A 57,671-nucleotide genomic window follows, 5' to 3' on the forward strand; every position below is an offset into this window, starting at 1 on the left:
TTTGGCCCTGCGTATAAGGGGATACCTCTTGCAGTTACAACTTCAGTTGCACTATGTTCACATTTTTCACACAATGTATCTTTTTGTTTTAACCGAAAAGAGGCAAAAGATCACGGTGAGGGCGGAACTATAGTTGGTTGTAAACTTAAAGAAAACCTTAAGGTGGTAATTATTGAAGATGTTACCACTGCAGGCACATCAGTAAGGGAATCTATTCCGCTGCTTCAGGCTACAGCTACAGTTAGAGTAAAAGGATTAGTGGTATCCGTTGATAGGATGGAAAAGGGCACCGGAGAGAAAAGCGCGTTATGTGAACTGAAGGATGAGTTTGGTATAGATGCTTTTTCGATTGTAACTCTTGATGAAATCGTTAGTTATCTCTATAAAAGAGAAATAGATGGCATGATTGTGCTGGATGAATCTGTGTATGCTCGAATTGAGGAGTATAGGGCCAAATATGGTGCAAAATGCTAAATAAAATACAGCTTTGGAGTTACTAACTACCCCCTTTTTCTAATTATTATGAAAAATTAGAAAAGGTATGTACTATTTCTTATGTGAGAAGCGTAATGGTTCTTCTGTGAATTCAGGTAAACAGGAATACGATAATGATTATTGCTACTCCAAAGCTTCTCAAGTCTTCTCTGGTTGTTGTTTTTACAACTTTAGTTGCGCTACTGTTTCTTGCCCGCGCAGGAGTATGGCTCCTTGTGTCTGACCAGGTGCCTGCAAGACTGGATACAGTGTTTACTTTTGCCGGAGAAGCGGCGCGGGTGAGATATTCAAGAGAACTTGTAGAGAAAAACGTGAGGGCACATTGGCTTCTTAGCGATTATGAAGATGGGTATGCAAGGTTATTAAAACTGGATGGGTTTACTATGGACAGAGTTACTGCTGTTGATACCTGCACCAACACCTACTCGGAAGTCAGAGCTCTTCAGAGTTTCCTCAATACCAGCACCTGGCTTGGTATACGACAACCTCCAAACCCATTGAAGGTGGGGTTGGTATCCAGTCCTTATCATATGCGCCGAATAAAAATAATGATTGAACGAACCATAAATGACGATTCCATAGAGTTTTATTATCTTCCTGTACCACTTGAGAGGTATAGCCTTGATGCTGAGATGTACAGGGAATGGTGGAGGTATGAGAATGTCGGCTCTACGGTGATACTTGAGCTTATGAAAATATTTTACTTTTGGTTAATATCATAGAACCGAAATTGTTCATAATGCGTTACTTCTTAATAGCTGAGAGGCAATCGGCAAGAAGTGTATCAATATCTACTGAAGCTGTGCCAAGCTCTGCTACTGTTAAACCGGCAGCGTGATTTGCCAAAAGCGCTGCTTCAAGCGGTGTCGCTCCGGATACATATGCTGCACTAAACACACTTATTACCGTATCTCCGGCTCCGGTTACATCAAACACGTTTCTGGCAACAGTTGGAAGATGTGTAAAGGAGCGGCTTTGAGCTTCAAACAATGCCATCCCCCTTTCACTCATTGTTACTAAAAGGTGCTCAAGGGAGAGCTGGTCTAAAATTTTCCACCCAAGCTCTCTGATCTCTTCATCGCTACAGGTCGTCTTCATTGCAATCCCAAGCATCGCATGAGCTTCCTTTAGATTTGGGGTAATGAGCGAGGCGCCGTTGTAGAGATTGAAATGGCGCTCCTTGGGATCAACTGCCAGAAACTTATTGTTTTTTCTACACTGTAAAATAATCTCTTTGATCAGAGCTGGAGAGGTGACCCCTTTACCATAGTCTGAAATGATCACCCCTTTTACGGTATCAATTTTTTTATTGAAACAACTGCTTAAATCCGAGTACTCTTCATCATTGAGATCAGTTGTAATCTCCTGGTCAGCGCGGACTATTTGCTGATGTTTTGCCATAATTCTGGTTTTGGTTGTGGTGGGTCTGAACTTAGAGCATATCAATGAATCAGAACAACATCCCGATTCGCTGATCATCTGCTTTATTTCACTACCTGCTTCATCATCTCCAAGCAAAGAAATAAGCACTGGGTTTATGCCAAGGCTGTTTAGATTCTGTACTACATTTGCAGCACCTCCAAGGCGTGTGGAAGTTGATTCGATTTCAACCACCGGCACGGGTGCTTCAGGAGAGATCCGTCGTACTTCACCCCACATGTATTTATCAAGCATTATGTCGCCAATCACTGCTATTGAGTTATTTTTAAACTCATTAAGGATGTTCTCTAACCGTCTTGTGGAAACAGAGATATCTTTCACGTAGTGAACCTTTCAGAAAATTAGGGATGTCCAGAAAGTGTAAAAGGGTAGAAAGAGCGGGTTTAAAATACTTGAGAGTAGGTTAGATTCCGGTATCAGCCATTCGCCTACCAAAAGTACCATAAAGATCATCGGAAAGTACTTAGAAATAGTGATGTACTGTGGTACGTAGCGCTCTGGCATTAAACCCAGTAAAATTTTTGATCCATCCAGTGGCGGTATAGGTAAAAGATTGAAAAATGCGATGCCTATATTGATCAAAACGCCCAAATTTAGAATGTCGAACACTGCTTGAGCAGAGGATATATTTGGAACAAATGTGTACAATACCCGAATTACGTATCCAATTATCAGAGCCAGTATGATATTTGAGATCGGCCCTGCAGCACTAATCAGAGCAAGATCACACTTTGGATTGCTTAGATTGTGTCCATTAACAGGAACCGGTTTTGCCCACCCGAACGGGCCGAAAAGGAGCATCACGGTTCCAAGCAAATCCAGATGGCTTAGTGGGTTGAGTGTGAGCCTGCCTGCATTTTTAGCAGTGGAGTCACCACATTTGAGTGCAACCCATCCGTGGGCTAATTCATGTATAGTTAGAGCTACTAATATGGCAGGAACTCTATACAGTGTTATATCCATTTCTGACACTATGCCCGATCCTTTTGTGTTTAAGACGAATAGTTTTACGTTCCGGAATAGGAAAAAGTCAGTGGCATTAAAAAATAATGCATTGTGGGGTTAGTATCATACAATCAGATGATGTTTTTTTTACTAATCCCGGAGTACGTTGGTTATAAAGCCGCTTTAAAAAGAAAAAGGTTATCTGTTTTGGTGCCCATTATAGATAATTCCCCCCATTTCTCTATAGTGTTGTAGAACTGCTTTGGCTTCCTCTCTTAACACATCAGCTTTTACCTCTATTCCACGCAGATTGAGTTCATCGATCCACCTAACAGGTTTTGCACCTTCATCAAAGCCCACGCTTCGTGCATCTTCATCCCTGGCACCACACACCAGGCTTTTTATACCAGACCAGGGAATTGCACCAAGGCACATCGCACATGGTGCGGTACTTGAAACAAGCTGACAAGGTGGTAACCCCTTGGCTCCAAGATCAAATGTGCCCATTTTTTTCTGAGCAAGCATCAAAGCTACCATTTCAGCGTGAGTTATCGATAAACCACTGGTGGTAACCAGATTCACTCCAACAGAAATGATCTCATCAGTATCTAAATTAAAAACAGCGGCCGCAAATGGCCCACCACTTTTTGCTTCGATATTTCTGTTTGCAATTTTTAAAACCAGCGCCATTTTCTGCTCAACTGTATTCAATACTTTGCAATCATGGTTTAAAAATGGCTCGATCCACTCGGGGATAGTAATCGTGACCGTAGTGCTTAGCTGGGTATTCATACGTTCTCTCTTTAGGGTTTAAGTGTCCAAAGGTGGTTTGCTGCGTAGCCTTTTTTTCTCCTTTTGTGCACGTTTCTCTTCTCGTCTCTTTTTCTTTGCAGAAAAAGGGGTTTTGGTAGGAATACGTTTTTTTTTCTTTTGTTTAAGGCGGTTTAGTTTTGTCCTTAACCTTTTGATGCAGATACTTTTATTTAAGTGCTGGCTTCGTTCTGCTGTGCAGCGTACGACAATTCCGCTGGGGCGATGAACCAACCGTACCCCGGATTCTGTTTTATTTACGTGCTGTCCGCCTTTTCCGCCGGAGCGAAAGGTAAAAACATCACACTGCTCGAGCAATTTTTCATCACTTGTTGGTATAGTACTATTTTCCATACATTCACTACTATGGCATGAACAGTGCCAAAAAAGAGGTGGTTCACCAGGTTTCAGAGTGGATTTTTTTCACCTGAAGTTCCCGTTTTTGTGTTGTATCTACCTGCTCACCGGGATAACCGATACTTATAATAGAATCTACTCTAATGTTATCTGCAATACTAAGGACCTCTTTTACATAGTATTCTGAAGAGAGTGCAGCGTTATGTTTGCGGTTCCGTATTTGAATCCAGCAGCTTCCAAGTCCTCTGTTTTGTGCCTCCATTTGCAGTAAAATGGCACAAATTGAGCAATCTTCAACCCAAACATCACTTTTGGTTTCATCAGCGCATATCACTACTCCCAAAGCGGCGTCTTTTAAAAATGCTGAACCGTGTTCTTTGCTGTAAGAGAGCTTAAGCAGCTTGGAGCGATCTTCAACAAAGACAAACTCCCAGGGATTTATGTTTCTTGAAGATGGGCAGAGCAGTAAAACTTCTTTTAGGGCTTCTTTTGTTTGCGGCTCTATGGGTTTATCTTGGTAACAGCGGATACTTTTTCTTTTTCGTAACATTTCAAGCATAAGATCTCCTTTTTGCACAGAAGGGGATATGGTGTTTTGAGTAAAATAAATGAAGTTTTAAGGCCAAAAAAATCAATTTGAGAAAAAAAGCGAAAAAGGTATAAAGTTTTTTTTTCAAAGAGTCGATATGTTTAATGTAAGTCAAACGAAGGTTTGCTTTTAAGTGAAGCGAAAATTGAAAGAGAATACGGCAAGGACGCCGGGATAATAACAAATAATAATGTCGAAAAACGCAGCGGCATTATTTAAACAAGGAGGTTCCATATGCGTATCAACAATAACATTCCTTCAATGGTAACTCAGGGTGCGATGTACAGAGTAAATCGTGACATGTCTAAATCCCTTGAGAGATTGTCAACCGGTTTGAGGATTAACCGTGCAAGCGATGATGCCGCTGGACTTGGTGTTTCTGAAAACCTCCGTACACAGGTCAGAGGCACAGCACAGGCCAGACGTAATGCAATGGATGGTATAGCCGCGATTACTGTGGCCGAAGGTGCAGCAAATGAAATCTCTGATATACTTCAGAGAATGCGTGAGTTGGCTGTACAATCATCTAATGATACACTTACCGATACTGAACGTGGTTACACAGACGCAGAGTTTCAAAGCCTTATGAGCGAGATTGATCGTATTGGCGGTGTGACTAATTATAATGGAATGAAATTAATTAGCGATGACACAGGTGCTAATCGGTTTGGTGAAGTGGGAGCTGGAAGCAAACTGTGGATAGATGCAAACGATGATGAAACGGTAGATAGCATCGATATAGAGATTGCCGATCTGACCACCGCTGGGTTGGCGCTTACCGGAGTGGATTTAGGTACACAGGCTGATTCTGTTGCAGCCATAACAGCTTTGGATAGCGCTATAAATGATGTTAATGAGATGCGTTCAAATATGGGAGCCTATATCAATCGTTTGGAGCACGCCATAAACAATCTCACCATTTCAAATACCAACCAACAATCAGCGGAATCTTTGATCAGGGATGTGGATTTTGCCAGCGAAAGCTCACAGTTCACACGCAACCAGATACTCACCCAATCAGGAACATCAATGCTTGCACAGGCAAACATGACTCCTCAAAGCGTCCTTTCTCTTCTGGGCTAAGTATTTTGGGGCAGAAACTTTCTGCCCCTATCTCCTCTTTTGAGCTTATACAATGGTTTTTTGGACAGATTTTATAAGTTTGTTTTGTTTTGTGAAAATCTTATATATATTTAATTTCACATACAACTGTTTTTGTTTCTGGTGCATTTTATACCTTAAACGCATAAAATGCAGGTAGGGCGGTGAACAGGCATATTAAAAACAGTCTTGAGAGATTGAGAGCTTTGATATTATAGTTATTCTGTAGCCAAGAAGAGAGAGACTGTACGTTATAGGTCTAAAGAAGGTAAAATCAAAAGCTTGGCATGGCTCTAAGAGGTAGTGTTTTTATTCTATGCTCCGGTTGTGATAGAGAAAAAAGCTTATCGAAACAAAATAAACGACCGACAAATTCAGGAGAGGGTCAAAAGAATGCTGAAAGGAAGCATAAATCGGATAAAGAATCTCTTGGTGGTGGTATTGGTTCTCGGGGGGGGGACAACGGTCCTGAGTGCAGGATTACCAGGAGAGTATCTGCTTACTTACAGGTGGCGTGATCTAAATAGTCCTCATTCTCCGTTATTTAACCCAGCCATTATATCCGAAGCCAATTATAACTCCCTTCGAGCCGCTATGGCACCAGTGCTTGGTGGTGAATTTATGCTTTGGGAGTTTGGGCTTAATGTTCCGTTGGGTCTTTATCATACCGCTGGTATTACTACCTTGATTGAGGGCAGCGGGTATGCCTACGAAGCTATAACCGATGGTCAGGGAAGGCTTGTGCCAACTGACAATCGGAGCCAAAATACAAACTTTTTCCTGGGCTTAAGCTATGCCTGGCATGTCTGGAACAGGCTCAGTGTGGGTACCAACTTTAATTTTGCTTATCAGTCAAACTTTTCATATGATGCTTTGAGAGGGTTTGGATTAGATCTTGGAGTTACCTACCGGGTTTTAAGACATCCATTCTTCGGGGACCACGTTTTTGGGCTTTCTGCTCAAAACCTTATTGCTCCATCAATGGGACGCTCCTATGTCCCGGATTTCGGTAATACCAGTGAGTATTCAAGAAATCTACGTATCTCTTTATTATCAAACTTTTGGGAAAGCAGGATTGAGCATTCCATGGAATTCAACCTGAAAGATTTTTTTGCTAACACTGAGGTATTCCTGGATGATGTTAAAGAGCTCGACTGGGATCTGAACTGGAGAATGGGATTTTGGGCTTTGAGAATGGCCAAAGCTTACGTCATGTTCGGGTTCGGTGATGATGCTTTAGATTATTGGGGCTTTGCTGTTGGGGCCAATGTTCCAAGTTTTAACTTTGGTCGTGATCTTTCCTTTTTCTACCAGTATAACATTATGACCGAAGATCAAAGCGATGCAACTTCCCACACTATATATGCGAAACTGGATTTTGGGCTGCACCGGGAAGAGCGGTATGCCAGAAGAATGGCACGGCTTGTAAGTATGTCACCCAATGAGCTGTATAACCAGGCTCGTACGCTCTATAATGAGGGTAACTACTGGGATGCTTTTTTCATCTTTAGCCGCATCGAGGTCGAACATCCCGACTTCTTTCGCGATGATTACGTAAAGCTCTACCGATCAAGCTGCCAGGAAAAGATGGACATGAGGAGTAATGCGCTGAAGAATTATGAGAGAGTGAAGAGTGAATACTCTATGAGCTCTATTGTGCCTCCTGCAGATCTTGGGATTATGAGGATTCATTATCGTAATAATAATTTAACAGCAGCAACAAACAGCTTTGTGGAACTGAACAAGCCGGGAGTACCCGATTCAATACGGCATCATGGTAACTACCTGATGGCTCAGATATTTCTGCAACAGGGCGAAATTAATAAAGCTATTCAGTCTTTTTCTATAATCCCGGAAGGACATCCTGATTATCTGTTTGCCCAACATGCTGTTGCGGTTGCGCATGCTCAGGCTGGTAGTGATATGGGACACATTATTGCAGCACTGGAAAACTGTATCAGTATTCCTCCACAGACACCTGAACAGCAGGAAATCGTTAACCGCTCCTATGTTTTTCTGGGATATATTTTCTATGAGGATGATGCACTTGCCAGAGCGGTTGTAGCACTGAGGCAGGTTCCTGAAAACAGTATTTATATAGAAGATGCACTTTTGGGTAAGGCATGGACTGCTCTTAAAGCAGGGCAGGCAGAGGACTGTATCTCCGCTGGTCGGAGACTGGTTCGTCAAACCGATAAACCTGTTCTTGTCTGTGAGGGTAAGCTGGTTCAGGCTTATGGACATCTGCTCAGAGAAAATCACGAAGCCGCATTTGAGCTTCTCAGTGATGCACACGATCTGATTGTGCAAACTGAATTTCCTGACATTAATAAACTAAATGCACGTCAGGATAAATATTATGATGAAAGAGACGAATTCGATGAACTCGCTCAGCGGGTAGAGGACATATCAAACCGGGGGCATACGGCTCTTATGGTGAGTCAGCTTGATAGCATTCATAACAGGTATGATGTGTACCGGGAAGATTTTAGAGATTTTTACCGCTATGAGTCTGAGTTTGGCAGAACTTCATTTTTCTCCAGAAACATATTTTTCGTGAAGGAAGATATAGAATACGCACTTGCAACAGTGCAGAATATCCTGGGCCGTAGTGTGATAGACCGTGAAGAGAGAAGGCAGCAAAGAGAGATCGAAGAAGAGCTAGAGAGGCTCAGACGGGAGCTTCAGGAGGCCGAATAGTGAGCGACTTTTATGAACTTATTAAAAAACGGTACTCTGTAAGAGGGTACCTGAATAAGCAAGTAGAAGAAGAAAAACTAGTAAAAGTTCTGGATGCGGGGCGTAATGCTCCATCTGCCTGTAATATTCAACCATGGTCTTTTATTGTTATCCGTGATGAGCAAGTCAGAAATCAGCTTGGAAAAGTATATAGCAAAGAATGGATTTTAAGTGCACCGCTTGTCATTGCGGTGTGCTGTGACCGAAATAAATCCTGGAAAAGAAGCGACGGCAAAGACTATGGGGATGTGGATGCGGCAATTGCTATGGATCATATTACTCTTGCTGCTGCTGAACTTGGGCTTGGGACCTGTTGGGTCGGTGCGTTCGATCCCGGGGAGGCTTCTAAACTGTTCCAACTTCCTGACCATATAGAACCCGTGCTTCTTACCCCGCTTGGGTATCCTGCTGTACCGTCTTCGCAAAAGAGCAGAAAGGCTCTTGAGGAAGTTGTTCACTGGGATTACTACGGAGGTCAGAAGTAACCTTCTGGCTCTTTTCTAAAAAAAAACGCATTTTTGCCCTCAATATGCTCACTTTTTCAGCAATGTAGTGACAACCCCCCTTCATTTTCGTATTTTCTTCTTCTACTACAAGAAATTAATTACTTAAACTTAAATCTCACAGGTGTGTAATGTATGAGTACTAAAAGTTTACCTTTCAATAAGGAAAAAATCGAAGAAATAGTAAAAGAGTATCCCACACCATTTCACATTTATGATGAAAAAGGGATAAGAGAAAATGCCCGAAAACTACTTAAAACGTTCTCATGGGCACCGGGTTTTACCGAATATTTTGCCGTAAAGGCAAATCCTAACCCCTATATACTTAAACTGTTTGCGCAGGAAGGGGTTGGAGGAGATTGCAGTTCTTATCCTGAGCTTGAGCTCTCAAGACGCGCTGGTATCACAGGTGAAAAGATTATGTTCACATCAAACGATACTCCTTATCAGGAATACCAGGCTGCACGTGAGCTAGACGCCATTATCAATTTGGATGATATTACTCATATCTCCTATCTTGAGCACCATGCTGGTTTGCCTGAAATTGTTTGTTTTCGCTATAACCCCGGCCCTCTTCGTCAGGGTAATGAAATCATTGGTAATCCCCGGGAAGCTAAATATGGATTTACCAGAGATCAGCTTTTTGAGGGGTATAAAATCCTCAGAGATAAAGGTGTAAAGCGTTTTGGCCTTCACGCTATGGTTGCTTCTAATGAGCTTAACGGCAAATACTTTGTTGAAACAGCAGAAATGCTTTATGAGCTGGTCGTGGAGATATCTCAGCAACTCGGTATCAGGTTTGAGTTTGTGAACATTGGCGGGGGAGTTGGTATCCCGTATCGTCCCGAGCAAAAACCGGTTGATTTGGAAGCGGTATCAAAAGGGATTAAAGAGGCTTATGAGCGGATAATCGTTGCAGCAGATCTTGCTCCGCTAAAGCTTTATATGGAGTGTGGACGTATGATGACCGGGCCATATGGTTTTCTTGTTTCAAGGGTACTTCATGAAAAGAAAATCTATAAAGACTATGTGGGCCTTGATGCAACCATGGCTAACCTGATGCGTCCGGGATTGTATGGTGCGTATCATCATATCACTGTACTTGGTAAAGAAAACGCTCCTGCCGAACATCTCTACGATGTAACCGGGTCTCTTTGTGAGAACAATGATAAGTTTGCAATCGATAGAAAACTTCCGGAAACAAAACCCGGTGATTTGGTTGTTATCCATGACACAGGAGCTCATGGGCACGCAATGGGTTTTAATTACAATGGTAAACTACGCTCCGCTGAGCTTCTCTTAAGAGAAGACGGCAGCGTTAAGCAGATCAGACGTGCTGAGACATTGGATGATTATTTTGCCACTCTCGATTTTGAGGGTTTGTCTTCTTTTTAAATAAACGGAGAATTCGGGATGAACGAACTTATTTTAAGGTATGGCTGTAATCCTCATCAGGCCCCGGCCAGGATTTTTTCACCGGATGGAGAACTTCCATTAACGGTGCTCAATGGAACGCCCGGGTATATCAATCTTCTTGATGCACTGAACTCATGGCAGCTTGTAAAGGAACTTCAGGAACAGCTGGGCATGGTCGCAGCTACCTCTTTTAAGCATGTCAGCCCAGCAGGCGCTGCTGTTGCTGTTCCATTAACTAAAGAGCTCAAAAAAGCCTACTTTGTTGATGATATGGAGCTTTCGGACGCGGCTACCGCCTATGCACGGGCCAGAGGGGCTGACAGAGTTTCTTCCTTTGGTGACTGGGCTGCTTTTAGCTCTACTGTAGATAAAAGCGCAGCAATGCTGCTTAAACGTGAAGTAAGTGATGGGGTTATTGCGCCCGACTACGATCCGGAAGCCCTGGAGATTTTAAAAACTAAAAAGGGTGGTAAATTTGCTATACTGCAGATCGATAAAAATTACTCTCCCTCAGGGGCTGAGGTGAGAGATGTCTATGGTATCTGCTTTGAACAAAAAAGAAATGATATTACCTTAGACCGCTCTACACTAGAGAATGTGGTTTCGGAAAATAAGGATTTTCCTGAATCTGCTGTAAGAGACCTTATTCTTGCTCAGGTAACACTTAAATATACCCAGTCAAATTCGGTTTGTTTTGCCTCCGGAGGGCAGGTTATAGGAGTAGGAGCAGGGCAACAGTCCCGGATTCACTGCACCCGTCTGGCTGCTTCCAAGGCAGACAGGTGGTTTTTACGACAGCACAATAAAGTCTTGAATCTGCAGTTTAATGAAAAAATAACCCGTCCGGTACGTGACAATGCAATCGATCAGTACTTTGAAGAAAACCTTACACCTGCAGAGATGTATGTGTTTCAGAGTAATTTTAAATCTGACCCTGAATGGTTTTCTAAGGATGAGAGACGTGAGTGGTTAAATCTAATGGATGGAGTATCGCTTGCTTCAGATGCATTTTTCCCTTTTAGAGACAATATCGATCGTGCACAACAAAGTGGGGTAAAATACATTGCCCAACCCGGTGGATCTGTAAGGGATGATGCTGTAATTGAAGCCTGTAATGAGTATGGGATGTCTATGGCTTTCTCATCTGTAAGATTATTTCATCACTGAAATAAGTAAAAGGTTGTTTTTGTTACATATTCAAGAGCTTTTTGAATCTAACCAAAAGGTAACATTGGCAGAGGTATAAATGTCTAAAAAGAGAACAGCAATTACTCCGACTAGGCAGGAAGATTATCCTGAATGGTATCAGCAGGTTGTTAAGGCATCTGATCTGGCTGAAAATTCACCGGTCCGGGGATGTATGGTAATAAAGCCCTGGGGGTATGCTCTGTGGGAAAATATTCAGCGTGTATTAGATGGTATGTTTAAGGCTACCGGTCATAAGAATGCCTATTTCCCTCTGTTTATTCCCAAAAGTTTTCTCGAAAAAGAGGCACAGCATGTTGAAGGGTTTGCAAAGGAGTGTGCTGTTGTTACTCATCACAGGCTCGAGGCCGGCGCTGAAGGTAAACTTGTTCCCGCCGGCGAGCTGGAAGAACCCCTCATTGTACGACCTACTTCAGAGACCATTATAGGTGCTATGTTTTCAAAGTGGGTGCAGTCTTACCGCGATCTGCCACTGCTTATTAATCAGTGGGCAAATGTGGTGCGGTGGGAGATGAGGACTCGAATGTTTCTGCGTACCGCCGAATTTCTATGGCAGGAGGGGCATACCGTTCATGCCACAGCACAAGAGGCGCAGCAGGAAACCATGAAAATGCTACGGGTCTATGCCGATTTCGCGGAAAACTACATGGCCATGCCGGTCATTCAGGGTGAAAAAACCGAAAGTGAGCGCTTCCCTGGCGCCGATACTACCTATTGTATCGAAGCAATGATGCAGGACCGTAAAGCGCTTCAGGCCGGTACATCGCACTTTCTTGGCCAGAACTTTTCTAAGGCTTCAGAGATTAAATTCCAGAATGATGCGGGGGTTGAGGAGTTTGCATGGACTACATCATGGGGAGTATCAACACGACTGGTGGGCGGACTCATTATGACCCACGGTGATGATGATGGCTTAATGATACCTCCTAAACTTGCTCCTTCACACATTGTAATAATACCCGTTATACATGGTGATGACACTGCTTCTGAGGTGATGGAGTACTGTCAAAGTTTGGCTTCCCAACTCAGGGACAAGCAGTACGATAAACGGGCGGTTGAAGTGGAAGTAGACACCCGGGATATGCGGGGGGGAGATAAGGTTTGGTCATGGATAAAAAAAGGCGCGCCCGTTTATCTTGAAATCGGTCCCCGGGATATCGCATCTGATTCGGTTTTTGTGGGAAGAAGGGATAAGAGCCGTAAAGAGCGCTATAGTCAGCCACGGGCAGAGTTTGTGGCTAAGGTCGCAGAACTGCTTGATGACATTCAAAACTCTATGTTTGAGAAGGCCAAAAAATTCCGTGACAGCAATATTGTAACTATCGATACCAAAGATGACTTTTATAACTTCTTCACTCCAAAGAACAAAAACAAGCCCGAAATTCACGGTGGGTTTGCAATGGCACACTGGAATGGCTCTAAAGAGGTGGAGGAGAAGATTAAAAATGATCTCAATGTAACAATACGCTGTATACCGCTTGATGCAAATGAAGAACAAGGTAAGTGTATTATCACGGGTGAGCTTTCCAAAAGAAGAGTGGTATTTGGAAAATCCTATTAAAAGTGTTTGCTTTTCAGCACCGGGGAATGCTGCTGTGTGCAGTCATAACCGGTGCACCTCTTTTTTTTCATACCCACTTCATCTAATACGTATCAAACATAACCATATGAAAACAGCCACGGTTTGGGTCGGTGATATCTTTTGATTGCTGAGCTTAATGATTAGTGTGCCGGGACTGAAAAAAGCAAAAAAAAGGGAATGACAATGAAATACTGCTGGACAACTGTTTATGTGAGAGACCTTGACCAGTCAATTAAGTTTTATAAGGAGATTATCGGACTAAAACTTAACAGGCGGGCCAATGTAACGGATACAAGAGAGCTGGCGTTTCTTGGTGAAGGTGAGACACAGATTGAGCTGATATGTGATAAGAGTGTCGGGGAGCCCCAGATCGGCTCAGGGATTTCGCTTGGTTTTGTTACCGAATCGTTGGAAGAGATGATTACGTTTCTGGGTGAAAAGGGTATAGATGTCCACTCGGGGCCTAAACAGCCTAACCCCACCATTCGCTTTTTTTATGTGCTGGATCCAAACGGGGTAAAAATACAGTTTGTGGAGTTTGTTAAGGCTAAATAGCTTGCCTTGAAACCATTCGCTCTTTGGGGTTTACATAAATAATTCAAAGCAACAGTACTTAACTTTGATTATAATAAGAGGTAAAAGTGAAGTCGCTGGCAACCGGTATTGCAGTAAATGTATGGGGATGGGGCGGGACTCTCTGCTAATCAGTTTCAGGGAACTGTAAATAGTTGAAACTGCGAAAGAACTTCGGGTTTTCGCAGTTTCTCTCAGGGCTGTAATGTTTTTATACTTTCCATAGTACTCCAAAGGTAAGAGCTCCTCTGTATCTGCCCAGATAGGCATTTTCCACATACACTGCAAAGTTGTCTCTGATAAAGTAGTTTGTTCCCTGAATCGATGCTATACGGAATCTACTGAGGTTGTACCATCCGGGCTGTATAATATCAAAGCCCAGACCGATACCAAGATAGACATCAAAGTTTTCGAGCCACTCAAATGGTTCACTTACATTTTTGAAGCCCAGATGTGTAGTACCAAGGGCTGCCACCGAAACACCTAAGCTGTTTGCACCGTAATCGAGATAGGTGGTAACATTACCCCTTCCTGCTACACCAAAGGACAGTGGCACGCTTTCTCCTATTCGGATTTCATTAAAGATAAATTCCATCCCGGGATTAAGCGTAAGACCTACCGTTCCCCACCAGGGGCTTATACCGATTGCAGCATTATAGGTGCGGTCTCCTGTTTCAAGGTGTGGATCCCAGTCTTCAAAGGCATTGTCCTGTGATAGTGCGATTCCAAAAAGGAGGAAAAGTAGTGAGATCACCCTGATCGTTGTTTGCTTTTGTGATTTCATAACTAAAACTCCGGTTTTAAGTATCTAATTCTTACAAACATAGTGAACTTCAAAAACCGTACCTGTTTAGATGTCCACGGCTTACCTGTCTACCTCTTTTTGAAGATGAATCTTACCTTCACAACCCACTTTTGTATTGCCCCATTCCATAAACTATCTTTAAAAGAGCTTATCAACTGCTCCAGTGCAGAAGCGTAATTAATCAGTGGATCAGAACATCCTCGAGGGATGATTCGGGCCTTCACGGCAGCGGTAGCGACCGCGGGACCACGCTTTCATTAATCATGATCGCCGGCTCCTTACAGCCCGATTCAACAGAAAGAGCAGGATCAGTATGAACCCTGAACAACGCGCATTACAAGCCCGACGAATTACCCTCCTTGGTTCTCTTTTTAATCTTTTTCTTGCAGCTCTGAAATTTTTTGCCGGTGTTTTGGGACAGAGTCAGGCGATGATCGCCGATGCGCTTCATTCCCTTTCAGATCTAATTACCGATATAGTTGTTTTGATTGGGATCAGGCTGGCCAAAAAGCCAACCGATAAGTGTCATCACTGGGGACACGGGAAATTTGAGACATTAAGCACCGTTATTATCGGAATTGCTTTAGGCTATGCTGCTATAAGCATTGGTATTTCCGGTACGGGACAGCTTGTTACTGTTATAAGAGAGGGGCAGTTACCTGTTCGGCCCGGCAGAATAGCATTTTTGATAGCAGTAGTGTCCATTGCAGCTAAAGAAGCACTGTATCACAGTACAGTTGCGGTTGGTAAAAGGATCGGTAGCAGTTCGGTTGTGGCCAACGCGGTGCATCACCGCTCGGATGCCTTTTCCTCCATCGGTACCGCTCTTGGGGTTGGGGCTGCGTCCTTTTTTGGTAGCTGGTGGACTGTTCTGGATCCTGCAGCAGCAGTTCTGGTAAGTGCCTTTATTTTAAAAACTGCATTGGGGATTTTAAAAAACAGTATCAGCGAACTGCTTGAAAAATCACTTCCCGAAAGTAATATTCGTGAAATAGAATCTATTGCGTGCAGTGTTGAAGGTGTAAGTAATCCGCACAATATCCGGGCACGTATGGTAGGCCCTTCACCGGTGATAGAACTTCACATCCGGGTCGCCTCTGATATGGATGTGTATCATGCCCATGAGATTTCAAGCGCGCTTGAAGCGCGTTTGCGTGAACGGTTCGGTGAATATACGTTTATAACGGTACACATTGAACCGGATTAGTTGATAGTCCCGCATCTTTTTGCTTAAGGAATGATTTTTATGAGGCTAAAGGCGATGGATTGGGTCACCCCCCCCCCTGGCCTCCGTAGCAGTAGCTACTGCGGAGGGGAGCCGGGCGTCAATGATGAAAGCGTGTAAAGATCCGTTTGGGGGGACCCTTGGGCTATAATCGCGGGAAGAAAGGGAAACTTGAATTTGGCCTAAATCTCTTTCATAGACTCTGAAAGTGCGTTTCCCTTTTCTTTCCCTGTCTCGCTGTAATCACAAGTAAGTAAAAGTATTAATAGCTGTACACACCCCGGTTTAAACCGTCTCTGATAGCCGATATGATTTTTGAGCTCCTGATAGTGGCTGAGGTATACCCCTGCACTTCTGTGGTAACGATATTTTCCGGTTGATAGAGATCACTGAGGTGTTCATCAAGCGGCTTGCCAACAAGGTAGTCAAGGGATTCAAGATACATTGAAACTACTGATCTGTACGGTTCCTGATCTGTTTCGATATGGTAGTCATCGTCCCGTCTGAGATGCCTGAATTCGGCAGCTGTTACAATCCCATCATTGAGGGTAAACTCTACATTCACCTGAATTACATCCCGGTCGATAAAAACACCACGGTATATTCCATCCTCGTAATTTGTATCGGTAGTCTCATTTTCACTGCGTGTTTCACATGAGGATAAAACCAAAAGTACACAGCCTAAGAGAGTTAAAGAACTAAAGTGACGTATCATTTTTTTCCCCTCTGTTTTTAATGTTTGGTTATAAATTATTGGGAACTGATATAAATATATAATTTTAAACGAAAGAATCAATCTGTTTAAAGGCAACAACGCTGATAAGTCCCGCACATAGCATATTCGTTGATGCTATCGAGATTTGTGGGAAAAAGGATTTTTATGGGGCTAAAGGCGATAGACTGGGTCACCCCCGGGCGTCAATGATGAAAGCGTGTAAAGATCCGTTTGGGGGGACCCTTGGGCTATAATCGCGGGAATGGGAAATGGAATAATATTCCTGCTATATATTTATATCTTTTAGGATCTTCCATAGTATTAACGTACACGAGAAAAAAACGATCGTTTGGTCTTGATCGCCCCTCTTAAGCGCTGAAAGCGCGCAATTTAATAGCCCGGGGTAAGCCAGTCTTCCGGCGCAGCCCGCCTCCTACGCTTTTAGCTACGGAGGCCAGGCGACAACATAATAACTAATGACCAAGTACTAATTACAGATTAGGAAACAACAATTTTTCCTTTTTCCTGATCAACGCTCAAAGATCCCTTAGAAATGAAAATCAGAACCCTTTTTTTCGTTCCTTAGTCACTTAGAAATGAAAATTACAACTCTTTTTTTGATTTTTACTTCACAATGTTAAGTAAATTGGACTCTGTTTTTGATTGCTAAGTCACTTAGAAGTCAAAATTAGAACCCTTTTTTTCATTACTAAGTCGCTTAGGAGCCTCATTAGAACCCTTTTTTTCATTGCTAAGTCGCTTAGGAGCCTCATTAGAACCCTTTTTTTCATTTCTAAGTCACTTAGGAGCCTCATTAGAACCCTTTTTTTCATTTCTAAGTCACTTAGGAGCCTCATTAGAACCCTTTTTTTCATTTCTAAGTCACTTAGGAGCCTCATTAGAACCCTTTTTTTCATTCCTAAGTCACTTAGGAGCCAAAAACAGAACCCTTTTTATGAGTACTTATTCGCTTTTAAGGCCAACTGAACAGTCTTTTGACCAAAAACGCCACAAATTCGGGTAGTTTATAGTTACCGGGGATAGACTTGGAAAAAAGAGGAGAGCATGATTAGTAGTTACTAATTACCAATGACCAATTACTAATCAAAGGAAATAGGAAACAATCATCTTTCCCATTTCCTTTTCCTGCTCAACGCTCAAAGATCTCCCCAGGTAGAAAAACCATGGGGCTAAAATAGAAAACCCCTTTGGGGTAGTATATCGACGTTTCCCGGCATTGGTACAGGCAGGTATCCAAGAGTATAAAACCAGCTTTTTTAACGCACTTAGACCTAAAATCGAATCATCTTTCTGGTCTTAACGTAGCCATCAGTTACGAACCTGTATAGATATTGTCCGGGAGCAACGGGTCTGCCCCTGTTATCTCTTCCGTTCCATTGAACTCTGTGCACACCAGGTTTGTACACTTTTTGTGCATTGAGAATTGATGCTACCCTGCGGCCCCGCAGATCAAATATATCCAGTGTAACCCTCGATTCTACCGGAAGCGCAAATACAATATTGGTTATGTGTCTAAATGGATTGGGAAAATTATTTCCAAGGTGAAAGTTTACAGGAATTACTGCTCTCGGCATCGCTTGTGCATACCCTACGGTGTCCCTAATACTTCTGAAATCAACTGCAACCAGCTTATACTCATAAAGCACATTATTAACTAATCCTGTATCAATATAGCTATACTCCCGTGTTCCATGAGATACCCCCGATTCGGCACCCGGAATGAGTGAATCGTTTATCTGCAGCCATAATGAATCAGTATAAGTAATTTGGTTCTTTTTGGATAGAATTTTGACGCTGTCAGCCTCGTTTTGAGCTTCAGTTGTCAGGCTATCAATAAATTCCGGGCATATTCTTCTGTATATATGAAATCCCAGGTTTTCAAACTCACTTTCTGTTTTCCACAGCAGAGTATCACTTGCATCTCCCGGAACAGCGGTAAATTCTGATAGCGTGACTGCAAGTGTTATATCAGAGGATAGGTAAATACCTACTGTATCACAAAAAACCGTGTCAATCTGTATTACCAGCTCATTTTCCTGTTTGTTGTGGAACAAATTATAATGATAACCTTCAATCAGAGTCAGGGTGTCTCCGGGATTTGCTCCCTGGTAAATCATAAGGTACTGAGGTTTATGAGATGCATAATACTCTGTTATTCTAAATGCAGGGTAAAAACGACAGGTATCCCCCCTTGCGGGAAGATAGAAATGTACAGTGTTGTTTGAGGCTTTCAAAATGTAGGCGCCTTCCCGCTCATTGAAACCGTTTTGGTTAAGATCTCCTGAAGAAGCGGTGACAAGTGAACCGTCGTACATCAAAAGGGGGGCGCCACCTGTTCCTATATGTTGCACAGCGTTTGAAACGGAATCGATGTAAGCCTGATCCATTCCCTTTTTGCTGAAATCAACATAAAAGGACAGTTGCAGCGGAGCATTATCCAATGCGAACGCACTATTGCTGGTTTCCCACTCAACGTATTCTATAATGGTGCCGTCATCAGTATTTATCTTGGGACAGGTTGTTTGCAGCCATGGATTTTCATCATACCCATGACTATTCGAAAAGCCAAGAAAGGCCAGAGCCTGATCATGTATGGAGCTTCCTCCAAACCACCCACCGCGCATTTTATCCGGATCTGCAAAAAGCGTTACCACCGAATCGGACTTTGTTCCAAACTGGTGCAGCATAGAGAGCGGATCGTTTGACATCATCGATATACTGTCAGTTCTGAAAACCTGGCCTTTGGGATACACGGTAAAGTAGGTGGTCAGGTCAAGGAATGCAGAGTACTGGAGGCGTCGTGGACCTACTTTCAAAATGACCCGTACAGCGCTGCTTTCTACCACTGCAAAGGCCGGTTCCTCCTGGACTGCTACCATGCTGTTAAGCCACTGTCTGCGAATATAGTATTGAATATTTCCCAATGGTGTGTAAACGTCAGTAAGATTATTAGTGCCGGAGGTATCCGGTGAACTCCCTGTAACATTTGATGACTTGAAACGCCAGAGCTCTCCGTTATGATCATAAGGAGCATTCTGATAGTCCATTTTCCAATTTAAATAGAATTGATTGGGCTCGGTATCAGAAAAGATGGCGGATTCAGAATTTCTCATCCACACATGATATATGCCTTCGGCTGAATATACACCCCAATTCATCTTTCTGGTTTCTTTTACTGCTACGGAACCTGAACCATCAGTGCTGTGAATGAACAATCTATTTTTATCACGTGACAGTATTCTGTTTAGTCCTACAAAGAGTGTATTATTGTTCAGGTAAGCATAATAGTCATCTCCCTCCACAAGTGCTTCACCATCAAGCACCACTGCTCCTGGCAGTGGAAGATCTTCTGCCCAGTAGTTACCAATCTTTAAAACAGGAAATCTTCTACTAAGCGTACTACCATCAAACACTACATGAACAGTATTATTGTCGTCAGCTCTGAGCTGATAAACCCCTTCTGCTGATCTGTATCCCCGCTGATAGATGGCTTTAACCGAACTTCCTGATACTCCCTCGTTATAAAAACGGACATCATCTATATCACCCGAAAAGCCATCACCAATAAGCACGTTGGATGAGTTGACACTTACTGTATAGTTTTCTCCTGAGAAGATTCGGTCTTTTCTGCCATCCACAAACATTGTTACCGTTTCTCTTCCACGATCAACAGCGATTGCAACATGATGCCATTTCCCGGTACCAAGATCGCGTGTGCCCGTAAGAAATGTAGAATTTAGTTTTATTGCAAGCCGTCCATTGTCACCAGAGACTCGGTAACCGGTATCTTCAGTGTATTTACTGAAAATGGCAGTAGTGGGGGAGAGCTGCGCCGATGGTCTGATCCAGGCCATCACGGTAAAACTTCCTGTGCCACTCATTTTTGAAATGTTACCCGTGTTCACATTATCTGATAAGGAAAAATTCAATCCTCCATCCCATTTTCCATCAACCCAAGTGGCTCCGGATATAGTACCTGTGCGATTATTACCAGAGTAATCATAAGTCTGATTCCCACTACCCTCATCAAATGTCCAGTGCCCCTCGATATGATTCTCCCACGCCTTTTCCATAGCACGGTTGCCTGCAAGAAAACTTAAAGTATCATGATTTCTATAATCAGATACATAGGGAGTAACATCATCTCCACTGGTCCAATCCTTTTTGGAAAAAAAGATCATTTTTTCCCAAACTTGTTTCTGCCCTGCTTCCAATACCGGATTGGCTAATTCATATCCTGCGCTCACATTTCCCGATGAAAAGTGAGAAGTGGCGCTGTTTGCCGCACCGGAATCAGCATTCCACAAATCCTTAGTACTCATCAGGAGATTAAATTGATTCTCTTCGGTAGTAGTTATCAAAACAAAAGGGGAAAGGGATGGGTCAGGGTTACCGAAGTGTATCGTATTTCCCGAAGCTTTTCGTGCGATACCATGCCTGTACACAGAAGAGCTTACAGGTGAACTGGTGTTATTGTGCAATGTTGTTTTGATGTAAATGGTTCCGGAACCATAGACTGTATAATCGATTGTGTAGTTAAGGTCATTTATTGTACCATATTGGCGCACACGTGCAAAAAACGGTGTTGTTTGAAGCAGCTCCCATTCTCCTGAAGATCCCGACTCCGTTCCGTTGATATCTACAAAGTATAAGGGCGAACCATTAAGAGTTTGGTTTTCGGTAGTTCCACTGTATTGTGCCTGGGAGCTGTCTGTAAGTAGAGATATACCACCGCCCAGAGTATTATCAAATATAAGTGTCCAGTTGTCGGTGTATACAGTACATTGCTGGGTATTTGTATTAACGGTTATCGGAAGTAGCCATTCATCACTTTGAACCGTGATTGTAACTGTACCGCCTGAAGCATTGATTGAGTAACGGTAACCAGATGGTGCATCTCCAATGTTTATCTCATGATCAGTGAGAGAACCGCTATAAGTTAATATCGTATACACTCCTGCTCTGAAACCGGATGATTCTGAGATATGTAACACCCCATTCAATGTAAGATCCCCGGAAACAGCAACGGTGTCTGAATTGGTTCCAAGTTTTATATCGAGAATAGAATTTTGAGAAAGGGATAAGTTACCGGTTGAAAGTTTACCTGCTCCTCCATACCCCGGCTTGATGCTACCCCCATCATCAACTGTTACACTTCCTCCCAGGGTACCATTACCCGAGAGCTGTGCCCCGGATTCAACGGTCAGGTTTGAAGAGGAGAGCGAACCATTGACACTGAGTGTACCTGAGGAAACTGTGGTTAAGCCGGTATGAGTATTATTATCGGTTAAAAACAACGTTCCGTTTCCGGTTTTAAGTATCGAGCCAGTACCAGAGACAACGCTGTTGTAAATAAGATCGCTATCTTTTTGAATTATCAGGATACCGGAGTTGAGAATGTCTCCGTATACAGCTCCACCACTTCCGTGATCTCCAATGCGCAAAGTGCTCTCATTAGCAATGCGGGTACCTCCATTGTGAGTGAGCTCTCCGCTAACAACTACGTCAGCTCCTCCCTGAACAGAAACCATTCCGCTTCCGGACACATGGCCGTTAAATGTAAATGAATCCGAACGGTTGAAAATAAGTACCGAATTATTCACAACATTTCCAGGCAGGGTACCCGAAGTTGAGCCGTTTCCGATTTGAAGAAACCCCTGAGATATAGTGGTCCCTCCGCTCCATGTGTTGGTTCCGCTTAAAATCAATGTATCGAGACCAAGCTTATTTAGCCCATTTGATCCCCTGATTTGCGAGGTGATGTGTGCCTTTGCAGATGTATAGATAGAGGGTTTCATACCGGTCATATTTATAGTCCCGCCATCAAGAGTGTAACCCTGGGCAGAAAAAATGATTGTGCTTACACTCTGCTCATCGCTTACACTTACTGTATAAGGTCCCGGGGCACTACCGGAAGAAGCGTCAACCCAGGAAGAGGAATCCCAGGTACAGTATATATTGTACTGACCACTGTAGAAATACCCCACGTTACCAGACAGGTGAGGGGTGTCGGTATCTGTGTACACTCCGACACTGTCGCCATTAAAGTAAAAGGTGAATGTGTTACCATTTAGCTTCACCTTTACCGGATAAGTGCTGTTCAAGCCTGTAAAGTCAAGCCCGTCGGCGATGGTAATAAACTCACTGGTCATAGTGGTAGAGTTCTTCTTAAACCGTATCGCGTTATTTGCATGATACCCATCCTGAGTTTGGATAAAGAGGTTAAAAGCGTAATAGCTGGTTGCGGTTTCATTGCTGCGAAAAATCGCGCCACCATGATGAGAATTGGTGCTGGTAGAAGGGGGATATTTAAACACTACGGTGAATTCTCCATCATCGGCGCAGGGGTAATCATTTAATAGAAATCCTGACGCACTCTGATTTCCGGGAGACATAACCCCGCCATTTTCGTTCCAGGTAGTACGTGATCCAACCATTGTCCAGCCATCCAGCGATCCACTACTATGCCCATCTGAATACCCACCACCTTCTTCGCCGGCAGAGAATAGTGCGGTGTTTCCTGCCCCGGGCCATGGACCGAGATTAGTACCATCGCCATCCTCTCTGGCCCAAAACTCATCGATACCCCAGGTTCCATTTCCACTCTGAAAACCTGGATCTGAGCTTACATCCCACACCATATTTCCATACTCTGAAGTGAATTTCCAGTTGGCTGATGAACTCATGCCTTCAAAATATTCCGATGATAGTGTTTTAAATGCGGTGGAATCTATCTCCACATAATACTCGCCCCCTGGTTCAAATGGCTGAGAAGGTAAAATGGTGACTGTTTGGGATGCATTTCGCTTTAATGAAATCCGGTCAATATAAAAAATACCTTCGGCCGTAGTCATATTCTTAAACCCGTATTCTTTAACATCGCTTTTATCGATATCGGTGTCATTGAGATTTAAAGCAATTCTGGTCCATGTATTTTGAGGCAAGCTGATTACCTCAGTTTCAACCCAGATATAGTCACCGGTCATTACGTATAGTACGCCACTCATTTCGGGAGTAGAGGTGTAAACCCAACCTGTGATTGAATCGTAAGGAGTCCAGGTTACACTTCCTGGTCTTCGCCCTGACCACTCTTCTTGCGGCAGAGTGACTCGTATAGATCCATCATTCTGAAAAGATCGATCAGTATTCCAGACCGAAACAACATTCTCTGTAAACCCTTCATTATCTGTTTCAAAATCATGGATAACACTGTCCGCTGCGACACGGGAATCCATAACATCAAATTGTTCAAAAATTGAGTTGTCTTCAAAGCGACGCACTGTTACTGTTCCAAAGTCGGTTGTTACTTCCTGGTCGAAGGTAATAGCGAGTGGTGTATTCAACTCAACATCTTCTGATTGATGCGGTGGTGATAAATCGATAACCTGTGGACCGGAGGATGCACTCACAGTCAGTATCACACTGCTGCCTTCATGACTGACACTTCCACTGTAACCTGCAGGCATGGTTCCAACTGTTACTCCGGAACCGGAATAATTTCCGGTGTGCGTTAACAGTGTATAGGTACCAACTCCAAATCCTTCAACTGCGCTTACGTGAAGCGTTCCGTTTAGAACAAGGTTTCCGTCTACCTTTATGCTGTCGCTGTTTGTTCCCAGCTCAAAGTGCAACTCAGAATAGCTGTTTAAGGTGAGTGCGCCGGTACTGAGAGTTCCTGGGCCCAGATTGCCTGGTGTAACACGTCCTCCATCCTGAACCGAAACATCTCCCTGAACCGTTCCGCTTCCCCCCAACGCAGCACCGCTCTCTACTGTTACATTACTTTCGCTGGCTGTTGACCCGTTGACAAGAAGTGTTCCTCCGGAGATCGTAGTAGGACCGGTATAGGTGTTTGCTTCATCAAGAGACATGATCCCACTGCCGGTTTTTATGAGACCGCTTGTGACTGTTTTAAATGGATTTGAGGTTTCGCGGTTATCGCTTAGCGGTGTTGTCACTGTCAGATCAATTGTGGTGGTGTTGTTTTCAACATCAAAGGTAGTAGCGCCACCATTACTGTTGGTACCTATGAAAATGTAGTTGTAATTTCCAATTCCGGTAGAAATGGAAGATGTACTGTTCCCACTTACCGTTACAGTACCTTTGAGAGAAAATGCTCCCCATGTATTGTCTAAACCGCCTTTGGAAAGAAGAGTACCACCATTGAGGGAGAGGTTGTTTAATGTAGTATAGTTTTGGTTGCTGGCAAGCACTCCACCATCATTTACAACCGCTTTGGTTGCAGGAAATGAACTGTGCGCTCCCAGTACATGGTTTTCATCCAGTCTTACCGTCCCACCGTCGTTTATTATAAGTTCTGCTGCAATGGTACCGTTGTTATAAAGACTTCCTGAAAGCGCGATTACCCCGCCATTTACAGTAGTATTTCCGGTAAAAGAATTTGCACCACCTATCGCCTGAATCCCTCCACCCTCTTTTACAAGAGATATGTTTCCGGTAATAGTACCAGGGTAGTCAAAACTGTTTGTATCAGCTACATTGAGGGTTAATATGGATTGTTCAGAGCTGCTGTTGGTTAAAGTGGTGGTACTTGATTTATACCGAAACAATCCTGCAAGAGTCTGGTTGTACCCTTTCATGTCAAAATCCAGAACACCGGGGTCATCTAAATAACCCATATGTATTACAGCCGTAGGTGAGATACCATCATCTGCACCCAGCTCTATAATATGTTCACCCAGATGTAACTGAAAATAGGAGCCCCCGCCAGCAAAAATGAGATTGCCACTTCTTTGAGTTATTTCAACTTCGGGTTCTGCCACAATCGGCCCTGAGAACAGAAGTGCACCCGTTGTGTTTCCACCATGAATATGTCCTCCATTCAAGGTGGTAGACTCTATTGTAACAGTTCCGCTTATTTCTGCTGGTTCCCCTTCACCTGAAGGACCATGCAAAGTTCCCATGCCAATGCCGGGTTCAGAGTGCTTTAGCCTGATATCATTTGCTATAGTAACATTGTCATTGATTAACAGGCGCGCCCCTGTACCGTCTAAGATGGCCTCGGCACTTCCTAAACTCATGTTGTCTGCTATTGCTACATTACCTTCATAAACCCTCAGCCCACCGGTAAATGTGTTTGGTGCGCTTAAAACAAGTGTTCCTTCTCCATACTTTAGCAATTTACCATTTCCACCAATATTTCCGGAAATTGTGATGGAATCATCCGACCTTACTACATTTAAAGTGGCGCTATCATTAAGTGTAAAAGCACCGGTGTACAAAGATGGATGCGATTCCCATAATGGGGATGCTATTATGCCGCCATTAATAGTAATATCATTTAAAACAGTTCGGTTTCCGAAGGTAGAGATCATTCCTGAACTGTTCACCGTAACAGGGGCACTACCTGCAGCATTATCCGCTTCAAAAATAATTTCACCACCATTTACTTCTAATCCGGCAAGATCAGTGGCTTCGGACAGTAATGCAATGAGTGAAGAACCTATTTTTGTTAAAACATGATTATTACCGATTATGCCTAAACCTGGAACATCACGTCCAATATCAAATCTTCCCTCATTACTACCTACTGATGCGTTGCTGCCAAGTTCTATTTGACCCAATGCCCATTTCTGCTCTCCACCACTGTTGTAAATAGCACCGATACTGTCATTAACCTGACCATTTATTACGATAGGATTTGAGTATCCCTGAAGGCTGGTAGCGTTAATATCAATAGCCCCACCACTTAAAACGGTGATTACATTTTCACTGCTTCCAAACGCACTTTCAGTTGAAGCTCTTACCGATACTGTTGGCCCAATGCTTACAGGACCGGTAAAACTGTTCTCTTCATTGAGTGATAAACTACTGTGCGCTCCCGCTGAAGTGATCTTTAAGCCATCAGTGCCGGTGATTGCAGTTGCTATGGCGGCACTGTTACCATCGTTTACAAATATTCCACCTTCACCCAGATTTAAAGCGATGCCACCGGAGATGGTGTACTCACTGTTTAAAAAAGCAACACTATCTGCACCCTGCGTGCCATCTATTGTCACGGTATAGGTACCGTTATCACCCGAAAAGACTGCATTGTACCCATCTCCTGGCCAGGCAACGCGGCTCTCTCCGCCATCCCTGGTCCAAAAGTCATCTGTTCCCCAGGTGCCACTACCAGCCTGAATTCCCTCCTGTGCATCTGCATCCCACCAATAAGTATTTGAAGGACTTTCCCACGCTCCGGCATCAGGACCGTTAAGCCGTAAAAAGCCACCTATATCCGTTAATGGAGCAGTGCTGCTTGTGCCTATGTTTACTGCCGGGGAGCTTCGGGTAATTTGCCAATGGCCTGGAAGAGTACGGACGCTCTCTTTGTAATCGGGATCTCCCTGGATTGAGCCTGTTCCATACTCCGCGACCGACTCATCAGAGAGAGAGTAGCTAGCTTTGGCTCTGTAATTGTTATTGGGGAAAATAGAACCGTTATTGGAATAGATATTATTGATGAAGGAAAAGTTGTCGATAAGTTCTGTATTGCTGTTGTTATGGACGTTAATGTTTCCATCAAATGTGCAGTTAATAACTTTGAATGTTGCATTGGTTAAGCCCCATCTGTCGAAAGTAAAAACTACATCATTATCATGAAAAATACAGTTTACAAACTCAGCAACTGTGGGCTTATCACCATGAAATTTATAAACTCCGTCAGGTGAGGAAAAATCTCTGAACACACAGTTTTTAAATGAATGAATTCTGTTTTCAGCATTACCACTGGAAAATGACACTGATCCGGTGAAAATGAGATTTTCAAAGTAGATATCGTTGTTGATGAAAAAGTCAAAATAGTCTCGTTCATTATTTTGCAGAATCGGAAACTTATCAGGATCTGTTTCTCTGGATTTAAAGGTGATAGGGCCGGGAAGAGTCCTTGTAATGTTAGAATACATTTGGTGGGTCTGTTGCACCTCATCAGTGAAAACCACCGTATCGGGTGTAATGGTGCCCAGTGCGATCGCGCTGAGACAGGAATCAAGGTGTATGTAATCGCCTTCCCCTGAAGTATTTATAGTAACAACACTCTGAGCATTGGAATGAAATAATACCAGAAGTATTATCTGTAACGTAAATAATAACAGGCGCTTATTGCTCATCAAAGATGGCCTTTTGCATTTATAGCTTTCCCGAAACTGAATTCACCGTGCACTGGTTCAATCATAATTCACAGTATCTCCCTATAAAGGGGGTTTGTATATATTGTATACGGTATAGTGGCAAAAAACAAGCTTTTTACCTATTGAAGCGTTAATTGGGGAGGGGTGAATTTGGCGTGTGATCCATAAAGGCGGTATCATAATTACTAATTAAAGATAAAAGGAAAGATTTTTATGGGGCTAAAGGCGATAGACTGGGTCACCCCCGGGCGTCAATGGTGAAAGCGTGAAAGGATCCGTTTGGGGGGACCCTTGGGCTATAATCGCGGGAGGAGAGGGAGAATGGAGTTTGGCCTTGATCACACTCTTAACCGCTGAAGACGCGTTTCTCTTTCTCTTTTCCTTTCCCTGCTCAACGTTCATAGCTAGATAATCCCTGAAGGGGCGACCTCTATGGTCGAAGTTCCAAACATCCTCTCAACCCCCCTAAAAAAACGCTGTAAAAGGCTAAATTGTGAGAAACACGCCTCAAACAGTGAGAAACATCCCTTTTGCAGTGAGAAACATCACTTTTGCAGTGAGAAACATCACTCAATCACTGAGAAACATACCCCAAACAGTGAGAAACACCTATCATGCACTGAGAAACAAGCCCCAAACAGTGAGAAACACCCATGATTCAGTGAGAAACATACCTTATTTAACCCGATTTTGACTGTGTTTCTCACTGAAAGTGGTAGGTTTCTCACTGTACATACCATGTTTCTCAGAGATACAGGCATGTTTCTCACTGTACGGGTCGTGTTTCTCATCGCACAGGGGGTGTTTCTCACTGTTACTGTGGTGTTTCTCACAAAATGACCCATGTTTCTCAAATTTTGGACTGTCCAGCTCCAGGCTCCCTGATAAAGATTTTCCCACTCTTAACGGGGGCGCACAGCGCCCTTTTACCATAATCAAAAACTCCACAGTGGGGTTTCGGGAGTTCGGGTGAGAATTCCCCTGAGCTATAATCAGGGAGATCACTGGTTGAAATGGTAAAAATGAGCTGGAAAACGATTACCTGAGCAAATGATAACTCTTGGGGATGGGATGACTCTGACTCCTATTCTATTGCGGCCAGGAAACGCAACGGCGATAAACAAATCTTGCTTAAAACATTATTGCCTGAAACGCATGACAAAGACAAAATTGCCGAGTTAATATTTAAATCTGATGAAGAAATGAATTCACTTGTATATGGCAAAAATGTCAAAAAAGTAATCAAAATACTACTTACTATCAAAGAGAGTTATTTTGTGCCGGAGCACACAAAATGTGCTTTTATTAATGATGAATTAGCTGCAGATTCACCACCTCCTTTCATCACAATAGATGGCTATGATTTATGGGTTGAGTTTCCATTTTCTGAAGCTTATATGGCAGCGCTGCGAGGTGTATCTGTAGCTGAGAGCATTGAAAAAAGTTCGGGGAAAAGTTCGGGGAAAAGTTCGGGGAAAAGTTCGGGGATTATCCTTGAATCGCTCAGGAGAAATCCATATATGACCATCCCCGAGCTGGCCGAAAAATTACATATATCAACTCGTGCAATTGAAAAAAATCTGCAAAAATTGCAAAAGAGTGAAAAGCTTAAGCGTATCGGTCCCAGTAAAGGCGGACATTGGGAGGTATTGGAATGAAACAATCGGACAGACACAGGCTCGATGAACGCAACCATGTGGAGAAGCCGCTTCTCAGGCAGCTTCACGGTCTAGGCTCTGTAATCAAATCAAAACGGCAGTGGGTTTATGAAAAGACCAGACATGCGCAAATGTACGCCTTAGCTCATCCACCCGGCAAAGAGTTGGTCAATGGCCAATCAGCTCTCTATCCTGGTCGCCAATATCAAATAGAAGTAGTTCAAAACAGCTCTGAGGAGGTCCGTTTTGAGCAACGGTTCCTGGTACCTGAGAGACTTTCAGCAGAGCGCAAGAAGGTTCTTCAAAAGTGGAAAAGGTAAAAAAGTGGTTACTGGAAAATGGACAGATTCTTGAGGAAGAGATTTGAAAAGGGGCCTGCTTTCGCACGCCACTTCGGCAAGATCGGTATAAGCCTGTGCTACAGCTGGAAGAAATGGACCTCTTTTTAAGAGGAAGAAAAGACGCATATGTATAGTCAATCAGGAGCATTGGGAACCCGCCTCCCAAGCACATCATATAACAGCGTGTAGCCGGTTCTTTATTTTTCAGACATCTGCCATAGCATTTACCATCCTAAAATTTATCGGAGCAGGATACCTTATTTTATTGGCCTGGCAAGCATTCAGAGCTCCTGCTGCAACAATTGAATGTGAACAAAATGTAACTACCAGTTGTTGGAAGTTGTATCTTCGTGGTATCATTATGAACATTTCAAATCCCAAAGTATCGATCTTCTTTTTGGCATTCCTTCCACAATTTACAGATCCTCTGAGAGGATCAATCACCATTCAGTTATTACTACTGGGATCACTATTTATTATTTCAACAATTTTGGTTTTTGGAAGTGTTGCTGTACTTGGTGGGTCACTTGGTCATTTACTGCTTCGATCGGGTCGTAAACTGCACATTCTTAACAAAATAGCCGGTTCTGTTTTTTTGGGTCTGGCTTTAAAACTTGCAGTAACCACAAGATAAAGGAACGTCGATTAGCACGCTATAGATGCCACCCTGCGCAGTAGCTACTGCATAGGAGGCAAATTCGCCGTTTTTAGCCACATATAATCATAATTCTCTATATTTTTTTACATCCAATACTATAGTACAAGAGTGGTTTTTCAGGAAAACTACCGATACAAATTTCTAAGTACTATTAATGAGTAAGAAACTCTTCCAGACGCCCGGCTTCCAGGCGAAATAGCACATTCAAAACAGAAATGCCGGAAAATGTAACCTGTGGCTGCCGATAAGGCGAGGTATATCAATTCGAAAACCACAGAAGTTTTGGCCGAATCACAAGTAATAGAGAGTATAATCGAGCAGGGGAAACTCAGTCGATCATTTAAAGCAAATCGTGCTCATATTAGGCATGTTAAAAAGATCATTTTCGAGAAAGACAATTATGATTACCAGAGGTGTCCAAGATGGGGGGGCTCAATGATATTGCGCAAAGCTAAGAAGGGCCAAAACAAAGGTAAGAAGTTTTTTTGGGGGGGGTACGGGATTTGCTCAATGCAGAGGTGCGGTAAAATTACATGACCATGAACAATAGAAGGATAAGATATTTAAGAGGTGCGCAGAAATAAAAGCACTGGGCCTGTGCATCCTACAACTCAAGTGTCTTTTTCTGCATTCAAGACGTAGAAAAGACCTGTTGAACAAAGAACTGATATAAGTACCAACCTTATTATTCTGGACAAATTATTGACTCCTAAAAATGGTTTTTTATTGTGTGTTCAAACTCCCGGTAACAGCCGATTTTGACTATTCTCTATTCCAGATTTGCTGCCCTGGTTAGTAAAAAAGATATATAAGGTGAAATGTCCGGTAAATGCGCACTTTTTCTATCAAAACATTTACTATATAAGGACAATTACCTATTTTAATTCTTTAGTGCCGGAGCAAAGAGAAATTCAATCTCCAAAACTTTGAGGTTAGATATTCAGTGACCACAGGCTCCGTTTTCGACTTGATTCTTTATGGAATCAACGCAGACAGTTGCCAGAGGTGGGCACTTGGGGCATTTTATAAAGCAATCCTTATACGTTACAGGCAATTATAAAGAAGGAAAAGATATGAGAACACCATTTGAATGTGAAGTGAATTATTTTCCTTTTTCACACCTGAACCAAATCTATGCTGGATTTGATAAGCTCGAAAAAGCTGGTATAGTCAAACTATCTGTTAAATCTGTTTCTGGTAAACAAACTGTACCATTGCTTAAAGTAGTAGTAAACAACAAGTATAACGTAATGTATGATACCTTAGATGGGTTGAATTGGATAGAAGGGTCGGTTGAAGACAATCTGAATTATTTTAAAAACAATATTACAGCTGATTTTTATTTCAAAAGGAGTTTTAATCAACAATTAATTGACTACGCTCCGGAGAATTGCTCTGTTTTTCCATTAGGATTTAATTATTTCATGAAAGCCGATGGCAAATTCTCCGGCAATTTGCAACAAAAAATTAAAGATCAACTAAGAAACAATTTTTTAATTTCAAAATATTTTAATAAAAACTTTTGCAGTGGTGATTTTGAGTGTTATCCTATTCCATCAAGAAAAAGCAAGATTTTATTCATGGCCCGTTTATGGAACCCCGATGAAGTTTCACTTGATCATTTAAAAGATGAAAGAGAGCAAATAAATAAAAATAGGATTGAAAATATACGAGCATGCCGCAAAGAATTTGGTGATAGTTTTATAGGTGGCCTTCGACATGATGAATTTTCTATACGACATGCAAAAGATTTGTTATTGCCCTTCTCTCTAACAAGAAAGGAACGCTTTCTTAAAACTATAAAGGAGTGTAATATTTGTATTGCGACTACTGGATTACATAATTCAATTGGTTGGAAATTTGGGGAATACGTTGCAGCTTCAAGGGCAATAGTGTCAGAGCCTCTAAAATGTCAAATTCCAGGTGATTTTAGTGAAGGAGAAAATTATCTGGAATTTAAAAATAATTCTGAGTTGATAAACAATATTCGAGTACTACAAAAAGATAAAGAAAAATTGTTTGCTATGATGAATAGTAACTTCAGGTATTATAATCACTATCTCCAACCTGATATAATGATACTAAATACTCTTTTGAAAGTATACCAAAATGAGTAACTGTATACAACCTGTGTTTTTTTCTGCATTTAAGGTGCAAAAAAACCGTTGAAGGGAGAGCTCACAACAGCAACCCCTTTATTATTTGGGATAAAAAGCATTTGACTCTTGATTCCGGTAATCTGAATATCCTAACTATGATACAGGTGTAAAGCTATATGATATCAACCTCTAACGCAATCAGCACACCCGATCTCATGACTGTTTCACTTAGGTGTATATCCAGGAAAGTACTACCATAAACATAATGTCACTACATAGCAAACAAACAAACTTTTGGTTAATTACCTGCTTTGTGTTCTTGTGGAACTCAGGCTTTATTGGTGCTGAGTATGGTTTGCCGTATGCAAGAACATTTACCCTGTTGTTCTATCGCTATCTGGCCTTAACAGTGCTCATTTTTCTGTACTTGAATCTAAGAAAACGATTTATTTGGGTGGGATGGGGCTATGCCCGGAATCAAATGTTAATTGGTGTTCTTGCGCATGGGGTGTGGCTTTCATGTGTACTTATTGCCGTAGAGTATGGTGTGCCTTCAGGCATTGTAGCTCTTGTGGTTGCACTGCAGCCTCTGGCAACCGGAGCCTTGTCAGGGGTGGTAGTTGGCGAGCGAACGTCCTGGAATCAATGGCTGGGTTTGATTGTTGGATTCTTGGGAGTGGCTTTTACTGTGGTAGCACGAATAAATTTTCACGACTCCGCGGAGGTATTTGCCTGGTTTATTCCACTGGGTTCAGTTATCGCCATAACAGCTGCCAGTCTTTTTCAACGAAAACTAAGCCTGAAAAAAGAGTATAGTACTGTTTCGAAAGGGGTATCGCTTTTCTATCAAAGCCTGGCAACAACAGTAGCCGTGATTGTGCCTGCCATAGTAGTCGAGCGGTTATCAGTTGAATGGAGTCCGGTATTTGTTTCGGCATTACTATGGCTTGTTGTAGCGGTTTCACTGGGTGCTTATATTGTAATGTGGGTATTGATTGACCGTATTGATGCCACCAAAGTCGCTTCACTGTTTTATCTTGGTCCGCCGGTTACCATGCTAATGACATGGATAGCCTTTGGTGATACAGTACAGATAACCGATCTAATGGGATTAGCGATTGTGTTTGTGGGTGTTTTGGTGACATATCTGCGATATCCTGTGATATCAAAGCCAAAGACCGTGCGCTACAGGAGATAAAAAGTGCAAAAGTATAAAAGCAAAGAGTTAAGATTTATTACTGCAGTACTGATCATTGGATATCTTATCGGTACCATGACCCACGTTATACACTTTTTAGAAGTTGTAAGATTGGGTTTTGAAAATTCAGCCCAAGCAAATGGTGTATCACTACTTGTTAATGGATACTGGCTCTCTTTAACTATTATTAATCCGTTTATTGCATTCCTACTATTCAAAAAGACTAAAACAGGCGTGCTTTTAGCGTTTATTAATATTGTAATCAATGTTATGGTTAATTCAAGTATTCAAATCGCATCTTTGTCTGTTATTACTCTCTACACGGTGTATGAGGCATTAGGAAATATCTATAATGGTTTGCAAATAGCTTTACTGGTATTTTCTACTTTTACCTTACCCCTCTTTTTTTTAAAGCCTAACCACACTTCATCACGAAGCTCTAATTATCTTCTATTTTTCAATTTTATTCCAGTGATTGCACTTACAATAGGTCTTCTAATTCATCTGGCCGGATTACTTACTTTGATACGGAATTTTGAATCACTTTGGTTTCTTTGGGTACATGTTTTAATGGCTATAGTTACTACCGGATTAATGTATGCATTATGGAAACGAATAAGATTAGGTTATATTCTTGGAATTATTGCTTTTAGCTTTTTGGGACTTCTTCAGGCTGGATTTGCCGGTGCGATTTTTATTGGATTTGATTATTCTTTTACTTTAGCAATGGCTATTACCATTTCAATTTGCTGTTTATCTGTTTCTTCACTACTAATGAGGAGGGAGAAGAATAGTGAGATAGTGTCCTGATATATGCTTACTATCTCTCTTGTCTAAAATAGGATAAATAACGGTAGAAGTTAAATACTTGAACAATGCACACTGAAGGAACTCTTGTCCCTACGGGGAGGTTCGGTTTATATTTTTGGAGCTGAGAGGAAACTATTTAAGAGAATGATTTAAACACAGAGGGCACAAAGAGCGCATTTGTATCCCAAGTTTTAATATTCAGTTTTTCGGTAGCTGGTTTTGAACGAAAACAAACCCGATCAGACAAACAATTGCTCAATGGTGTTCGCTTCACACACGTCTTCCATTGCGTTCAAGCGGGCACCTGGGCAAATAGGAGGAATAGGTCGATTATCGATTGTACTCATCCTCTCCTTTTTAACTTATATTAATTCTGGATATTACTATTTCACCGGACCCGGTTAATAAAAAAGGCATTATAGAAGAATTTGTGGGTAAAAAGGTAGTTAGATGTTTATAAGTGAAAAAGATAATGTATTGACCGGGAGGGTGAACGGCAGTGAGCCCTTAGAAAAACTATGGAAAAAGGGATCCGCCCCAATCACTGGCGAATGAGTGCTTTCGCCGGTCCTTCCCCAAGGGCCAATTGTCTGAGTCCTCGAGTTTTGGCCCCTCCCCGGCGAAAGTGCGAATGGGAGAGCCAGTGTGGGGCTCCAGGCGTTCTTTGCCTACTTTCTTTGGCCTTGGAAAGAAAGTAGGTCGCCGAAGGCCCTCCGAGCCGATGCCCTGAGAGGCGAGTTCTTGATTGTGACAGTGAGAAAACACTATTGCTTTTGATGATAAAACTTTCAAACACACGCTATATCAAAGTTTTGGGATGCATCTACTTCCATAACCAACCCACAAATTTTCCAGAAGAGCCATAAAAATGAAAGTAAAAATAATAGGAATTGATATACCATCGCCTGATAAATTTCCATTTGAGGAACACATTAAACTTCTCGATAATAATATTCTAATACTTGAAAACCTTACTAATCTTGAACCTTTGCTGAAGGTTAGTAAATTCGACCTTTTTGCTTTCCCCTTAAAGATTCATGCCGAAGCATCCTTAGTACGGGCTGTTGCTAAGATTAGTTGCAATCAAGATTAAGTGTGCTTTGGGTGATAACAAACCAGCGCGATCGAGCATTATTTATTTTACCAGTAGGACCATTCAATAACAAGCGGTGAAAACAATGGATATAAATATTATTAAATGTTCAAAGAAAGATAGTGAATACCTCGAAAACAAACTTGTATCCTATAATTCAAGTAAAGTCGCTTTTACTCAAGACACTCCTTTTATACACATGAACTATAAAATTGATTCCGATGGTAAAATTATTGCTGGAATCAAAGCTGTCCTTTATGCCTGGAATTGTCTGTTTATTGACCTGCTATTTGTAGAAGAAAAATACAGGTATCAGGGCTATGGAAAGAAACTACTGAATTATATTGAAATAGAGGCAAAAAAACATCAATGCCATCTCATCCACTTAGATACTTTTGATTTTCAGGCAAAAGACTTTTATTTGAAGAATGGTTTTGAAGTATTTGGTATACTTCCAGACTGTCCCAAAGGGCATACGAGATATTATATGAAAAAAACACTAGTGAGATAGTGGATGATGGCGCAAAGTTCTCATCATAAGAGTATAGATATAAGTGCAAGGTTCGTGTTATTGTACAGTTATTGCAGTAATGAATGGTAACTTTAAGTAAGGGGAACAGGTTGAAACAGAAAAACAAAATACTTTTCACGCTTGTAGCTTTTATGGTGGCTGGAGCTGTTATTGTAGCAGTAACGGTATTTTCATTTATTCGAAGGGCTGAAACAGATCTCGGGAAGATGAATTCTATGGTAATCGAGGATGTGGATCTTTCCACCATTGAGAATGGTACTTATTTCGGGGAGTTTGAAGCGTTCCCGATTACTGCCAGGGTTGAGGTTACCGTAAATGACGGAGCAATAAGTGCCATAACAATACTCCAACACAGAAGCGGCCGTGGTGGTCCTGCCGAAAAGATCACCGATCGGGTAATCGAGGCGCAATCACTTGAGGTTGATACGATAACCGGAGCTACCCTTAGCAGCAAAGTACTACAGTTTGCCATAATGGCTGCTCTGCAATCGGGCAGAGGACAGGAGTGATAATGATCAGAAAAGCAAATTAAAATACCGCAACATGGGAAACATGATGAATTCACAACAAGTCTGTGTACCACAAATTAACCGTAGATGCGAATGAACGAAAAAAAGTACGCAAACAGGATAACCCTTATCAGACATGGAAAACCTAGGGCTCATGAGAAGTATTCTCCTTTTCGTGTTGTTTCAGGTAATGATATGGAAGAATTCATAAGCTCATGGAACACGTCCTCCTGGGGCATCCCTTCTTCAATAAGTTACTGCTCTATCTTGGAGATCTCTGAAGCATCGATATCTTGAATAAGCTCCTTAAAAAGGCGTTTTACACTCCTTATATCTGCCCCGGCGTGAAGGTCACGGAATACCTCCTTTAAGATCTCGTGGCGAGCCTGTGAATCGGTGATGCCCTCAAAGGTGGTGAAACGGGTAACACTCTCTCCTGTTTCCTTCTCTATTTTTAGGGCGATTTTTTCGATAAGTTCATATTTAAGATAATCGATTGCTATAGTTAAAATTTCTTGTAAGACCAAAGCAAATTGTATTCTAATAGATCTACTTACTATAAGAACAATTAATCAAGCTTACAAAATGTTAGTAAGTGCATGGTATTTGGTACGGTTTATTACAAGTATTAGCTTTTAGGCTTAATGAGCAAAATTATTTTGAGGGAATATCTAGGCAAAACAAAAACATATAAGATTAAGATATTTTTTTATTTGAGACATTTCTCAATAGAAAATAAAAACCATTTTTGATCTTTTTTGATTGGTTATAGAACGTACTGATTAAGTGTTCTTTGTTTTTGGCAGGTGTTTCAGAAATTGAAACACTATTTTTACTGTTTACATTTATAGCAGTTAGTATAAAACATATATTATGGTTTGCTTGGGCCAAAAGCAATGAATCTTATGTCTACCTATTAAACCTGATATCTATACTGACAAGGAGCTTTTAAATGAACAAAAAAATTATATCTGTAATATTGGTTATGGGAGGAATATTTCTGAACAGTTGTTCAACAGATAATATTATATCACCAACCGATCAAAATATCAAACAAGAGGGTAGCCTTCCCCACTGGGCTCGTACTGTCACTTTTAGAAGTGGTCATGAAGTTCCAGGCGTTGGGCGTACACGATTTCTTATTGAAGGCGAGGAGTACTTTCTAAAAGGTAAAGAGATAAATTCAAATGGAGTTGTTTCTCAGGAAGGTAATTATACCAATACATGGAACGAAGCCGGACAACTTCGAACTGCAGTACTTAGATTTAAGATAACGAGCAACACTGTTTATAATGAGCATGATGAACCCTCTTTTGGAAGGCCGGGGCAGATTCGCATTGATATTTTGCAAAACGACTTATATTATGCTGATGCAATTGATATTTGGAGAGATCCATCCAGTGCCTTTTATGATCCTGTAAAAATTTCTGATCTGAAGTTTTCTACTGTTATTTCTACACCAGAAACAGATATGTTTTACGAGATGACTCCCCAGCTTAAGTATGTTGAAGTGAATAAAAACTATAGTGCTAAACCTTTAATTAGTGCGGTAGCTTCAGGAATCGAGCCTGTTTTTGGGACTGTAAATTCTATATTTAATATATTCACAAACACTATATCTATTACAGAAAAAGAAAGAGAGAATGGTACTATAAAACTATATGATTCTTATAATAAAACATATAGTAAAGTCAAAAGAAATAATTATATTATTAGGCAAATAGGGTACGATGTTGTAGGGCCATTACGTAGACCCCAAGGGAAAAATATAGATGTAGATTATGCTGGATTCACTTATAAAGTAACCTCCCCTACTGATGGTTATGTAAGATCCGGAAGAAGAAATGTTCGACATGACATTCATTTTACTATCGAGTACAGTAACAGCCAGGTTAAAGACCGTTTGTTGTTCCACCATTCATATGAAACAGGTGGGAATACAATCATGTTCGGAGATGTAAATAATGACGGAGTAATTGATTCAAACGATTTGGTTATACTAAAACGTTATCTCCTGGAGATTCCAGTAGCTATTAATTTAGCAGCTGCTGATCTTAATGGAGACGGAATAGTTGATTCAACCGATTATGTCATTTTAAAAAGGTATATACTTGAACAAATACCTTCTCTTCCTCTTTAAGCTTTTGTACTTATTATTGCATTATCCTGATATTTGTTTGCTAAACATATAGAATGTAAATGAGTATCAGGATGTATCATTTCATGGAAAATGTGTATAATACATCTAAACTACATCTCCTCCATAATGCACTTACCGCTTCCCGCTTTTGTCTCCCATTTCCAGGTATCAATTATCTGAAGCTTACCATTTTTACCTGTTTTTAATGTATCGTAAGCATTACCACTGTTTTTCTCTCCATTACAATTTACCTGGATGTAATGAAAAACGAACCTGTCCCCGTCAATGTAGCCGGTTAATTCGCCTTCCTTTATTTTTCCCCCTTCATAATAACCCACCACCAGTTCATCATTCTGGAAAAACGTGAAAATAGTTTCTTCATTGACCTCTGCTCCCGGGCCTGAATTCTCAACTACAGTGAATCGTCTGTTGTGTAAGTTCACCATTGATTTTGAGCTAGTCTTTTTAAGCATTCTGGCCATGTGATAGAAGTCGAGCGTACATTTGCCATCAAGAGGTATCTGGCAACTATTTAGAGTTTTGTAATTTCTTCCTTCGTAAAACTGTTGAGCTGGTATGGCAGCGTGAAGAACAAGAAATTCAAACCCATTATCCCGTGCCCTGTCCTCAAGTACATTCATAATTTTACTTCCAATACCCCTGCCCTGAAACTTCGGAGATATAAAAACACGTTTAATAGTTCTTCTTACCAGCATGCCGGTGCCAACAATTTGATCATCCAATGTGAATACAACGGCAAAACCTTCTTCTATATCATTTATTACATTTTCCTTTGATTGGTATTGAATGAAAAAATCGATTGCTGGCTGAGGGTAATATCTGCTATAAGAATGTCGGGTTGTTTTATGAATCAGCTCAAGCACCTCCTCGGTATCCCGGGGCTGTATCTTTCGTATCTGTTCTTTCATAGTAGTATCCTTGGATGCTTACCGGCTTTGAGTGTTAATGTGAATCAATGTTTCAATATACGTTTTTACCGTATTGAAGCGAATGCCTAAACAATCCTGCCAGTTGCCCATCAAAACGTAAGCATTTAAGGGATCTACTTCTGCTAAAAAACGCCGAATAAAGAGTGCATTTCAATTTGTGTAATCAATTCTTGATATTTTTGGCAAGAAAAAGTTATTTTGTTCACAAAAAAGGTGAATAATAAAGGAAGATATGTATGAAGCTTTCAACCCGGTGTGAGTACGGGGTGCGTGCTATGGTCTGGATCGCTCAGGGATACTCTAAGGGTGCAGTCAGGAAAAAGGATATTCTTGAAAACGATCCCATACCGGAATCCTATTTGGAGAATCTGTTAACCACATTACGTACCTGTGGATTTTTGCATACAAAGCGTGGTGTTGGGGGGGGGTATGCTCTTACCCGTCCGCCGTCTCAAATAACCATGTTACAGATTGTGGAAGCGCTGGATGGTGCCCTTGTGCCCCGGGAATGTGTGCTTAATCATGCGATTTGTGATAGGAGTGAATCCTGTTTTCTGCGTGAAAGCTGGAACTCTATGTATGCGGCGGTTCAAAAAACTCTGGGGGGGATCACTTTGCAGGATCTCGTCAAAAAAAGTGGGGCAGGTAAGCAGGGGTAACCTGAAGCCATAAGGAGAGCGAATCAGAGGTCGAGGGTAAAGTTCTGGCTTGGTATTAGCAGTGTACGGTAATTGTTCACAAAGTCTGTGAAAAATAGGGGCGGGGTTTAGAAAACGTTAAAGTATTCATGATGCAGTCTGTAGAATCATAAACTAAAGGTGGTTAAGATGGTGGAACAATCGGTCGAAGCTTTTGCGAATATGGCGGTGAAAAAGCGTGATTTCGCAAAAAAGTCTCCTTTGCGCTATTTCCTTCTCTCGATGATGGCCGGGGTGTATGTAGGTTTTGGAATAATATTGATTTTTACCATTGGGGCCCCACTCAGTGAGCACGGGTCAGCGTTTGTGAGAGTTGTGATGGGAGTTTCTTTCGGTGTGGCACTTACATTGGTTATTTTTGCCGGTTCCGAACTTTTTACCGGTAATAATATGATCCTTACCATAGGGAGTCTCTCAAGGAAAGTAAAGTGGGCTGAAAGTGTCAGGTTGTGGACTTTTTGTCTGCTTGGAAATCTGGCGGGTTCTCTTCTACTGGCGTGGGTATTTGTAGAGAGCGGACTTGGCCGTAATGAATCTACTGCTCAGTTTATTGCGCTTACCTCTCAGGCAAAGTCGGCAGTTCCCTTTACCGAGCTGTTCTTAAGAGGAATATTATGTAATATGCTGGTATGTCTTGCAGTTTGGACAAGCGGCAGGACTTCAAATGATGGAGCTAAAGTGTTTCTTATCTTCTGGTGTCTGTTTGCGTTTATCGGGGCAGGCTTTGAGCACAGCATTGCAAATATGACACTCATTGGAGTTACCCTCTTTTTACCTGACATAGCACTGGGAGAGGCACTCGCAGGGTTTGCTGCCAATCTTATCCCTGTCACGCTTGGAAATTTTGTGGGTGGAGCGGTTTTCATTGGCGCCGCTTATTGGTATATTGCTTCAGTTCCTTCAGTTAAAACCGCTGTAACATCAGAGAAAAGGTTAGCAAATGAATCGATTGCTAAAGAATAAAGAATGTAATAGTCTGCTCGGGGGGTTATCTGCAGATTACCGTTTCTTTGCTCCGGTAAGAAGAGCAGGCCGTGGACGTTTATCAGACACTGATCTTATAACGTACGATCAGATCTCATCTGTTGAAGAGATTGTGTGGGATGAAAAGACTCTTCGTTCGGCAAAAGAGATTATGTTTCCCATTACAGAAACACTGATGCGCTTTGATCAGAAAACCATTTCTCAGCCATCGGTTGTTGATAACAGGGGGATAGTTATATTCTGCCGCTCCTGTGATATACATGCCGTAAGCAGGCTCGATAAGATATTTCTGGATAATGGGACCAGTCCCGATCCCTACTATGAGCGGTTGCGTGAAAAGATCCATTTCGTGTTGATGGAATGTGCTGATCCGTTTAAAAGCTGTTTTTGTGTTTCGATGAAAACCAATATCCCGGAAAAGTTTATTGCCGCTGTGCGTGAAGTGGATGGAGGGCTTAAGGTGCTCTCTCAAAGACGTACTTTAGTAGACAAACTGTCTACTATCGGCTCTGAGTGTGAGTTTGAACTACACTACCCAAAGCAAAATGGAACAGAAGTGTTTCCACCGCAAACGCTTGACATGCCTTCGGAGCTTTATGATCATGAGATGTGGGATGAATACTCGGGCCGCTGCATCGCCTGTGGACGCTGTAATACATCCTGTCCAACGTGCAGCTGTTTCTCTGTTCATGATGTTATGTATGATAAGGATTCCGGACAAGCTGGTGAGAGGCGAAGAGTGTGGGCCGGTTGCCACATAGATGGATTTACCGATATGGCCGGGGGTATGGAATTTAGAAAAAGTTCAGGAGCCCGTATGAGGTTTAAGACGTTTCATAAGATATATGATTATCGAAAACGTTTTGGTGAGAACATGTGTGTAGGATGCGGGCGATGCGATGATATTTGCCCCGAATATATCTCCTTTTCAAATTGTATAAACAAAGTATCAGAACAACCAGGTACACAGGGTGAAAGCTTATGAAAAATCCGTATTTACCTGAACCATGCCGAATAGTGGCCATAAAGGAAGAAACAGATATTGAATCAACCTTTACACTTAAAAGTAGTATACGCCCGCAGCATGGTCAGTTTGTTGAAGTATCAAAACCGGGAGTAGGGGAGGCGCCTATTTCGGTGAGCGGATTTGGTGAGGGATTCATTGAACTTACTATACGCAAAGCCGGTCACCTTACAGGCAAAATCCTTGAAAGCCAAGCAGGGGAAACTCTCTTTGTGCGGGGACCTTACGGTGTTTGCTTTCCCGCCGATCTGTTTGCTGGAAAAAATCTTATTGTTGCCTCAGGAGGGTGTGCGGTGGCACCCGTTCGAACTTTGATCAGATCGCGACTGGCAGATCAGGAGCAGGTATCGCGCACCTCTCTTCTCTTTGGATTTAAAGACCCCCAATCTATACTTTTCAGAGATGAAATTGATGATTGGAAAGAAGCTGTGCCGGTTGTGGTAACTATTGATAAAGAGGCCTGTTCATGGACCGGAAAAACAGGGTTTATCACTGCCCACGTTCCTGATGTCGCAATCGCTGACCCTGCAACTTCGTATGCCGTTGTGGTGGGGCCTCCCGTAATGATGAAATATACCACACAGGAATTTATGAAACGCGGTTTATCCCCTGAAAACATCTACGTTTCTTTTGAAAGGCGAATGGCATGCGGGATTGGGAAGTGTGGACACTGCAAAATAGATGACAGCTACGTATGTGTTGATGGCCCGGTATATAGATATGATAAAGCACTACGTCTTTTAGACTGAAATGAACTGGAGAGAGTATGATCCGTGATATCAATCGTAAGAAAGTAACTAAGAATGCCTGGAGACTGACCAGCAGTCGCAACAAAACATGCCTGAGAATTCGTGTTCCCGGAGGGCATCTGGATGCACGGCACCTTGATCTTATGAAGCATATTGCTCAGCAATTTGGAAACGGCACTGTGCATCTGACAACCAGGCAGGGGTTTGAGATTCCGGGGATTGATTTTAATGCAATGGCTCAGATAAATGAGCTTATATCTGAGTATATAAAGGAAACAGAACAAAAAATCGGGGTACAAATTCCAACACCCCGCGAAGGGTACCCATCTGCGGGAACAAGAAACATCTCCGCCTGTATAGGAAACAGAGTCTGTCCGTTTGCAAATTATGACACAACCTCCATGGCTCTGGAGATAGAAAAAACGGTATATCCCAATGATTTTCATGTAAAATTAGCATTGACCGGATGCCCTAATGATTGCATTAAGGCGCATATGCAGGATATCGGTATTATAGGTCAGGCACTGCCTGAATTGGAATCGCAAGCCTGTATCGGTTGTGAAGCGTGTGTCAAAAACTGCAGAAAAAAGGTCACAAATGCACTTACGGTGGTTGATCATAAGGTTGAGAGGGATAATCGTCGCTGCATTGGCTGCGGCGAATGTGTATTGGTTTGTCCCACACAGGCCTGGAGCAGAAATCCGGTGAAATACTTTCGTTTGGTAATAATGGGGCGAACAGGGAAAAAGAATCCCCGCTTAGCAGCTCCCTTTGCCGAATGGTTAACTCAGGATGAAGTGATAGCGATCCTTAAAAACCTGTATCCCTACATTGATCGCCACATCGACAGGTCTCTTGTTAAGGAACATGTTGGTTACATAGCCGACCGAACAGGGTATAAGGAGCTGCGAAACTGGCTGCTTAAGGGTATTAAGCTTAATCCCAGGGCACGTATTGCCAAAACTATGCAATGGTCGGGGTATGAGTATGGATATGATACCGACAGGTGGGATTGTTCTCAGACCATTGCTGAGAGTACTGGTGAGTGATTCTGAATAGCTCATTTAAATTGTAAATGCACCTAACCTTTGAGTGGTGACTTTTAGTTTTACCCGTTGTTAAAATTAATGCAGTGTGGTAGCCCAATATCGATCTAAACTTTGGCACCAAGGAGCGATAAGCAAAACAGCAGCTCTGGAGCAGTTTTTGCTCAATGTCAAAGGTAGATCTCTCATAAAAAACCACCTAAGCATAGAACTCAACGGGTTAAAACGCCAAATGGCACTCAAAACTAAATTTGTGCACATCTTCAGGCACCGAAGCGCACAGCTATGGCTTGCACCTGTTTTTAGTGTTTTTCTTGCAGCCCTTCTGGCAGCTTTGATTATTTGGATCGATGTATATGCAGACTGGGGTGAAGAGCCGCCATTTCCGGTCTTTGTTGGGCAGGCCGATACCGCACGTGATCTGCTTTCGGTTATTGCTGCATCGGTGACCACTCTTTTAGCTCTCATCTTCACGATTATCACGGTCGCCATTCAGCTTGCAAGCAGTCAGTATTCTCCCCGAACACTGAAAACACTTCTGACTGATCGTCCCAGCCATTTCACCATCGGAATATTTGTGGGCACCTTTACCTATACCTTAATCGTGCTCCTTTCACTTCGTGCGGTTTCAATAACTCCCCAGGATACTACTGTGGTTGCCGGACTCTCTATGACCGGCGCATTCGTTTTAGCTGTTTTGAGTCTTGGAACGTTTGCGATTTACAGTAACCATATTCTCCATTCTGTGAGAATTACATCACTTATTTCCAGGGTAGCAACAATAACCCGGGACCATATAAACCGATACTACCCCCACGAGTATAACTATACCGAATCTGCTGAAAAAACAACTAAGTGGAGGCCACCGGTGACTCCTGTGAAAACTGTTCATAGCCCTGCACCTGGAGTTTTCACCGATTTAAAAGAGGATAGGCTCCTTGAGCTTGCGTCGGATGCTGACTGCACACTTGTGATAGTACCCCCTCTTGGGGCATATGTACCCGGGGGGGCACCTATTATCAGGGTGTATGGAGAAGGCGATCTGCCCGAAAATCTCCAACAGCATATAACCCTTGAAACAGAGCGATCCTTTTCCAGAGATATTTCCTACGGAATACGGCAGCTGGTAGATATCGCAATACGGGCACTCTCAACGGGAATAAATGATCCCAGTACCGCAGTCGATGCAATCGATCATCTGCATGATCTGCTACGGATCATAGCCCGCAGAGAACTGCCGGGGGATGAGTATGTGGACTCTGAAGGAAAGGTAAGACTCATTGTAAGAACTATCGCATGGGAGGATACGGTTCGTTTGGCACTGGATGAGATACGTTTGTATGGAAAAACTTCGCTTCATGTTGTACGTCGCCTTCAGGCAATGCTTGATGATCTTATCGAAGTTTGTCCCCAGCCACGACTCAGTGCTCTTATTCGACAACGGGATCTTTTGAACTCCTCTATTGCGCAGGAATTAAAGAGTGATTAAAGCTGCTCTACATCTCAACGCTTTTAAGTGTGTCCTCAGTGAGGGTGGCGAGGTTTTTGTTCTTGTTCCATGAAGAAAACATCCTGCCTTTTCAGCGCAGAAGTAACTCCCAGTTTGACGAGCTGAGTCGACGTCGAACGTCAGGGCTCTTTCTCCTTCAAGAAAGTGCGACACTTAAGCAAGTGTCAAAACTCTTGTCCAAAATAGGATAAAATAAACGAGGGTTTAGGGTAAACGCTCCGCAATTACCCTGAATAATGTCTTAATCTCAACTAATTGATCTCTTGACTTTCTAAACGCGAAGCGTTTACCTCTGCGCTCTTTGCGTTCTCTGCGTTTTAAAATCCCCTTTTTCAACCCTTCCGACCTTTGGGTCTGAATCAATAATCCTTTTCCAAAAGAGCGGGAGGCAGATGTAAATGTGGAGCAGATGGCATTAGTGTTCGCTTAATTTGGACAGCATATTAAATGAAAAGAGGGTCGTTTTTTGTAATGAAGTAAAAATGCTCATAATTGAATCAAAAATGAAGGTATTTTAACTGATTAAGACCTATTTTGGACAGCAGTGAAGTGTCAAACTCAGGAGTTAGGTTTTCATCAGAAGCTAATGCCCAGTTCATCGAGTGGAGTCGATAGGCGGGACGTCAGGGTTAGGTATAGTTCATTGAGCTGGAGCTTAAACGCAAAAAGCAACAGTTCTTTTTTTGGTACTAACACCCGGGGTTGCGCCATAAAGCTGCTACCCCGGGCGGTTATAGCACTCCTTTGAGTGTCAATGGTTACGGCAGATTCTGTGTTTCGTTTCAGAATCACTTATTTGACATACTTACTTCATTTTCAACAGAAAGTTTAGCAGCGATTTCTGCTACATGCTTTCCCTGAAAACGTGCTGCGGCAAGTTCTGTTTCGCTGGGCATTCTCTCCCCGGATCCGCCGGTAATTGTGCCTGCGCCATAGGGTGAAGATCCCGATAGTTCACCGATACTCATCTGCTGTGAAAAAGTGTAGGGCAGCCCAACATAGATCATACCCAGATGAAGCAGGGTTGGTATGAAGGTGAGGATTGTAGACTCCTGACCACCATGTTGGGTAGCAGTGCTGGTGAAAACACTGGCAACTTTCCCTACCATTTTGTTTTCTGCCCAAAGTTGCCCTGTACTGTCCAGAAAGGAGCGCATTTGTGAGCACATATTTCCATACCTGGTAGGGGTACCGAACAAGATCGCGTCATAGTCGGCTAACTCCGTTGGCTTAACTACAGGGTCTTGTCTGAAATGTTTCCGCGCTTCAAATGCTCCAAGTTTCTCCAAGAGCTCTTCAGGCAATGTTTCGGGTACCCGTTTTAAGTCAACTGTTGAATCGGGTACACTTTGTGCTCCCTGAGCAGCAGCTTGGGCCATCTTGAAGATGTGACCGTACATTGTGTAGTATGCTATTAGAATTTTCATAAGGCTCCTTCTTAAAACCGTCTTCAACTTACATCTCACGCTCTTTTCAGTGCAATGCCTGTGCCATAAAACTGTTTTGTTCCACAGGCCCTTTGGGGGTATCTTTTCTCCGCAGAGGAAAGTATAAAAAGTGTATTACTGAACACATCTGTTTAATGAACACGACAGGCAACCACAGTCACTGCTTAAGCCTAAAATCATTATATTCTTGCATTTAGGGCGTAAATATGGTACTAATCTTAAAGGAAATAATGTTTTTGCACTATATATGACAGGTAGGGGCAGTCTTGAAAGCTTCAATAAACGGATTAAATCGCTATGCGCTTCAATTTGCAGGCAAATTATGCGGCACCATTGAGGACATGACCGGTGTTCATTTCAAGGTAAAGAAAAGCACTTTAAAGGAAGCAGCCTTTTGTACCGGGAAAAATATGGTGGTGTTCATTCCGTTTGCTGGTACGATTCAGGGTAATTGTATAGTAGCATTGGATGAGAAGGTAGCGTTAAGACTTATCGGTTCAGCTGAAGATCCTGAGCAGAAGCCATGGGAGGTGCGCTCTGAGATAGCTGATGCGGTTAAAGAGATACTGAATATAGCGTTGGGTCAGTTGATGGTGCAGCTTGAAATCGACTTCGGGGTGCTTAGTTACTCATCAGCCATTGTTGCTTTCGGGGAAGTTGTGTTTCCCAAAGTAGCTTCAAGTTCGTTACTCATAGAAGGTGACCCGGGAGATATAGAGTGTGGTTTTTCACTGGATATGGTAGACTTAAAAATTGCAAAGAAGCTAAAGATGGTTACCGAGGATTTGGAAAAAAAGAGTAAACAGGTCTATATTGATTCGCTTACATCTCTCAATAACAGACGTTACTTTGAGGAAACTTTAAAAGAAGAAGTCCTACGGTCAAGAGAGTCTGAACTTGACATGAGTGTGCTTTTTATCGATATCGATTTCTTTAAACAGATCAATGACAGTTACGGTCATCACATTGGTGATTTGGTACTGAAAGCAGTTTCAAAGGTGGTCAAAGATACCCTGAGGGTAGAGGACATACCATGCCGTTATGGTGGAGATGAGATGGTGGTTATTTTACCCGAAACAAAGTTGTTAGAGGGAAAACAAGCTGCTGAAAGAATAAAAAAAGCCATGACAAAGCTAAAAATTGATGAGTGTATACAAACGGAAGAACATCGAGATATAAAAATCACTCTCAGTATCGGTGTTACCCAATTAAAGACGGATGAATCGATTAAGGAATTTCTTAACAGAGCTGATTCGGCTCTTTATTGTGCTAAGGAAAATGGAAGAGATCAGGTGGTTGCAAAGTAGGCGGGACATGTAGTTGTATCTAACTGGTAGAGCTAAATTGTTTTTGCTTTTTTACTTCTTTTTCTGTTATATAGCCTTTCATCCGCCAGTGACATTTTTTCAAAGAAACTAAGCTTCGGTTGATCGGAATGGATGACATGACCGATGCTAAAGTCCATTTTCCATTGATTTCCTGAATTGATATTGTATTTCTCAATATTCTCAAATAATCTATTTTCGATTACTTGAGCCGAATCTGAGCGGGTATTGGGTGTACACACCGTAAACTCATCTCCTCCAAGGCGGGCAATTATGTCGGTATCCCGAATAGTGGATTTAAGGATTTTGGCGAAATCACGTATGGCTTTGTCTCCTTCAGAGTGTCCCCATGTATCGTTTATAGCCTTTAGCCCATCCATATCTGCGTAAAAGAGTATGTAATCGGTACCGTTTCTTAAGCTCATTTCATGGTACTTTTCTCCCAGGAGTAAAAAGCCCCGTCTGTTATAAAGCCCGGTGAGGGAGTCGTGAGTTGACATCTCTTCCAGCTTTAGATTACTTTTTCTAAGTTGTTCGAGCACACTGTTGAGCTCTTTTGTTTTCTGCTCTCTTTCATTAAAAATCAGTATGCTTCTATAGGCTGTAGAGATCTGAATGCCAAGGTTTGTGTACACCTGTTCATCTTCTATCGATGCTTCCATCAGGATATAGCCAAACTGTGCTTCACGAAAACTGGCAGCCATCATGATAAAAGCCATGGGTTCATCGGGTAAGCTGATGTTTTCAGGTATTAATTTTCTGGTATGAAAAAGAGTTTTCTCCGGAAGAGTGATCTCTTCACCACGACAATAACCACAGAAAAAGGTTGAAGTTTTCGGTATATCCCACGTTTCATCTTTTTTGTGATTGAAGGGGCGTGGATACATAGACATAAAAAAACTTTTTATTCCAAGTCTTGGGATCTGATCACTTATCTCCTGTTTTAAATCCTTTTTGACAAAAACGCTAAGAATACGTTGAACAGCTTTTGCTTGTACATATGACTCAGTACTGTTTTTGGCTAAAGTTAGCCCAAGAAACAGTTCCCGTATTTCAGCGATTCGGCATTGCATAATAGTAAGAAAGTTTTCATCGACTTTGTTATATTTGTCGAGTATGTAACGAAGGTTAAAGAGTAAATCATCCCAAAAATTGATATCTTCATGGCGAGAAACAGTTAAATACAGAAGATCTATAAACTCTGCTTCCTTAGTAACCCGAACAGATTGTTCATCAAGATTAACTGTTTTAAATTGTTCAAGCCATGTAGACACCCGGTTCTTTAATTCTATATCTTTAAACTTTATTTGGGGCTCTAATTGATCGGTTACTTTTTTGCCTGAGCATTTGAGATTCCACCGTGAGCAGGCTGTAGACCAGCGATAAACAACTCTTGTGGGCAGAACCGTTTTTTTTGCAACGCTTTTCCCATTAATGATCTGTTCAAGAAGTTCAACAGCTTTGTAGGCGACCTGTTCAAGAGGTTGCTCTATTGAGGTTAAAGGGGGAAAAGAGTATCGGGCAGGCGCTATGTTGTCAAATCCAGTTACAGCGATATCATTTGGTATGGTTATGTTCCTCTTTTTAAGCTCTTCATATACACCAAAGGCAGCGTAATCATTTGAACAGACGATTACCTCTGGCCAGGGGAGTCCCGACTCTTCCATCTGTCGCACTGCTTTTACGCCACCCGTTTTCCAGAAATCACCGGGTAAAATTGCTCTGGGGTCAACCTCAAGACCAACATCTTTCATCCCCTGAAGAAATCCTTCCAGCCTAATCTGTGCTTCGGTATTGTTTTTGGGGCCACCAACAAAAGCAAAATTGCGCTTACCGTGTTCATGAAACAGATGGCTTACAAGTTCTCTGATACCGGAGCTGTTATCAACCAGTATTCCCGGATGTCCTTCAACCGGTTCGTTTACGGTAACCAAAGGGGTTTTCTTGTAATGCTGTAAAATATTGCTTAGTTCTGATTTTTTCGAATAATTATATATAATGCTTGGCAGGAGTATTAATCCGTCTACGCATTCCTCTGAGAGCATGTAATACATGATGTTACTCTGATATTCGTACTTATAACTCATATCGGTGTTCATTGAGCCGCAAATCATAATAAGCAGGTTTATATCCCTTTCAAGGGTTGCCTTCTTGACCGACTTGGAGAGAAATGAGTCGTAGTAGGTGTTGAGGTTTCCAGCTAAAATGGCGATAGTTTTTCTGTTTGATTTATCGCATAAAAGCTTTTTCATCTATTATGTGCTCTTGGTTTAGTATAAATAATAGTGTTTTTATGTTTTATGAGTATAGAGTACTTATAGGTGTTTTTCAAGCAAAATGTGGCAAAGATAGTCGCTCATCACTACTCGTTTGATAGCATAAACAAAATTCTTATGGAAAAAACATTGACTATGACCCGAGTTGGAACGTATATATAGGGTAGGGGGGTATGGTAGGCAGAACTCCCCAAATAGTCAGGAACAGAGTAACGTAAGGGGTACTAAATGGGGACCGGAAAAAACGAACGATCCGATCACGAGCTTAAAGCCAACCATTCCGATAAACTGAAATCTAACCTCGTTTCAAGGCTTAATAGAATAGAAGGGCAGATCCGCGGGGCAAAAAAAATGGTTGAAAACGATACTTACTGTGATGACGTGCTTAACCTTTTGGCTTCTATCCAGTCCGCTCTGAGCGGTGTCTGTAACCTGCTGGTGGAGCATCATATAAAGGGGTGTGTGGTGAAGCAGATTCAGCAGGGAGATGTTGAAGTGATTGATGAATTGATGAAGACGATACGAAGGATGTCACGATAGCAGAGCGAGGTGAAATATGGGGCAACAAAGGAAAATCAACGGTGATGCCGGTAATGAAAGTGCTGTTCAAAGGATGGATCTATCTATTGAGGGAATGTCCTGCGCAAGCTGTGCACTGAATATCGAAAAAGAGCTGGGCAAAGTAGATGGGGTCAAAAACGCAAGTGTAAATTTTGCAACACAAAAGGCCTTTGTAGAGTTTAGGCCCGAAAAAGTTACTTCCAATGAAATTATCCGACAGGTTGAGAAGAGTGGGTACAGCGTAGGTGAGTATGGAACAGAAGACGCAAGGACTCTATCATTTAAAGTTGGGGGGATGAGCTGTACAAGCTGTGCTGCTACTGTGGAGAAGACACTTAATGCTATTGCAGGTGTACGTAATGCAACGGTCAATTTTGCGTCCGAAAGGGTTACTATTTCATATCAGCCTAACTCTGTTACCCTCTCTGATCTAAAGAAAGCTGTTAGTGATGCAGGGTATACAATTGTTGAAGAGTCTGAAACTGAGGGACTTAAAGAGGAACCAGGCGTCCTTAAAGCCAGAAAAAAGATGGTTATATCGGCTGCTCTTTCGGCACTAATGATGACCATGATGGCTTTGCATATGTTTGTAACACCAATTCCGGGCTATTTGCTATTGACGGTTCTGATCGGTCTTCCGGTGGTGTTTATCAATGGGTGGCACGTACATAAAGCTGCTTTCAATGCCCTTAGGCGCAAACGTCCCAATATGGATGTATTGGTATCTTTGGGGTCACTTCCACCCTTTTTGGTTGGCCTTTTGGGGTTTTTCTATCCAATCCAGACCTTTATTGAGATGGCGACAACAATCATGACTTTTCATCTTATAGGTAAATACCTTGAAACCCGGGCAAAGGGCAGGGCCTCCCAGGCCATAAAAAAGCTGATTCAGATGGGGGCTAAAACCGCGCGGATTGTGGAAAACGGACAGGAACGTGAGGTGTCAACCGATAAGCTTGAGGTTGGTCACATAATGGTAATACGACCCGGTGAAAAGATTCCCACCGATGGGGTCGTGGTTGAAGGCTCATCGCTGGTAGATGAATCGATGGCAACAGGTGAATCGATGCCGGTGAAAAGGAAAACGGGGCAGCAGGTAATTGGCGCGACAATCAATAAACAGGGAATGCTGAAGGTCAAAGTAACCAAAGTGGGAAGTGAGACCTTTCTTTCGCAGGTAATAAAGATGGTAGAGCAGTGTCAGGGCTCAAAAGTTCCCATACAGGAGTTTGCCGACAGGATCACAGGGTATTTTGTACCGGCAATAATTATACTTACCGGGCTTACATTTCTGTCGTTTCATCTGTTTCCAGGCTTTCATCTTGCCATAATCCAATGGGGAGCAACATTTCTGCCGTGGGTAAATCCTGAACTATCAATCTGGACACTATCATTTATCACCGCAACTGCAGTACTTGTGATTGCCTGTCCCTGTGCTTTGGGGCTTGGTACCCCGACTGCACTGATGGTTGGAAGTGGTATGGGGGCTGAACGGGGAATACTGATACGAAACGGGGAAGCGGTTCAGACACTTAAAAATATTCGTATCATCGCTTTTGATAAAACCGGTACCCTTACCAAGGGAAAACCTGAAGTCACCGACATTGTGCCTGCCGACGGGTCCGATACCAGAGAACTGCTCTATTATACCGCAAGTGTTGAACACGCCTCAGAGCATCCTTTATCTCAATCGGTTTTGCAAGCAGCATCACAGAAGGGAATAGAACTCGGTCGTGTGGAAAACTTCTCCGCCATTTCGGGGATGGGAGTACACGGTGCGGTAGATGGTAAAGAGGTTCTGGCCGGTAATGAAAAGCTGATGGATCATTACGGTATACATTATTCTCAACTCACTCAAAAACTCCGCACGCTTGAGAGTGAAGCAAAGACTGTAATGATTGTTGCTGTTGACAATAAACCATTGGGGCTGGTAGCCCTTGCCGATACTTTAAAGGAAGATTCTGTGCAGGCAATTAAATCTCTGGAGAAACGGGGTATAAAAACTGCGATTATAACCGGGGATAATGAAAGAACGGCTGCTGCCATAGCCAGAAAAGTTGGTATAAGTCGTGTTATTGCGGGAGTTATGCCGGAAGGTAAAGTTCAGGAGATCGCTTCTCTTCAAAAAGAGTTTGAGATGGTGGCGATGGTGGGTGATGGCATAAACGATGCACCAGCCATGAAACAGGCAAATGTTGGAATCGCCATAGGAACTGGCACCGATATAGCAATAGAGGCGTCTGATGTCACCTTGGTAAGAGGAGAGCTTAGTGCTGTACTTTCGGCGGTTAGGCTTTCCGAGGAGATCTTCTCTAAGATAAAACAGAATTTCTTTTATGCATGGGTTTATAATGCCATTGCTATACCGGTGGCTATGCTTGGTTTGCTCCATCCAATGATTGGAGTAGCTGCCATGTCTATGAGTTCACTGAATGTGGTGTATAACTCCCTTGGGCTTAAAAAGAAGACTATATAGAGGGGCCCAGGGCTATAAATATGTTGTGCTCAACGGATAATAATGATATAGTAATGGAACGCAATGCAAAGAACCCTTTTGGTAAGAGGATTCAATGGTAAGGAAAATTGTAATCGGTGTATTTATTTTTGTGCCAGTACTAATTCTTGTTGCCGGAGGTGTTTTTTATGCTCGTCTGGGCCAAATGGGGCGGGCTTTAAAAGTTGAGTATGAACGAATCGCTCCGGTCGATCTTGAGGGAATCGGAAACGGTACTTACAAGGGGAGTTTTGGAGTGTTTCTGGTGCATGTCGATCTTGAGGTAACAGTGTCGGAGGGCAGGATAACCGGTATAGATGTTATTGAACAAATAAGCGGCCCGGGATATGAAGCTCTCGAAACGGTCGATCGGATAATAGAGGCTCAGTCCCCAAAAGTTGATGCGATCACCGAGGCCACAGGGAGCAGTATCTGTATTATGGCTGCAACACACAACGCGCTGATAGCACAAAAAGAGAGCACTGTAGCTCAACACTAAAACACAGGAACGATTTTCCGCAATAAACTAGTGTAGCGAAATATCCTTAGAACTGCTCAGGGCTGCACACTTAAGAACAATTCGAATCTTTATTATTGAAGTGGACTATTGTATTTTCCAAATATCACTAAAACGTAAATTATGGAGAATAAGGATGCTTAAAAAAGGGTTAATCATTGCCGGTATTCTTCTACTGATACTTTTGGTTGCAGCCGGTGGTTTCCTTTGGCGCTTAAGGAGCATGTATAACAATTTTGAAGCTGAATACCAGACGATTACGCATGTGAATCTTCAGGAAGTAGCAGATGGTGTATATGAAGGAAGTTTTGGTGACTTTTTAGTGCATGTTGATCTGCAGGCAACTGTTTCAGGACATAAAATTACACAGTTAGAGATTATACATCAGGAATCCGGAGCTGGTTATGAAGCACTGGAAACTGTTGATCGGATTATTGAAGCTCAGTCTCCCCGGGTCGATGCGGTTACCAAAGCTACAGGAAGCAGTATTTGCATAATGGTAGCGACCTACCGGGCCCTTGTGGGTGAAAGTGAACGGTAAGGATAGTTGAACCGTTCACCTTTTGCTCAGGAGTAGATAAACTACATAGTAGTTCACCCGCCATAAAAAGACCATCCGGTTTTCAAATGCGCATCTCAGGTACAGTATGTGCAATTACTAATTATGTCTCTTGTATATGATTTCAAAAAAAGTGTCAAAGGAAGGGCCAAATGATAAGGAAAACTGTATACCTGATCATAGCATTGCTTCTTTTGGTTGGAAATGTACATTCAGAGCTGATTATTGTGGATGATTTGGTAGTGTATGACTCCGAAGCCGATCGATACTGGTATCGCTACGGAACCTATTATCAGGGACTACCGGACTTCTCGATTAGAGACTACTACTCCCTCTCAGAAGCAGTGGAAGCCATGAATCATGACCCCGCACTTAGCAATCACCGATGGGATGAGTGGTATGTGGCAGGAAAAGAGGAGATTAATTCACTTCTTCAAAATGAACCTGGTGATTTTTTCATTACATTTCAACATGACGTTTGGGATCTGGGGTATGTTTACGACCGTTTTTTTGATAAGCGGAATCCAGCTGATCCCAATCAGTACGCGGCGCTTAGCGTATTTATTCAAGATACCCTCATGTGGGAGGATATCTTCCCCGAAATTCCAGTACCTGCTCCCGAGGTAGAGATTCGTTATGTGGATCACGATGATTGGACTTTAGGAGTGATGGCTAATCGTGGCATTTGGGCTACAGCAGACTCCAGGGCGGCTGTTCCCGAACCATCACTACTTCTTCTTATGGCCGGAAGTGTTGCAGGGCTTGCGTGGGCTGCCTTTAAGGAGAGAAAAAAAGACAAAGCTCTTTGCTGAAACAGTACCGTTGGTTGCTTTAGGCCGGGTGGTTATCCCGGCCTTATAAAAGGTTAACGTACGTCAGTTAAAAGTAACAATTAACATTCTTAAAGGGAAAACTTATGGGCTCGATTCATATAGTTACCGAAATGTACACTTCTGAGCTGTTCAGATGGTTTCAAACTGAGTATGAGTTAGTGAGTTCTTTACCCTCCAGTGATTTCGATCTGTGTATAATCGATTGGCTAACCTTGCAACACGTCGCTACTCGTTTAAAAGAGATAAAGCAAAAAAGTAATGAGTTGTATAACCCGGTGCTTCTTATCAGTGAAAACGGGCAGGTTGATATGGCCAGAGAAAATTTTGGGGAGATTATTGATGAAATAGCTTTTGTTCCGCTTAACCCCTATGAGCTCAGACTTCGGATACAAAATCTTATGAGGGCACGGGAGTTTTCTCAAAAAGCAGAAAAGGCCGGTGAACGTGAGCTGCAACTTAAGCTGCAGGCACAGCGCCTGGACAATCTTTCTGAAAATGTTCCGGGGATGATCTATCAGTTTGCCGTTAAACATGATGGTACAAAGTTTTTTGAGTATATCAGTAATGGTATCAGGGATATATTTGAAATTGAGCCCCGGGAGGGACTTAATGATCCTATGCTTATAATAAATCCGGTACATCCCGAGGAGATCGATAAATTTATGGAAACACTAACGTATGCCATACAGAATAATGAGCCTTTTTTCTGGGAGGGGCGCTATATCATAAAGGGAAAGACAAAATGGCTGAGAAGTGCTTCCACACCACACGAAACGGATTACGGTCTAACCTGGGATGGTGTTTTGGTAGACATAACCGCGCTTAAGGAAGCCGAGGCGAGAATACGGGATTTGGCGAAATTTAATGAACAGATAATTGAAAGCACCCATGAGGGAATAGTTGTTTGTGATACCAATTTACATATCACCAAATGGAATCGTAGCATGGAAGAGATTAGTGGATTGGCACGGGAACAGGTTATCGGACGTCATCCTCAGGATGTGTTTCCATTTCTTGTCACAGAGGGTATGTTTCTGCAATTTGATCAGGCTCTTGAAGGAAAGCAGGTACAAACAAAAGATTACTGGTTTGTATTTGCCGACAGTGGTGCCAGAGGCTGGGCTGAAAACACCAATGTACCTCTTCGTGATGCAAAGGGAGAGGTAATCGGGGTGTTATGCGCGGTAAATGAAATAACTGAGCGAAAAAATTACGAACAGGAGCTTCAAAAGACGGTGGAAGCTCTTAAGAAGCGCAATGAAGAGTTACGGATGATCAATGCTGAACTGGATACCGCCTATGATCGGTTAAAAAATATTGACAGAGCTAAAACAGAGTTTGTCACCACCGCATCTCATGAGATTAGAACACCTCTGGCAAGTATTTTGGGCTTTGTACAGACGGTGCTTTCTCCGGACATCCAAATGCCGGATCAAAAACAGAAAGAATATCTTAAAATTGTTGAAGCCGAAACCATGCGTTTAAATCAGCTGGTTGATACGATGCTCAATATCTCTCGTTTGGATGCAGGAAAACAGCAGCTTCAGCTTAGCACTTTCACCCTTTCAGATCTTGTACATACAATAAAAAACACCATCTCTATTGAGAGCAAAAGGGCTATTACGATAAATGTTACCGAAAAAGAAAGAGGGCTGGTGCATGCTGATAAACAGCAGATAAGCCAGGTGATAAGAAATATCCTTAGCAACGCGATTCGTTATACCAGGCAGGGTGGTACAGTAGAAATTTTAATTGACAGACGTCCCGAGGAAGTACTGGTTGCTATAAAGGATCAGGGGCCTGGTATTCCACCTGACAAAATTGAAGCTGTCTTTGAAAAATTCTACCGAATCAAAGAGGATACCACAACTGCCGGCCGGGGCAGCGGGTTAGGACTATCGATCGCGCGTGAGATTATAATGGCTCATAATGGTAAAATCTGGGCAGAATCTAAAGTCGGTGAGGGAAGTACGTTTTTCTTTACATTACCGTCTGTTATAGAAAT

47 protein-coding genes (2 of these 47 cut by a window edge) are annotated in these 57,671 nt (G+C 42.4%); 34 read left to right on the plus strand and 13 right to left on the minus strand.

Annotation, left to right across the window (positions count from 1 at the left end):
- Positions 1-474, plus strand: partial view of an orotate phosphoribosyltransferase gene (pyrE, locus tag QA601_03470; GenBank protein ID MDG5814123.1) — the 3' portion only. Its footprint begins 204 nt before the window's first position; only the last 474 of its 678 coding nucleotides appear in the window; the start codon falls outside the window, past its left edge; the stop codon is at positions 472-474.
- A gap of 134 nt (positions 475-608) precedes the next feature.
- The gene (locus QA601_03475; protein ID MDG5814124.1) at positions 609-1,217 is read left to right on the plus strand and encodes an ElyC/SanA/YdcF family protein; all 609 of its coding nucleotides are present in this window, start codon (positions 609-611) and stop codon (positions 1,215-1,217) included.
- A 22-nt stretch (positions 1,218-1,239) separates the two neighbouring features.
- Here QA601_03475 and rfaE1 read toward each other — a convergent pair whose 3' ends face one another.
- The 5 genes from rfaE1 to QA601_03500 form a co-directional block, all read right to left on the minus strand.
- On the minus strand, positions 1,240-2,256 hold the full coding sequence (gene rfaE1, locus QA601_03480) for a D-glycero-beta-D-manno-heptose-7-phosphate kinase (GenBank protein MDG5814125.1): 1,017 nt from the start codon (positions 2,254-2,256) through the stop codon (positions 1,240-1,242).
- A 12-nt stretch (positions 2,257-2,268) separates the two neighbouring features.
- A complete protein-coding gene (locus QA601_03485) occupies positions 2,269-2,898 on the minus strand; it encodes a site-2 protease family protein (GenBank protein ID MDG5814126.1) in 630 nt (209 codons plus the stop codon).
- A 180-nt stretch (positions 2,899-3,078) separates the two neighbouring features.
- Positions 3,079-3,672 carry a nucleoside deaminase gene (locus QA601_03490; GenBank protein MDG5814127.1) on the minus strand — a complete coding sequence of 198 codons (594 nt, stop codon included), beginning with the start codon at positions 3,670-3,672 and terminating at the stop codon, positions 3,079-3,081.
- Positions 3,673-3,690: 18 nt separating this feature from the next.
- Positions 3,691-4,044: a peptide chain release factor-like protein gene (locus QA601_03495; protein ID MDG5814128.1), complete on the minus strand. Its 354-nt coding sequence runs from the start codon at positions 4,042-4,044 to the stop codon at positions 3,691-3,693.
- A gap of 43 nt (positions 4,045-4,087) precedes the next feature.
- Positions 4,088-4,606 carry a nitroreductase family protein gene (locus tag QA601_03500; protein ID MDG5814129.1) on the minus strand — a complete coding sequence of 173 codons (519 nt, stop codon included), beginning with the start codon at positions 4,604-4,606 and terminating at the stop codon, positions 4,088-4,090.
- Positions 4,607-4,870: 264 nt separating this feature from the next.
- Here QA601_03500 and QA601_03505 point away from each other — a divergent pair, with 264 nt between their 5' ends.
- The 7 genes from QA601_03505 (at position 4,871) to QA601_03535 (ending at position 13,738) form a co-directional block, all read left to right on the plus strand.
- Entirely contained in the window at positions 4,871-5,719 is an 849-nt protein-coding gene (locus tag QA601_03505; protein ID MDG5814130.1) for a flagellin, read from the plus strand.
- A 411-nt stretch (positions 5,720-6,130) separates the two neighbouring features.
- On the plus strand, positions 6,131-8,437 hold the full coding sequence (locus tag QA601_03510; GenBank protein MDG5814131.1) for a tetratricopeptide repeat protein: 2,307 nt from the start codon (positions 6,131-6,133) through the stop codon (positions 8,435-8,437).
- Positions 8,437-8,961, plus strand: a complete 525-nt coding sequence (locus QA601_03515) for a nitroreductase family protein (protein ID MDG5814132.1) — start codon at positions 8,437-8,439, stop codon at positions 8,959-8,961. Before QA601_03510 ends, QA601_03515 begins: the two co-directional genes overlap by 1 nt.
- A 153-nt stretch (positions 8,962-9,114) precedes the next feature.
- On the plus strand, positions 9,115-10,374 hold the full coding sequence (locus tag QA601_03520; GenBank protein ID MDG5814133.1) for a diaminopimelate decarboxylase: 1,260 nt from the start codon (positions 9,115-9,117) through the stop codon (positions 10,372-10,374).
- An 18-nt stretch (positions 10,375-10,392) separates the two neighbouring features.
- Positions 10,393-11,562, plus strand: a complete 1,170-nt coding sequence (locus QA601_03525) for a phosphoribosylaminoimidazolecarboxamide formyltransferase (GenBank protein MDG5814134.1) — start codon at positions 10,393-10,395, stop codon at positions 11,560-11,562.
- A 79-nt stretch (positions 11,563-11,641) separates the two neighbouring features.
- The gene (gene proS / locus QA601_03530) at positions 11,642-13,162 is read left to right on the plus strand and encodes a proline--tRNA ligase (GenBank protein MDG5814135.1); all 1,521 of its coding nucleotides are present in this window, start codon (positions 11,642-11,644) and stop codon (positions 13,160-13,162) included.
- Positions 13,163-13,366: 204 nt separating this feature from the next.
- Positions 13,367-13,738 (plus strand): VOC family protein, encoded by a 372-nt coding sequence (locus QA601_03535; GenBank protein MDG5814136.1) that lies wholly within the window; start codon positions 13,367-13,369, stop codon positions 13,736-13,738.
- A gap of 229 nt (positions 13,739-13,967) precedes the next feature.
- Here the strand turns inward: QA601_03535 and QA601_03540 are convergent, their stop codons facing one another.
- Positions 13,968-14,540 carry a hypothetical protein gene (locus QA601_03540; protein ID MDG5814137.1) on the minus strand — a complete coding sequence of 191 codons (573 nt, stop codon included), beginning with the start codon at positions 14,538-14,540 and terminating at the stop codon, positions 13,968-13,970.
- Positions 14,541-14,874: 334 nt separating this feature from the next.
- On the opposite strand from QA601_03540, the gene QA601_03545 reads away from it, so the two are divergent.
- Positions 14,875-15,768, plus strand: a complete 894-nt coding sequence (locus QA601_03545; protein MDG5814138.1) for a cation diffusion facilitator family transporter — start codon at positions 14,875-14,877, stop codon at positions 15,766-15,768.
- A gap of 280 nt (positions 15,769-16,048) precedes the next feature.
- On the opposite strand, the gene QA601_03550 is transcribed toward QA601_03545, so the two are convergent.
- From QA601_03550 to QA601_03560, 3 genes are all read right to left on the minus strand, one after another.
- Positions 16,049-16,501 carry a hypothetical protein gene (locus QA601_03550; protein ID MDG5814139.1) on the minus strand — a complete coding sequence of 151 codons (453 nt, stop codon included), beginning with the start codon at positions 16,499-16,501 and terminating at the stop codon, positions 16,049-16,051.
- 671 nt (positions 16,502-17,172) lie between these two features.
- Positions 17,173-17,418: a hypothetical protein gene (locus QA601_03555; GenBank protein ID MDG5814140.1), complete on the minus strand. Its 246-nt coding sequence runs from the start codon at positions 17,416-17,418 to the stop codon at positions 17,173-17,175.
- A 375-nt stretch (positions 17,419-17,793) separates the two neighbouring features.
- The gene (locus QA601_03560) at positions 17,794-27,633 is read right to left on the minus strand and encodes an autotransporter-associated beta strand repeat-containing protein (GenBank protein MDG5814141.1); all 9,840 of its coding nucleotides are present in this window, start codon (positions 27,631-27,633) and stop codon (positions 17,794-17,796) included.
- A gap of 717 nt (positions 27,634-28,350) precedes the next feature.
- Between QA601_03560 and QA601_03565 the strand changes: the two genes are divergently transcribed.
- The 10 genes from QA601_03565 (at position 28,351) to QA601_03610 (ending at position 36,552) form a co-directional block, all read left to right on the plus strand.
- Positions 28,351-28,494 (plus strand): hypothetical protein, encoded by a 144-nt coding sequence (locus tag QA601_03565; protein MDG5814142.1) that lies wholly within the window; start codon positions 28,351-28,353, stop codon positions 28,492-28,494.
- Positions 28,495-28,781: 287 nt separating this feature from the next.
- The gene (locus QA601_03570) at positions 28,782-29,312 is read left to right on the plus strand and encodes a winged helix-turn-helix transcriptional regulator (GenBank protein MDG5814143.1); all 531 of its coding nucleotides are present in this window, start codon (positions 28,782-28,784) and stop codon (positions 29,310-29,312) included.
- Complete coding sequence (locus tag QA601_03575) at positions 29,309-29,632, plus strand: DUF45 domain-containing protein (GenBank protein ID MDG5814144.1); 324 nt, start codon at positions 29,309-29,311, stop codon at positions 29,630-29,632. The genes QA601_03570 and QA601_03575 overlap by 4 nt, the downstream gene beginning before the upstream one ends.
- Positions 29,633-29,852: 220 nt before the next feature.
- On the plus strand, positions 29,853-30,287 hold the full coding sequence (locus QA601_03580) for a LysE family translocator (protein MDG5814145.1): 435 nt from the start codon (positions 29,853-29,855) through the stop codon (positions 30,285-30,287).
- 1,001 nt (positions 30,288-31,288) lie between these two features.
- On the plus strand, positions 31,289-32,428 hold the full coding sequence (locus tag QA601_03585) for a hypothetical protein (protein MDG5814146.1): 1,140 nt from the start codon (positions 31,289-31,291) through the stop codon (positions 32,426-32,428).
- A 247-nt stretch (positions 32,429-32,675) separates the two neighbouring features.
- Positions 32,676-33,608 carry a DMT family transporter gene (locus QA601_03590; GenBank protein ID MDG5814147.1) on the plus strand — a complete coding sequence of 311 codons (933 nt, stop codon included), beginning with the start codon at positions 32,676-32,678 and terminating at the stop codon, positions 33,606-33,608.
- A gap of 3 nt (positions 33,609-33,611) precedes the next feature.
- Positions 33,612-34,418: a hypothetical protein gene (locus QA601_03595; GenBank protein ID MDG5814148.1), complete on the plus strand. Its 807-nt coding sequence runs from the start codon at positions 33,612-33,614 to the stop codon at positions 34,416-34,418.
- 868 nt (positions 34,419-35,286) lie between these two features.
- A complete protein-coding gene (locus QA601_03600; GenBank protein ID MDG5814149.1) occupies positions 35,287-35,511 on the plus strand; it encodes a hypothetical protein in 225 nt (74 codons plus the stop codon).
- An 85-nt stretch (positions 35,512-35,596) separates the two neighbouring features.
- Positions 35,597-36,022, plus strand: coding sequence for a GNAT family N-acetyltransferase (locus QA601_03605; protein ID MDG5814150.1), 426 nt, complete (start codon positions 35,597-35,599; stop codon positions 36,020-36,022).
- A 110-nt stretch (positions 36,023-36,132) separates the two neighbouring features.
- Complete coding sequence (locus QA601_03610; GenBank protein MDG5814151.1) at positions 36,133-36,552, plus strand: FMN-binding protein; 420 nt, start codon at positions 36,133-36,135, stop codon at positions 36,550-36,552.
- A 254-nt stretch (positions 36,553-36,806) separates the two neighbouring features.
- Here the strand turns inward: QA601_03610 and QA601_03615 are convergent, their stop codons facing one another.
- Positions 36,807-37,079, minus strand: a complete 273-nt coding sequence (locus QA601_03615) for a DUF438 domain-containing protein (protein ID MDG5814152.1) — start codon at positions 37,077-37,079, stop codon at positions 36,807-36,809.
- A 425-nt stretch (positions 37,080-37,504) separates the two neighbouring features.
- On the opposite strand from QA601_03615, the gene QA601_03620 reads away from it, so the two are divergent.
- A complete protein-coding gene (locus QA601_03620; protein MDG5814153.1) occupies positions 37,505-38,692 on the plus strand; it encodes a dockerin type I repeat-containing protein in 1,188 nt (395 codons plus the stop codon).
- Between the two features lie 110 nt (positions 38,693-38,802).
- Here the strand turns inward: QA601_03620 and QA601_03625 are convergent, their stop codons facing one another.
- Positions 38,803-39,621, minus strand: a complete 819-nt coding sequence (locus QA601_03625) for a GNAT family N-acetyltransferase (GenBank protein ID MDG5814154.1) — start codon at positions 39,619-39,621, stop codon at positions 38,803-38,805.
- 257 nt (positions 39,622-39,878) lie between these two features.
- Between QA601_03625 and QA601_03630 the strand changes: the two genes are divergently transcribed.
- The 6 genes from QA601_03630 (at position 39,879) to QA601_03655 (ending at position 45,632) form a co-directional block, all read left to right on the plus strand.
- Positions 39,879-40,301: an RrF2 family transcriptional regulator gene (locus QA601_03630; GenBank protein MDG5814155.1), complete on the plus strand. Its 423-nt coding sequence runs from the start codon at positions 39,879-39,881 to the stop codon at positions 40,299-40,301.
- 168 nt (positions 40,302-40,469) lie between these two features.
- Complete coding sequence (locus QA601_03635) at positions 40,470-41,303, plus strand: formate/nitrite transporter family protein (protein MDG5814156.1); 834 nt, start codon at positions 40,470-40,472, stop codon at positions 41,301-41,303.
- Positions 41,281-42,309 carry an anaerobic sulfite reductase subunit AsrA gene (gene asrA, locus QA601_03640; GenBank protein ID MDG5814157.1) on the plus strand — a complete coding sequence of 343 codons (1,029 nt, stop codon included), beginning with the start codon at positions 41,281-41,283 and terminating at the stop codon, positions 42,307-42,309. Before QA601_03635 ends, asrA begins: the two co-directional genes overlap by 23 nt.
- On the plus strand, positions 42,306-43,097 hold the full coding sequence (gene asrB, locus QA601_03645) for an anaerobic sulfite reductase subunit AsrB (protein MDG5814158.1): 792 nt from the start codon (positions 42,306-42,308) through the stop codon (positions 43,095-43,097). The genes asrA and asrB overlap by 4 nt, the downstream gene beginning before the upstream one ends.
- A gap of 17 nt (positions 43,098-43,114) precedes the next feature.
- Entirely contained in the window at positions 43,115-44,146 is a 1,032-nt protein-coding gene (asrC, locus tag QA601_03650; protein ID MDG5814159.1) for a sulfite reductase subunit C, read from the plus strand.
- A gap of 229 nt (positions 44,147-44,375) precedes the next feature.
- On the plus strand, positions 44,376-45,632 hold the full coding sequence (locus QA601_03655; GenBank protein ID MDG5814160.1) for a DUF2254 domain-containing protein: 1,257 nt from the start codon (positions 44,376-44,378) through the stop codon (positions 45,630-45,632).
- Positions 45,633-46,441: 809 nt separating this feature from the next.
- On the opposite strand, the gene wrbA is transcribed toward QA601_03655, so the two are convergent.
- Positions 46,442-47,080, minus strand: coding sequence for an NAD(P)H:quinone oxidoreductase (gene wrbA, locus QA601_03660; protein ID MDG5814161.1), 639 nt, complete (start codon positions 47,078-47,080; stop codon positions 46,442-46,444).
- Positions 47,081-47,367: 287 nt separating this feature from the next.
- On the opposite strand from wrbA, the gene QA601_03665 reads away from it, so the two are divergent.
- Entirely contained in the window at positions 47,368-48,408 is a 1,041-nt protein-coding gene (locus tag QA601_03665) for a diguanylate cyclase (protein MDG5814162.1), read from the plus strand.
- Between the two features lie 32 nt (positions 48,409-48,440).
- Here QA601_03665 and QA601_03670 read toward each other — a convergent pair whose 3' ends face one another.
- A complete protein-coding gene (locus QA601_03670) occupies positions 48,441-50,678 on the minus strand; it encodes a GGDEF domain-containing protein (protein MDG5814163.1) in 2,238 nt (745 codons plus the stop codon).
- Positions 50,679-50,930: 252 nt separating this feature from the next.
- Here QA601_03670 and QA601_03675 point away from each other — a divergent pair, with 252 nt between their 5' ends.
- From QA601_03675 to QA601_03700, 6 genes are all read left to right on the plus strand, one after another.
- The gene (locus QA601_03675; GenBank protein ID MDG5814164.1) at positions 50,931-51,242 is read left to right on the plus strand and encodes a metal-sensitive transcriptional regulator; all 312 of its coding nucleotides are present in this window, start codon (positions 50,931-50,933) and stop codon (positions 51,240-51,242) included.
- A gap of 16 nt (positions 51,243-51,258) precedes the next feature.
- Positions 51,259-53,739 (plus strand): heavy metal translocating P-type ATPase, encoded by a 2,481-nt coding sequence (locus QA601_03680; protein ID MDG5814165.1) that lies wholly within the window; start codon positions 51,259-51,261, stop codon positions 53,737-53,739.
- Positions 53,740-53,833: 94 nt separating this feature from the next.
- Positions 53,834-54,256: an FMN-binding protein gene (locus QA601_03685; GenBank protein ID MDG5814166.1), complete on the plus strand. Its 423-nt coding sequence runs from the start codon at positions 53,834-53,836 to the stop codon at positions 54,254-54,256.
- 154 nt (positions 54,257-54,410) lie between these two features.
- A complete protein-coding gene (locus tag QA601_03690; protein ID MDG5814167.1) occupies positions 54,411-54,815 on the plus strand; it encodes a hypothetical protein in 405 nt (134 codons plus the stop codon).
- Between the two features lie 170 nt (positions 54,816-54,985).
- On the plus strand, positions 54,986-55,645 hold the full coding sequence (locus tag QA601_03695; protein ID MDG5814168.1) for a PEP-CTERM sorting domain-containing protein: 660 nt from the start codon (positions 54,986-54,988) through the stop codon (positions 55,643-55,645).
- Positions 55,646-55,749: 104 nt separating this feature from the next.
- Positions 55,750-57,671, plus strand: the 5' portion of a protein-coding gene (locus QA601_03700; protein ID MDG5814169.1) for a PAS domain S-box protein. The gene runs 10 nt beyond the window's last position; the window shows 1,922 of its 1,932 coding nt (coding positions 1-1,922); it begins with the start codon at positions 55,750-55,752; its stop codon lies off the right edge, out of view.

Source organism: Chitinispirillales bacterium ANBcel5, from assembly GCA_029688955.1.
Lineage (GTDB): Bacteria > Fibrobacterota > Chitinivibrionia > Chitinivibrionales > Chitinispirillaceae > Cellulosispirillum > Cellulosispirillum alkaliphilum.

Excerpts from the sequence above, each read along its gene's own strand:
- QA601_03475 (MDG5814124.1), top strand. The coding sequence starts at position 609 with ATGATTATTGCTACTCCAAAGCTTCTCAAGTCTTCTCTGGTTGTTGTT.
- QA601_03485 (MDG5814126.1), bottom strand. The coding sequence starts at position 2,898 with ATGGATATAACACTGTATAGAGTTCCTGCCATATTAGTAGCTCTAACT.
- QA601_03490 (MDG5814127.1), bottom strand. The coding sequence starts at position 3,672 with ATGAATACCCAGCTAAGCACTACGGTCACGATTACTATCCCCGAGTGG.
- QA601_03495 (MDG5814128.1), bottom strand. The coding sequence starts at position 4,044 with ATGGAAAATAGTACTATACCAACAAGTGATGAAAAATTGCTCGAGCAG.
- QA601_03500 (MDG5814129.1), bottom strand. The coding sequence starts at position 4,606 with ATGCTTGAAATGTTACGAAAAAGAAAAAGTATCCGCTGTTACCAAGAT.
- QA601_03505 (MDG5814130.1), top strand. The coding sequence starts at position 4,871 with ATGCGTATCAACAATAACATTCCTTCAATGGTAACTCAGGGTGCGATG.
- QA601_03510 (MDG5814131.1), top strand. The coding sequence starts at position 6,131 with ATGCTGAAAGGAAGCATAAATCGGATAAAGAATCTCTTGGTGGTGGTA.
- QA601_03520 (MDG5814133.1), top strand. The coding sequence starts at position 9,115 with ATGAGTACTAAAAGTTTACCTTTCAATAAGGAAAAAATCGAAGAAATA.
- QA601_03525 (MDG5814134.1), top strand. The coding sequence starts at position 10,393 with ATGAACGAACTTATTTTAAGGTATGGCTGTAATCCTCATCAGGCCCCG.
- proS (MDG5814135.1), top strand. The coding sequence starts at position 11,642 with ATGTCTAAAAAGAGAACAGCAATTACTCCGACTAGGCAGGAAGATTAT.
- QA601_03535 (MDG5814136.1), top strand. The coding sequence starts at position 13,367 with ATGAAATACTGCTGGACAACTGTTTATGTGAGAGACCTTGACCAGTCA.
- QA601_03540 (MDG5814137.1), bottom strand. The coding sequence starts at position 14,540 with ATGAAATCACAAAAGCAAACAACGATCAGGGTGATCTCACTACTTTTC.
- QA601_03545 (MDG5814138.1), top strand. The coding sequence starts at position 14,875 with ATGAACCCTGAACAACGCGCATTACAAGCCCGACGAATTACCCTCCTT.
- QA601_03550 (MDG5814139.1), bottom strand. The coding sequence starts at position 16,501 with ATGATACGTCACTTTAGTTCTTTAACTCTCTTAGGCTGTGTACTTTTG.
- QA601_03555 (MDG5814140.1), bottom strand. The coding sequence starts at position 17,418 with ATGAAAAAAAGGGTTCTAATGAGGCTCCTAAGTGACTTAGAAATGAAA.
- QA601_03560 (MDG5814141.1), bottom strand. The coding sequence starts at position 27,633 with ATGAGCAATAAGCGCCTGTTATTATTTACGTTACAGATAATACTTCTG.
- QA601_03575 (MDG5814144.1), top strand. The coding sequence starts at position 29,309 with ATGAAACAATCGGACAGACACAGGCTCGATGAACGCAACCATGTGGAG.
- QA601_03585 (MDG5814146.1), top strand. The coding sequence starts at position 31,289 with ATGGAATCAACGCAGACAGTTGCCAGAGGTGGGCACTTGGGGCATTTT.
- QA601_03590 (MDG5814147.1), top strand. The coding sequence starts at position 32,676 with ATGTCACTACATAGCAAACAAACAAACTTTTGGTTAATTACCTGCTTT.
- QA601_03600 (MDG5814149.1), top strand. The coding sequence starts at position 35,287 with ATGAAAGTAAAAATAATAGGAATTGATATACCATCGCCTGATAAATTT.
- QA601_03605 (MDG5814150.1), top strand. The coding sequence starts at position 35,597 with ATGGATATAAATATTATTAAATGTTCAAAGAAAGATAGTGAATACCTC.
- QA601_03620 (MDG5814153.1), top strand. The coding sequence starts at position 37,505 with ATGAACAAAAAAATTATATCTGTAATATTGGTTATGGGAGGAATATTT.
- QA601_03625 (MDG5814154.1), bottom strand. The coding sequence starts at position 39,621 with ATGAAAGAACAGATACGAAAGATACAGCCCCGGGATACCGAGGAGGTG.
- QA601_03630 (MDG5814155.1), top strand. The coding sequence starts at position 39,879 with ATGAAGCTTTCAACCCGGTGTGAGTACGGGGTGCGTGCTATGGTCTGG.
- QA601_03635 (MDG5814156.1), top strand. The coding sequence starts at position 40,470 with ATGGTGGAACAATCGGTCGAAGCTTTTGCGAATATGGCGGTGAAAAAG.
- asrA (MDG5814157.1), top strand. The coding sequence starts at position 41,281 with ATGAATCGATTGCTAAAGAATAAAGAATGTAATAGTCTGCTCGGGGGG.
- asrB (MDG5814158.1), top strand. The coding sequence starts at position 42,306 with ATGAAAAATCCGTATTTACCTGAACCATGCCGAATAGTGGCCATAAAG.
- asrC (MDG5814159.1), top strand. The coding sequence starts at position 43,115 with ATGATCCGTGATATCAATCGTAAGAAAGTAACTAAGAATGCCTGGAGA.
- QA601_03655 (MDG5814160.1), top strand. The coding sequence starts at position 44,376 with ATGGCACTCAAAACTAAATTTGTGCACATCTTCAGGCACCGAAGCGCA.
- wrbA (MDG5814161.1), bottom strand. The coding sequence starts at position 47,080 with ATGAAAATTCTAATAGCATACTACACAATGTACGGTCACATCTTCAAG.
- QA601_03670 (MDG5814163.1), bottom strand. The coding sequence starts at position 50,678 with ATGAAAAAGCTTTTATGCGATAAATCAAACAGAAAAACTATCGCCATT.
- QA601_03675 (MDG5814164.1), top strand. The coding sequence starts at position 50,931 with ATGGGGACCGGAAAAAACGAACGATCCGATCACGAGCTTAAAGCCAAC.
- QA601_03680 (MDG5814165.1), top strand. The coding sequence starts at position 51,259 with ATGGGGCAACAAAGGAAAATCAACGGTGATGCCGGTAATGAAAGTGCT.
- QA601_03685 (MDG5814166.1), top strand. The coding sequence starts at position 53,834 with ATGGTAAGGAAAATTGTAATCGGTGTATTTATTTTTGTGCCAGTACTA.
- QA601_03690 (MDG5814167.1), top strand. The coding sequence starts at position 54,411 with ATGCTTAAAAAAGGGTTAATCATTGCCGGTATTCTTCTACTGATACTT.
- QA601_03695 (MDG5814168.1), top strand. The coding sequence starts at position 54,986 with ATGATAAGGAAAACTGTATACCTGATCATAGCATTGCTTCTTTTGGTT.